This is a genomic window from Streptomyces rubellus, from assembly GCF_036323805.1.
Lineage (GTDB): Bacteria > Actinomycetota > Actinomycetes > Streptomycetales > Streptomycetaceae > Streptomyces.
This window is the reverse complement of the sequence record NZ_JAZDCX010000001.1, coordinates 399,637-456,700: the sequence shown is the minus strand read 5'-3', so window position 1 is coordinate 456,700 and position 57,064 is coordinate 399,637. Positions and strand designations below refer to the sequence as shown.

Below are 57,064 nucleotides of genomic sequence, written 5' to 3'. Positions count from 1 at the left end.
CGGCCGAGGGCGGCGGCCCCGCCCGCCCCGGCCGCGCCCCGGCGCACCGCCTCCGGCTCGCTCGCCGTGCCCGGCGCCCGGGCGCGGGTGGCGCGGGCCGGGCGGATCTACGTCGAGGGGCGCCACGACGCGGAGCTGGTGGAGAAGGTCTGGGGTGACGACCTGCGGGTCGAGGGCGTCGTCGTGGAGTACCTGGAGGGCGTCGACGACCTGCCGGCGGTCGTCGAGGCGTTCGGCCCCACGCCCGACGCCCGGCTGGGGGTGCTGGTGGACCACCTGGTGCCCGGCTCGAAGGAGTCGCGGATCGCCGCGCGGGTGACCGGCGAGGACGTGCTGGTGGTCGGCCATCCGTACGTCGACGTCTGGCAGGCGGTGAAGCCGTCCGCGCTGGGCATCGACGCCTGGCCGGTCGTCCCGCGCGGCCAGGACTGGAAGACGGGCGTGTGCCGGGCGCTGGGCTGGCCGGAGAACACCGGCGCGGCCTGGCAGCGGATCCTGGGCTGTGTGCGCAGCTACACGGATCTGGAGCCGGGGCTGCTCGGCCCGGTGGAGCGGCTGATCGACCATGTCACGGTGGGCGGTCCCGCCGGGCCGTGACCCCGTGCCGCCCGGTGCCGGCGCCCGGTACCGGGCCGGATGCCGGACAATGGACGGCATGCCCTCCGCACCGCCCGACGGCGAGCCCGTCCCCGCCGACGGAGCCCTGCCCGCGTCCGCCCTGGCGGGCGCCGCGGACCGCCCGCTCGGCTTCTACCTGCACGTGCCGTACTGCGCGACGCGCTGCGGCTACTGCGACTTCAACACCTACACCGCGAGCGAGCTGCGCGGCTCCGGCGGTGTGCTCTCCTCCCGGGAGAACTACGCGGACCTCCTGGCCGAGGAGGTGCGGCTGGCCCGCAAGGTGCTCGGGGACGATCCGCGGCCGGTGGAGACGGTCTTCGTCGGGGGCGGCACCCCGACCCTCCTGCCCGCCGCCGACCTGGGGCGGATGCTCGCCGCGGTCCGTGCCGAGTTCGGGCTGGCCGAGGGCGCGGAGGTCACCACGGAGGCCAACCCCGAGTCCGTGGACCCGGCGTACCTGGCCGCCCTGCGCGAGGCGGGCTTCAACCGGATCTCCTTCGGCATGCAGAGCGCCCGGCGGCACGTCCTGGCCGTCCTGGACCGCACCCACACCCCCGGCCGCCCCGAGGCGTGCGTGGCCGAGGCCCGCGCGGCGGGCTTCGAGCACGTCAACCTGGACCTGATCTACGGCACCCCGGGCGAGAGCGACGACGACTGGCGGGCCTCCCTGGACGCCGCGCTCGGCGCCGGGCCGGACCACGTCTCGGCGTACGCGCTGATCGTCGAGGAGGGCACCGCGCTGGCCCGCCGCATCCGGCGCGGCGAGGTGCCCATGACCGACGACGACGTGCACGCCGACCGCTACCTGATCGCCGAGGAGATGCTGTCGGCGGCCGGTCTGGCCTGGTACGAGGTGTCCAACTGGGCGGCTTCCGGGGCCGCCCGCTGCCGCCACAACGAGCTGTACTGGACCGGCGCCGACTGGTGGGGCGCCGGCCCGGGGGCGCACAGCCATGTCGGGGGCGTCCGGTGGTGGAACGTGAAGCACCCCGGCGCGTACGCCCAGGCGCTCACCGAGGGCCGCTCACCGGGCGCGGGCCGCGAGGTGCTGGACGACGGCGACCGGCGGGTGGAGCGGATCCTGCTGGAGCTGCGGCTGGTGGACGGCGTACCGCTGGACGTGCTCGCCCCGGCCGGTACGCGGGCCGCCGGGCGGGCGCTGGCCGACGGGCTGCTGCGCCCGGACGCGTACGAGCGCGGCCGCGCGGCGCTCACCCTGCGCGGCCGGCTGCTGGCCGACGCGGTGGTGCGCGACCTGGTGGACTAGGTTCCCCGCGTTCCCCGGGGCACGGCGGCCCGGGCCCTCCGGGCACACGGCACCCCCCCCGGCCACCGCCGGGAGGTGCCCTCAGCGCGGACACCGGGGCCGCCCGGGTGCACCCGGCACGAGGGCGGTTCCCCGCCTCGTGCCGCCTTTCCGCCCACCGGTACGCCGTCGCACCCGGCGGGCGGTTGTCAGACCCTCCTGGGATGCTCCCCGCATGGAGACGACGGATACAGCGGACCGGGCGGACCGGGCGGATCCGGCGGTGACGCTGCAGCTGACGGTCGACTGCGCCGATCCGCGGCGGCTGGTCACCTTCTGGTGCGAGGCGCTGGGTTACGTGCCCGAGCCCCCGCCCGGCGGGCACACCACCTGGCGGGAGTACTGGCAGGAGATGGGCGTGCCCGAGGACGAGCTGGCCGGCGGCGCCGGCGAGACGCCCGAGTCGATCACGGATCCGGCGGGGCGGGGGCCGCGCATGTGGTTCCAGAAGGTCCCGGAGCCCAAGACGGTGAAGAACCGGGTGCACCTCGACCTGAAGGCCGGCGGCGGGCGCGGGGTCCCGCTCGCGGAGCGCAGACGGCGGGTCGAGGAGAAGGTGGCGGGGCTGGTGGCGGCGGGCGCCGCGGTGCTGCGGACGATGGACGAGCCCGGCACGGACTACTACGGCGTCGTCCTGCGGGATCCGGAGGGCAACGAGTTCTGCGTCGCCTGACCGGCCGCCCGGCCGCGCCCTGCCGGAAGGCCCGGGCCCGTCCGGAGGGAGCACACACGGGGGTGCTCCCTCCGGACGCCGGGCGCCGCCCGGCTCACTTCTCGCGGGCGCCCTCGTACATCTCCTCGATGAGGTGGCCGAACTTCTTCTCCACCGCGGGCCGCTTCAGCTTCAGGCTCGGGGTGAGCTCGCCGTGCTCGATGTCCAGGTCGCGGGGCAGGACGCGGAACTTCTTGATCGTCTGCCAGCGCTGGAGCCCCTCGTTGAGCTGCCGCACATAACCGTCGACCAGCTCGCGCACCTCCTCGGAGGCGACGACCTCCGCGTAGCCGCGACCCGCCTGCCCGTGCTCGGCCGCCCAGCCCATGAGGGCGGCCTCGTCGAGCGCGATGAGCGCGGTGCAGTAGTTGCGGTCGGCGCCGTACACCAGGATGTTGGAGACGTACGGGCAGATGGCCTTGAACTGGCCCTCGATCTCGGCCGGGGCGATGTACTTGCCGCCCGAGGTCTTGATCAGGTCCTTCTTGCGGTCGGTGATCCGCAGGTAGCCGTCGGCCGACAGCTCGCCGATGTCCCCGGTGTGCAGCCAGCCGTCCGGCTCCAGGACCTCCTCGGTCTTCTCCGGCAGCCCGTGGTAGCCCTGCATGATGCCGGGGCCGCGCAGCAGGATCTCGCCGTCCTCGGCGATCCGCACCTCGGTGCCGGGCAGCGGCTTGCCGACCGTGCCGGTGCGGTACGCCTCGCCGGGGTTGACGAAGCTGGCGGCGCTGGACTCGGTGAGGCCGTAACCCTCCAGGATGTGGATGCCGGCCCCGGAGAAGAAGAAGCCGATGTCCGGGGCGAGGGCGGCGGAGCCGGAGATGCAGGCGCGCAGCCTGCCGCCGAACGCCTCGCGGATCTTGGCGTAGACGAGCTTGTCGGCGACCGCGTGCTTGGCCCTCAGCCCGGCCGGGGCGGAGGCCGTCCCGGTGCGGCGGAAGTTGTCCTGAGTGGTCCTGGCGTACTCGCGCGCCACCCCGGAGGCCCATGTGAAGATCTTGTACTTGGCGCCGCCGCCCGCCCGGGCCTTGGCCGCGACACCGTTGTAGACCTTCTCGAAGATCCGGGGCACGGCGGCCATGTAGGTGGGCCGCACCACCGGCAGGTTCTCGATGATCTTGTCGACCCGGCCGTCCACCGCGGTGGCGTGGCCGACCTCCAGCTGCGCCGCGGTGAGCACCTTGCCGAAGACGTGCGCCAGCGGCAGCCACAGGTACTGCACGTCGTCGGAGCGCACCAGGCCGGTCGCGGGGATGGCCTTGCCCATGTAGGACCAGGCGTCGTGCGGCAGCCGCACGCCCTTGGGGCGGCCGGTGGTGCCGGAGGTGTAGATCAGGGTGGCGAGCTGGTCGGAGCGGAGGGCGGCGACGCTCTTCCGGACGGCCTCCGGGTTCTTCTCCAGGTACGCCGCGCCGCGCCGCCGCAGCTCGTCCAGGGAGAGCACCCAGTCCTCCGGGTCGTCCGCGGCGGCCACCGCGTCGGCGGCCTCGATGACGACCACATGGGCCAGGCCGGGCAGCTCGGCGCGGCGCTCGCGCGCCTTGGCCAGCTGCTCGGCGTCCTCGGCGATCAGCACCCGGCTGCCGGAGTCGGCGAGGATGTAGGCCGTCTCCTCGGCGTTGGTGGTGGGGTAGACGGTGGTGGTGGCCGCCCCGGCGCACAGGATGCCGAAGTCGCACAGGATCCAGTCGACCCGGGTGTTGGAGGCGATGGCCACCCGCTCCTCCGGCCGCACTCCCAGGTCCATCAGTCCCGCGGCGACGGCGAAGACCCGCTGTGCGGCCTCCGCCCAGGTGTAGGAGCGCCACTCGTCGGGCCCCTCACCGGAGGCGGCGGGCACCGGGTAGCGGTACGCCTCGCCGTCCGGGGTCTCCTCGACGCGCTCCAGGAAGAGGTTCGCCACCGAGGGCGGACGGTTCTCGATCAGGGACTGGGTGTCGCTCACAACATCCTCCGGGGCCCGCGACGGTGCAGGGGGGTGGCTCCAAGGCTCGGTGTACCCGGAGTACCGGGGTGCGGTGAAGGGGTCGGTATGGGTTCTGTGGGGATCCGTGCTGCGTACTGCGGGTGACTCGCGAGTAACCACCGAGCGGACGGTCAGCCTAGGCGGGAAGACCGCACCGTGAAAGAGCCTGTGCGCGGCCTCCCCGAAGCCGTGACCTCCGCGATACATACCCGGCATACCAAACGGTCCGCCCGGCCGGAAGGGCACGGGCCACGTACGAAGGCGCCCGCTCGCCCTTCCGGGCGAACGGGCGCCTGCCGCTTCCCGTCCTTCGCTACTTCTTGCCCTTGCCGTCGCCGCCGCCGCCGTCGGAGTCGGAGGAGAGCGCGGCGATGAAGGCCTCCTGGGGGACCTCCACCCGGCCCACCACCTTCATGCGCTTCTTGCCCTCCTTCTGCTTCTCCAGCAGCTTCCGCTTGCGGGAGATGTCACCGCCGTAGCACTTGGCGAGCACGTCCTTGCGGATGGCCCGCACCGTCTCGCGGGCGATGACGCGCGAGCCGATGGCGGCCTGGATGGGCACCTCGAACTGCTGCCGCGGGATGAGTTCACGCAGCTTGGAGGCCATCCTGACCCCGTAGGCGTACGCCTTGTCCTTGTGGACGATGGCGGAGAAGGCGTCCACCTTGTCGCCGTGCAGCAGGATGTCCACCTTCACCAGGTCGGCGGTCTGCTCGCCGGTGGGCTCGTAGTCCAGCGAGGCGTAGCCGCGGGTCTTGGACTTGAGCGCGTCGAAGAAGTCGAAGACGATCTCCGCCAGCGGGAGGGTGTAGCGCAGCTCGACGCGGTCCTCGGAGAGGTAGTCCATGCCGAGCAGGTTGCCGCGCCGGGACTGGCACAGCTCCATCACCGCGCCGACGAAGTCGTTGGGGGTCAGGATCGTCGCGCGGACGACCGGCTCGTGCACCTGGGCGACCTTGCCGGTGGGGTACTCGCTGGGGTTGGTGACGATGTGCTCGGTGCCGTCCTCCATGTCCACGCGGTAGATCACGTTGGGCGCGGTGGCGATCAGGTCGAGGCCGAACTCGCGCTCCAGCCGCTCGCGGATCACCTCCAGGTGCAGCAGGCCCAGGAAGCCCACCCGGAAGCCGAAGCCCAGCGCGGCGGACGTCTCCGGCTCGTAGACCAGCGCGGCATCGTTGAGCTGGAGCTTGTCCAGGGCGTCGCGCAGCTCGGGGTAGTCCGAGCCGTCCAGCGGGTACAGCCCGGAGTACACCATCGGCTTGGGGTCCTTGTAGCCGCCCAGCGCCTCGGTGGCCCCCTTGGAGAACTGGGTGATGGTGTCGCCGACCTTGGACTGGCGGACGTCCTTCACCCCGGTGATCAGATAGCCCACCTCGCCGACGGACAGCCCGTCGGCGGGCAGCATCTCCGGGCTGTTGGTGCCGATCTCCAGCAGTTCGTGGGCGGCGCCGGTGGACATCATCCTGATGCGCTCGCGCCGGGAGAGCTTCCCGTCGACGACCTTCACGTAGGTCACCACGCCGCGGTAGGCGTCGTAGACCGAGTCGAAGATCATCGCCCGGGCGGGGGCGTCGGCGACCCCCACCGGGGCCGGGACCTGCCGGACGACCTCGTCCAGCAGCGCCTCGACGCCCTCGCCGGTCTTGGCGGAGACCTTCAGCACCTCCTCCGGCTCGCAGCCGATGAGGTGCGCCAGCTCGGCGGCGAACTTCTCCGGCTGGGCGGCCGGCAGGTCGATCTTGTTGAGGACCGGGATGATCGTGAGGTCGTTCTCCATCGCCAGGTAGAGGTTGGCCAGCGTCTGGGCCTCGATGCCCTGGGCGGCGTCCACCAGCAGGATGCAGCCCTCGCAGGCGGCCAGCGAGCGGGACACCTCGTAGGTGAAGTCGACGTGCCCCGGGGTGTCGATCATGTTGAGGATGTGGGTGGTCCCCTTGTCCTCGCCCTCGGAGGGCGCCCACGGCAGACGGACCGCCTGGGACTTGATCGTGATGCCGCGCTCACGCTCGATGTCCATGCGGTCGAGGTACTGGGCACGCATCTGGCGCTGCTCGACGACGCCGGTGAGCTGGAGCATCCGGTCGGCGAGAGTCGACTTGCCGTGGTCGATGTGCGCGATGATGCAGAAGTTGCGGATCAGCGCCGGGTCGGTACGGCTCGGCTCCGGCACGTTCGAAGGGGTCGCGGGCAACGCAGGGTCCTGTCGGGTCATGGCTCGGGTCGATACGTCTCCCCCATCGTCCCACGAGCGGCGCGTCCGGTCCGGTTTGGGCGGCGATCAGGCCTGCTGGTAATCTGACCCACTGTGCCTTGTGCCCTCGCGGCACCGGCTCCGGTGCGGAAGGACGCGCCGGGAGACGGCCGGACGGGAGGGGCGCGGCCACCACCGCGCCAGGGCACCGCACCACACCCAACCCACTTTTCCGAGAAGGCTCTTTCGTGGCGAACATCAAGTCCCAGATCAAGCGGATCAAGACCAACGAGAAGGCCCGCCAGCGCAACAAGGCGGTCAAGTCCGAGCTGAAGACCGCGATCCGCCGCACCCGCGAGGCGATCGCCGCCGGTGACGCGGAGAAGGCCGCCGAGGCCGCGCGCGTGGCGAGCCGGAAGCTGGACAAGGCCGCCAGCAAGGGCGTCATCCACAAGAACCAGGCCGCCAACAAGAAGTCGGCGCTCGCACAGAAGGTCTCCGCTCTCCAGGGCTGACCCCTCGGGGCCGGGGCCTCTCCCGGCCCGCGGCCGTACGGACTCAGCGGACCCTCTCACCGCTCCGTACCGGCCCACCCCGCGCCGCACGCGGCCTGCGTTCGCCACGCGGGTGCGGCGCACCACAGAGCACCGGGCCGAAGGGCCCGCCCGTACCGCCCGCCGTGATCCCCGCGGCGGGCGGTACGCGTTTCGTGCCCCCCCCGCCCGCACCCACCGGTCACACTCCCGCGTCCCCTGAGGGCGCCCCGCCGGTGCCGCGTCCCCCGACGGGACGCGGCACCGGCGGGGCGCCGTCCCTCAGCGGGAGCGCGCCGCCCGGGCGACGGCCATGACGGCCTTCTCCAGGGCGTACTCCGGATCGTCGCCGCCGCCCTTGACCGCCCCGTCCGCCTCCGCCACCGCGCGCAGCGCCACGGCCACCCCGTCCGCCGACCAGCCGCGCAGCTGCTGGCGGACTCGGTCGATCTTCCACGGCGGCATGCCCAGCTCCCGGGCCAGATCACCGGGGCGCATGCCGCGCGGGGCGTCCAGCAGCTTGCCGATGGCCCGCACCCCCTGCGCCAGGGCGCTGACGACCAGCACCGGGGCGACCCCCGTGGACAGCGACCAGCGCAGCGCCTCCAGCGCCTCGGGCAGCCGGCCCTCCACCGCCCGGTCGGCGATGGCGAAGCTGGACGCCTCTGCCCGGCCGCTGTAGTAGCGGGCGACGACGGCCTCGTCGATGGTGCCTTCGATGTCGGCCACCAGCTGGGAGCAGGCGCTGGCCAGCTCGCGCAGATCGCTGCCGAGGGCGTCCACCAGGGCCTGGCACGCCTCGGGGGTGGCCGAGCGGCCGAAGGCCCGGAACTCGCCGCGCACGAACGCCTGCCGGTCGGCGGGCTTGGTCATCTTCGGGCAGGCCACCTCGCGGGCGCCCGCCTTGCGCGCGGCGTCCAGCAGCCCCTTGCCCCGGGCGCCGCCCGCGTGCACCAGCACCAGGGTGATCTCCTCGGCCGGGGCCTTCAGGTACTCCTTGACGTCCTTGACGGTGTCCGCCGCCAGGTCCTGCGCGTCCCGCACGACCACGACCTTGCGCTCGGCGAACAGCGAGGGACTGGTCAGCTCGGCGAGGGTGCCGGGCCGCAGGTCGGGGGAGGCCAGCTCGCGCACGTCGGTGTCGGCGTCGGCGGCGCGGGCCGCGTCGACCACCTCGCGCACCGCGCGGTCGAGCAGCAGGTCCTCCTGGCCCACCGCGAGCGTGACGGGGGCGAGCGGATCGCCGGACGTGGACTTCCTGGATGTTCTGGCTGCCATCGCCGACCAGCATCCCACGCCCCGCCGACAACGTGCCCCCGGCGGCCCCGCACCCCGGCGGCGCCGCGCCCTGCCCCACAATGGCGCGGTGAGCAGCGACACCCGACCCGTACGGCACATCCTGGTGCTCCCCGACCGCGACGCCGCCGAGGAGGCGGCCGGGGAACTGGCCGACCGGCTCGGCCTGCCGGAGGAGCCGCGCCCGATACGCGAGGCGCTGGCCGGTGAGGACGACGCCGAGGACGCCCAGTGGCTCCTCGTCCTCGACGACCCCGGCGGCGCGTACGACCCGGCCGCGCTGGACGCCCTCGCCGCGGAGTACGAGGGCTGGCTGGAGCGGGGCTGACCCGGACGCACCGCGCGGGGGGCGGCGCGTCCGGATCAGCCCCGCTCCCCCGTCCCGCCCGGTGCGCCCGCCCCGGCGGACGCCGCGCGCAGCAGCCGGAGCTGGCCGATCTCGGCGGCGTTCTTCATCAGCTCCGCGTTCACCCAGGCCGCCGTGTCGGCGACCGTACGGGCGGGGCCGCCCTGCCAGGGGAAGGGGGCGGCGGCGTCCAGCTCCGCGTCGGTGAGCCGGTCCAGCACCGCCGACCACTCCGCGCGCAGACCGCGCAGCCACTCCACGGCGGCCCGCCCGCTCCCCGGCCAGACGACCTCGGTCCGCTCCCGGGGCGTCCGCCCCGCCGCGTGGTCGGCGGCCGTGCCCCACCACCAGCCGATGTGCCAGCTCAGCCAGGCGATCGTGGGAACCGGCACGGGGTCGGGCTCGGTCTCCGCCCAGTCCGGCACCCAGCGGCCCCCGGAATCCCGGCGCACCGTCCAGCAGTGGGCCGCGGGCTCCCAGAGGAAGTCCTCCTCCACCAGCCGCTCCAGGTGGTACTCGAACAGCGCCCAGGTCAGGTCGAACTGCCGGCGCAGCAGCTCACGTCGGGACGATTCCATTCCCCGACCCTGGCACACCCTCCCCCGGGCCGGAGAACGGTTTTCCGGGCGACGGGCCGGTGACGGAGCCCGGCCCTCCGGTGAACCCCCGGTGAAGCCTCGGGCGCCCCGGTTTCCACCGCGGGCCGCGGACGTACATTCCCCTCACCCCCGTCCCGCCCCCCACTCCCTCTTCCGACCACCAAGTGCGAGGTGCACCCCGTGGAGTGGCTGTCCGCCGAGACCGTGCTCGGCACCCTCGGCATCGTCGCGACCGTCGCCGTCCTGGCCTACGACCGGCTCCGGCCGGGCCGCCGCCGCATCGGCTACCGCGTCCAGATGGACACCGCGATCGGCGCCGACACCCGCCCCGGCCGGGCCGGCGCCCGGCTCGGCCTGTTCGGCGACGACCGGGAGCTGACCGACGCCACCCTGGTGTTGCTGCGCATCGAGAACGACGGCGTCAAGGACATCTCCCGGGCCGACTACGAAGTGCCGCTGTGCGCGGTGTTCACCGGCCGCCGGGTGCTCGGGGTCGCCGTCACCGACCCCAGCCCGCCCGGGCTGATGGAGCGGCTCACCCCCGAGAACGGCCTGCGCTACGAGGGCGGCCGGGTCCACGTCCCCCATGTCCCGCTGAACACCGGGGACCACTTCAAGCTGCTGGTCCTGCTCACCGGCGGCGGCCTGAACGGTGACGTGCGGCTGGAGGGCACGGTCAACGAGGGCCGCATCCGGCCCAACCGCCAGTACCGCGGCCCGCGCGTCCTCTACCTCGGGCTCGCCGCGTTCCTCATCCTCATCACCGGCATCGGTACCGGGATGCAGCTGGAGGGCCCGCCTCCCCCGCTGGAGTGCGCCACCGGCGAGCTCACCGTGCTGGGTTCCACCGCGTTCGCCCCGGTGCTGGAGGAGGTCGGCAGGGCGTACGAGGAGGACTGCGAGGGCGCCCGGATCACCCTGGCCGCCGAGGGCAGCCTCGGCGGCATACGCCGGCTCGACTCCCTCGGCCGAGCCGCGAAGGACGGCGCCCCGCCCGCCGTCGCGCTGTCCGACGGCCCCGCCCCGGACGGCTACCCGCGGCTGCGCGCGCACCCGGTGGCGGTGACCGTGTTCGCGGTGGTGGTCAACGAGCGGACCGGGGTGCGGGACATCTCCACGGCCGACCTGCGCCGCCTCTACTCGGGGGAGGTCCGCAACTGGCGGGAGGTCGGCGGGGCGGACCTGCCGGTCAGCCTGGTCAGCCGGGACTCGGAGTCCGGCACCCGGAGCGCCTTCCAGCGGCGGGTGCTCGACGGTTTCGAGCCCGGTGTCTCCTCCGGCGACTGCCGCCGCCGGGACGACCCCCGCGCCAGGGTGCTCCGCTGCGAGCGCGGCGACACCCGGCAGGTGCTGGAGACCGTCCGGCGGGTGCCGGGGGCGATCGGCTACGCCGAGCTCCGGGCGGCCACCGGCACCGGGGGCGTCACCCTGCTCCGGCTGGACGGCACCGCGCCGGACACCGGGGCGATCGGCCCGGACCGGCGGCAGAGCGGGCGGGACGGACGGGAGGCGACCGGCAAGCCGTACCCCTACTGGGAGGTCGAGTACGCCCACACCTACACCCAGCCGCCCGCCGACTCGCTGACCTCGAAGTTCCTCGACTACCTGGGCGGCGGCACCGCGCAGAACATCCTGCGCACCCACGGCCTGCTGCCCTGCGCCGCCCCGGTGAACCAGGCGCTGTGTCACCGGGGATGAGGCACCGCACCTCACCCGAAGGAGTGAAGCACGAAGAATCGCACTGGATTTCCCGGCGCCAGAGGGCAACCCCGTCCCCGCCCCACCCTGTTGAACCGGTTGTGAGACGGACCGCACGGACAGGAACGCGATGGCAGGGACACAGCCGGGGACACGGTGGTGACGGACGCGGCACCGGGCTTCGAGGAGTTCGTCACGGCACGCGGCCCCCGGCTGCTGCGGGTCGCCTGGCTGCTGACGGGCGACGCCCATCTGGCGGAGGACCTGCTGCAGACGGTGCTGGCCAGGATGTGGCCCAGATGGCACCGGATCGCGGGCGAGAACCCGGAGGCGTACGCCCGCAAGGCCCTGGTGAACACCAGCACCTCGTGGTGGCAGCGCCGCTGGCACGGCGAGCTGCCCCACGGCGAACTGCCGGAACGGGCCGCGGCCGACGCCTTCGCGGCGGTCGACCTGGAGCACTCGCTGGCCGCGGCCGTACGGCTGCTGCCGCCGCGACAGCGGGCGGTGATCGTGCTGCGCTATTTCGAGGACCTGAGCGTGGCCGAGACCGCGCGGCTGCTGGGCTGCCGGCCGGGCACGGTCAAGAGCCAGGCCGCCAAGGCCCTGCGCGTCCTGCACGGCCGGCTGGCCCCGCACCTGGGCACCGGCGCCACCTCGGACACGGAAGGCGGTGATCGCTGTGCACGGCGCTGACCCGGAGCCGCCCCGGAGCGCGGAGCGGGAACTGCGGCTGCTGCTGGAGCGCGTCGTCCCGCGGCCGGCCGCACCGGCGGAGCGGATGCGGCGGGTACGCCGGCGGGTGGCACTGCGGCGGCGCCGGGTGGCGGTGCTGACGGCCTCGGCGAGTGCCGCGGCGGCCGTCGTGCTCGCCGTGTCGCTGCGCCCGGTGGTCACCGGCGGAGTGCCGGACGAGCGGGTGGCGCCGGCGGCCTCCCCGTCGGCCGGTTCCGGGGAGGCGGCGCTCCGTCTCTCCGGCACCTTCGAACTGCGGCTGCGGCTGCCCGGTGGCTGGCACGTCCGGACGGTGCCGGGCACCAGAACGGCGCTGGGCTTCGCCGCCGACCGACCGCTGGACGGCGGGGGCCCCTGTCCGGCCGCCCGCACCTACGCCCTCGACTGCGCCCCCGTCCCCGCGCTGGCCCCGGACGGGGCACTGATCGCCTTCCAGCAGATGACCGCGCCGCCCGGCGGCAGGGACATGGAGCCGAAGGGGGCGTTCACGACCGGGGACCCGCGTCCGCCCGAGAAGGACTGCCGCGCCCTGGGCGGCGACCGGGAGCTGACCGGCTGGGCCGAGGTCCTCACCGGCACGGACGACCCCGCCCTCTTCCAGGCCCGCGTCTGCCTCGACGGCACGTCGGGCAGGGCGCTCGCCGAGGTCAGGAAGATCCTCGCCACCGCCACCTTCCACAGTGCCCCCGTCCCCGCCCCTACCGAGGCGGAGGACGACTGACTCCCGCTCCCCCTCACCGCCCGTTCGACCCCACCCGTCCCCTCTTCCGGAAAGGCTCCCCCTCGATGTCCGCTATGCCCGTACGTGTCCCCGCCGTTCTGCTGGCCGCGGCCGTCCTGGGCCTGCTGTCCGGCTGCGGCAGCGGCGACAGTGATGCCTCGGTCCAGGACAAGCCCCTGTCCGCCGTCGTCCCGGCCGAGGGGGGATCCGCGGGCTCCGCCTCGGCCGAGGCGGAGCGGCTGCACCGGCAGCTGCCCGGCCTGGGGCCGAAGACCCTGGCCCAGGTGCCGGCGGCCACCCGCCAGGCCGTGGTGGTGACCGGCGAGGACCGGGACTCGCCGAAGGCCACCGTCGTCCTCTACGAGCGCACCGCCGGCGGCTGGCGGGCCGGCTCGGAGTGGCCCGCGCACAACGCGCTGAAGGGCTGGACCGACGACCACCGCCTGGGCGATCTGCGCTCCCCCATCGGCGTGTTCACCCTCAGCGACGCCGGCGGCCGTCTCCCCGACCCGGGCACCGAGCTGCCGTACGACCGCTCCGGCGCCTTCACCATCGACGGCACCGGCTTCGAGGGCGAGCCGCTGGCGGGCTCCTTCGACTACGTGGTGGCCATCGACTACAACCGCGCGCCGGGCACCTCCCCGCTGGACTGGACCCGCCCCCTGGGCGCGCACAAGGGCGGCGGCATCTGGATCCACGTGGACCACGAGGGCCCCACCAAGGGCTGCGTCACCCTGGCCAAGCCCCACATGAAGGAGCTGCTGCGCGCCCTCGACCCGGACCTGAACCCGGTGGTGGTGATGGGCGACGCCGCGTCCCTGCGCCGCTGAGCGCGGCGCGGAGGCACTCCATTCCCCGTCCGGCGCGAGACCGGGCCGGACTCGTCCGGCCCGCAGTCCTCAACCGAGACGGGCGGTCGCGAAGGTCTCCCATTCGTACATCCGGTTGTCCCGGCCCAGGACGATGAGGTCCGCCTGCTCGATCCGTGCCGTGGCCGGTCCTGCCTCGACCGCGTCCAGGGCCCGCGCGACCGGCGCGGTGGGGCCGGTGCCGTTGCTGTAGGCGATCGTCACGTGTGGTGCGAACCCCCCTTCGGGTTCCGGCACTTCCCCCCACACCTCCGCGATCGCCGCCCGGATCGCTGCCTGCGCGGCGACCGGAGGCCCGTCCGGTTCCGCCTCCCAGCGGATCGCCTCCGGGGTGATCCGCGGCTTGTGCAGGCGCAGCTCGAACGGTTCGACGGCGGCCAGGTGCCGGGCGGCGGCGTCGGCTATGGCCCGTGCGTCCCGCTCGGGCACCTCATCGACGAATCCCAGACCCTGCATGGTCAGGTGCAGCCAGCTGTCCGGCACCAGGTCCAGGCCCGGCACCCCGGCCAGTCCTCGGCGGTGGGCATCGGCCAGACGGTGGACCTCCGGAGCGTTGCGGAAGGTCAGGTGCCAGGTGTAGAAGCGGCGCCCGGGCATCCAGCCGGGTCGCCACCACCAGTGATCTGCCATGGCCTCAGCGGTGGTCATGCTGCGGAATCCAATCAGGACGCGGACGCTCCTGGCGAGAGGGCGAGTCGCTGACGAGCCTTTCCGGCCGCGTCGGAGTCATCGACCACAATTGCGGGCCGGGAATCTTCCACCGATTCTGTATCCCCGGCCGTTGCCAAGGACGGCGGCACTGGAAAGGGGATCGAGGCGGTGAAGGCTCGGTCAGGGCTCCTTCGTACCCGAGCGTGGGTACCGTTTCGGAAACCGAGGTCGCGATGAACGGAGCCCGCCATGCCCGAGCACGCCGACGTTCACATCGGAGTCCGACTGCGCGAGGTGCGCAAACGACGTGGCCTGGCGCAGAGGGAGTTGGCCGCCCACTCCGGCGTCTCCCTGTCCTGATCCGCAAGCTGGAAAAGGGCGAACTGCGCGGCACCCGCCTGGAGACCGCCCGGCGGCCGGCCGCCGCCCTCCGTGTCCCCGCGACACGGCTCGTCGCCCGTGACGCGGAGAGCGCCGATGCGGTCACCGTCGACCAGTGGGAGCCTGTTCGAAACGCCCTTATGGCTCCGGCCCGGGCCGCCGGGCCGGAGGAGGAACCTACGGTGGAGGGGGTCCGCGACGCGCTTCGGGCAGCGATGCCGTTGTTCTCCGGTGACCGGTTCGCCGAGCTCGCCGAGATCCTGCCGTCGCTGCTGCGTGACGCCGACGCGGTCGCGTAGATCGACGGGGACGGCCGTGCGGTACGGGTACGCCTGCTGCAGTTGACCGGCTGGCTGCTCACCCAGACCCGTCGGTACGAGGTGGCGTCCGAGGCACTGGAACGGTCATTGGACGACTCCAGCGACCGCCTGCAGGCTGCCGCCACGGTCAACACCGTGTGCTGGCTGCTGCTCCGGCAGGGTCAGCTCGCCGAGGCCCGCGAGTTGGCCGCCCGGTGGGCCGACGACACGGAGCCTCGCATCTCCCGGGCAACACCGTCAGAGCTGAGCGTGTGGGGGTGGATGCTGCTGCGGATGTCGGCCGCCGCGGTGCGGGACAACCGGCCCGGCGAGGCGGAGGACGCACTGCGTCTGGCACGGGCGGCAGCCCGGACGGCACCGGAAGGCCCCCGGTGACCGCCCCCACACCGCCGGCCGTCTCCGGTGAGGTCCCCGGGGACGAGGTCCTGCGCTGCCTCGGGCGGCAGATGAGGCCGTCCTGCACCGCCCCTGCGGCGGCCGCCACATCCTGCGCGACCAGCTCGCCCACCTGCTGGAGGCCGCACGGCAGCGGCATGTGGAGGTGCAGGTGCTCCCCACCGCCGTGACCGACCACGCCGCCGCCGAGGGGCCCTTCACCCTGCTGGAACCGGTCGGCGCACACACCACCGTCGCCCGTACCGGCGACCGCCTCACCACCAGCCGCGTCACCGTCCGCACCCTCCAGCAGCGCTACTCCGCCCTCCGCACCCGGGCCCACAGCCCCGCGTCTCCCTCGCCCTCATCGGGAACGCCCTCGACGCCCTCAAGGCGATATGAGCGCATCCCGCCGGGCGCGCCCGGGGTGCACGCCCTTCTGCTTCCGTACGCCCCCGGGGCCCCGGGTGCGCCCGGCCCGGTCCGCTGCTTCGCTGTCCGGGGCGCGTCCGCCCCGGACGACCACCGCACCCCGCACCCCGCACCGAAGGGACACCCATGGCCGAAGCCCCTCTCACCGCCGCGCGGTTCTCGCCCCGGCTCCCCGGCCCCGCGACACGGGTCACCCTCCCGGACGGCAGCAGGCCCTGGGTGGTCAGCCGCTACGCGGACGTGCGCACCGTGCTGTCGGACCCCCGCTTCTCCGCGGACGACCAGCGGCCCGGCTTCCCCCGTGTGATCTCGCTGCCGCCCGCCCCGGGGTGGATGTCCTTCCTGCGGATGGACCCGCCGCGCCACACCGTGCTGCGGCGGATGCTGACCGCGCACTTCACCGTCCGCCGCAGCGAGGTGCTCCGCCCCGAGGTCGAACGGGTCACGGACGGGCTGCTGGACGCCATGGCGGAGAGCGGCGCGCCGGCGGATCTCGTCGAGTGCTTCGCGCTGCCGCTTCCCTCTCTGGTCATCAGCCGCCTGCTGGGCGTGCCCTACGAGGACCACGCGATGTTCCAGGAACACAGCCGGAACATCACGGCGACGGACATCCCCCGGGAGACGGCCCTCGCGTCCGCCGACCGCATGGAGCGGTACTTCGCGGAGCTGCTGGCGGCCAGGCGTGCCCGCCCCGGCGACGACCTGATCAGCCTGGCGCTGGCCCAGCAGGAGGCCGCGGCGGTCACCGACGAGGAGATCATCGCCATGGCCCGGCTGATGCTCGTGGCGGGGCACGGGACGACAGCCAACATGCTCGGCATGTCCGTACTGACCCTGCTGCGGGAGCCGGGGCGGGCCGACGCGCTGCGCGCCGAACCGGAACTGGTCCGGCCGGCGGTGGAGGAGCTGATGCGCTACCTCAGTGTCGTGCGCAACGCCATCACCCGGGTGGCCACCGAGGAGGTCCGGCTGAGCGACACGGTGGTCGCGGCGGGCGAGGGCGTCATCGTGGAACTGTGCGGTGCCAACCACGACGGCGAGGTCTTCCCCGAGCCCGGCCGGTTCGATCCGCACCGCGATCCCCGCGGCCATGTCGGCTTCGGCTACGGCATCCACCAGTGCATCGGCCAGGCCCTGGCCCGGGTCGAGCTCCAGGTGGCGCTGGGCGGTCTGCTGCGCCGCTTCCCGGGGCTGCGCCTGGCCGCCGTGCCGGAGGAGATCATCATCCACGACCAGGCGGTGGTCGTCGGCCCCACCTCGCTGCCGGTCACCTGGTGACACAGCGCGCGACGGTGTCCGTACGCGTCGATCCGGAGCGCTGCTGCTGCTCGGGGATGTGCGTGCTGACCGCGCCGGAAGTCTTCGACCAGTCCGAGGAGGACGGCAGCGTACGGCTGCGCCGCCCGGAGCCGCCCGAACACCTGCTGCCCGCCGTCCGCCAGGCGGCGGACCTCTGCCCGAGCCGGGCGATCGCCATCGTCACGCCCGGCCCGTGACGCCGTGCGGCCCGGACCCGGGCCGAGGAGCCCGCCGGAGCAGTCGTACGGCGACCCGGCCGGTCGCCGGTACCATCTGACGTGGCCTACGTGATCACCGCCGCCCGCCCCGAGGACGCCGCGACGCTGGGTCCCCTGCACCTGCGGAACTGGTTGCAGACCTACCCCAACCCGGCTGCCGGGATCGATGAGTCCTGGATCCGGGAGCACCGCGGTTCGTCCGCCACGGCGGAAGGCATCACGCAGTGGCGGGAGTTCATCGAGGCGACAAGCCGGCACCCCGACCTGCACTTCTGCCGTGTCGTCCGGTCCGGGACGGAGATCGCCGGCTATCTCCGCGGCCACCGGGAGGAGACGGTCACCCTCGGACCGATGTACCTGCTGAGCCACGCCCAGGGCCACGGGCTCGGCGGTCGCATGATGACCGAGTTCCTCACCTGGGCAGAACCTGCGCGCATCCGTCTGGGGGTCGCCGACTACAACGAACGCGCGATCCGGTTCTACCGGCGCCACGGCTTCGAGATCGCGGGCGAACGCTACCTCTGGCGAGGAAGGCTGCCGACCCTTCCCATGATCCGCGAGGCCCCGTCGGCCGACGGACCCGGCTGAGCCAGGCGCGAAGCGAGGTCGACCGGAACACCGCCGGTTCTTTCACGACACCGAACCAGAAAGGGTCGCCGTCCGGGAGGACGCGGGCCTCTGCCCGAGCCGGGTGATCACCCTCATCCCCGGCCCGCGACACAGGACAGGCCGGGCACCGCGCCGGGGCGGCGCAACCAACCGCGGGCGATCCGCCGTCCTGACGGCCGTCTGCTGTCCCCGGCTGGTTCCGCCCCTGTGGAGCACCGGCAGTGGACACCTCACGCCCGGCACGGAGCGGAAGGCGAGCGCGCATGAGGACACGCTGCGTCGTTCTCGACATCGGCGGCGTACTGGAGATCACTCCGGCGACAGGCTGGCAGCAGGACCGGGAGCGGCGGCTCGGGCTGCCGGTGGGCACCGTGGGCCGGCGGCTGGGCGAGGTCTGGCGGGCGGGGAGCGTCGGGGCGATCGGTGAGGAGGAGGTGCGGGCGCGGGTCGCCGCGGAGCCCGGTCTCGACGCATCACGGGTCGACGCCCTCATGGCCGATCTGTGGGCCGAGTACCTGGGCAACCCCAATGAGGAGTTGATCACCTGTGTGCGCGGTCTGCGGTCGCGTTGCAGGCTCGGCGTCCTGAGCACCAGCCTCGTCGGCGCGAGAGGGCGGGAGGCGGAGGCATACCGCTTCGACGGGTTGGTGGGGGAGATCGTCCACTCGCACGAGGCCGGGATCTGCAAACCCGATCCGGCGGCCTACGCGTTGGTCTGTGCCCGTCTGGAAGTGTGCCCGGAGGACTGCCTGTTCGTCGACGACGTGGGGGCCAACGTCGACGCGGCGCGGGAGGCGGGCATGTGGGGGCACCTGTTCGAGGACAACGCGCGGACGATCGACCGCATCTTCGCCCGTCTCGGCGCCGCCGCGTAGGCCGCCGATCTGATCCACCCCACCGGCGCCCGACTTCTCCGATCTCGGCATTCACGGTCCGGCGGACGGGTGCCCGGACAGACGCCGCACGGCACCGGGCGGTTCGGCCGCCGACGCGCGTTCCTCTGGAAATGGAATTCTCGTTTCTCACCCCTCCGAGCCGACCACCGTGCCGTCGGCGGTGACGGCCAGGGAGCCGTGGGTGTCGGTGCGCAGGACCGCGGCGCCGGCGGTGCGCAGGGCGGTGACGGTACGGGGGGCGGGATGGCCGTAGGGGTTGTCCTCGCCGCAGGAGATCAGGGCGATACGGGGGCGCAGCCGCGCCAGCAGGGCCGGGTCCTGGTAGGCGGAGCCGTGGTGGGCGACCTTGAGGACGTCGACGGGCGGCAGGTCGGGGCGGGCGGCCAGCAGGCGTTGCTGGGCCGGGGGTTCGAGGTCGCCGGGGAGGAAGACCGTCAGGTCCCCGGCGCGGGCGAGCAGGGTGACGCTGGCATCGTTGGCCTCCTCCCCGGAGGAGGAGGGCGGCCCGGGCGGCGGGGGCGCGGTGGGCCACAGCACCTCCCAGGTCAGCGGGCCGATCCGGCGCCGCTCCCCCGGCACCGGCAGCAGGACGGGGATGTCGGCGCGGGACGCGGCGCGGTGGACGGCCGCCGCTTGGCCGGACGGCTCGGCCCGGGTGCTGGTCTGGATCGCGCCGACATCCCGGCCGCGCAGCACCCCGGCGAGCCCGGCCACATGGTCGGCGTGGAAGTGGGTGAGCACCAGCAGGGGTACGGCGGTGACGCCGAGGGTGCGCAGACAGCGGTCCACCGCCCGCGGATCGGGGCCGGCGTCGACGACGACCGCCGCGCCCTCCCCCGCCGCCAGGGCCAGCGCGTCGCCCTGCCCCACGTCGCAGACGGCCAACCGCCAGCCGGGCGGCGGCCAGCCGGTGAGCGGACGGACCAGCGGGACGGGCCGCACGATCGCCAGGACCAGCAGCACGGCGCAGGCCGCGCAGAGCCAGGGGTGCCAGGGGTGGCGTATCAGCCGGCGGGCGGCCAGGAGCAGCAGGACGGTGAGTGCGGCCAGCAGCAGGGCGCCGGTCCAGCTGCCGGGCCAGTCGAGCTCGGCGCCGGGCAGGGCGGCGCCCGTGCGGGCGACGGCGGCGATGGCGCCGGTGGGCCAGCCCGCCAGCCGGGCCAGGAGCTCGGCCAGGGGCATGGACAGCGGCGCCGCCGCCAGGGCGGCGAAGCCGAGCACCGTCGCGGGGGCCACCAGGAACTCGGCCAGCAGGTTGCACGGGATCGCGACCAGGCTGACATGCGCGGCCAGCACCGCGACCACGGGGGCGCACGCCGCCTGCGCGGCGGCAGCGGCGGCCAGGGCCTCGGCGAGCCGTCCGGGCACCCCCCGGCGGCGCAGGGCCGCGCTCCAGCCGGGCGCGACGGTCAGCAGCGAGCCGGTGGCCAGCACGGACAGCAGGAAGCCGAAGTCCCGGGCGAGCCAGGGGTCGTACAGCACCAGCAGCAGGACGGCGGCGGCCAGGGCGGGCAGCAGGGAGCGCCGCCGTCCGGTGCCGATCGCCGCGATGGTGATCAGTCCGCAGGCCGCCGCCCGCAGCACGCTGGGCTCGGGGCGGCAGACCACCACGAAGACGAGGACGAGCAGCGCGCCGGTGACCGCGGTGGTGCGCAGCGACAGTCCCAGCAGGGGCGCGGCCCCGCCGCGTTCGGCGCGGGCGGCCCGGCCCGGCGGTCCGGTCAGCAGTACCAGCAGGATCGCGAGGTTGGAGCCGGAGACCGCCAGCAGATGGAGCATGTCCGAGGCACGGAAGGCCGCGTCCAGGTCCTCCGGGATGCGTGAGGTGTCGCCGACCACCAGCCCGGGCAGCAGCGCCCGGGCGTCGGGTGGCAGTCCGTCGCTCGCCTTCCGCAGTCCGGCCCGCAGTTTCCCGGCGGTGCGCTGGGCGGTGGTCGGCTCACCGGTCACCGTGGGCGGGTCCGTGCCGCTCACCCGCAGGACGGCGGCGATGTCCCGGCCGCCGGGCCCGTCGTCCGACGCGGGGGCGAGCCGGGCCGCCACCCGCAGCCGGGTGCTGGGGAGGAGGCCGAGCCAGGGTGACGCCCGGTCGGCCGCCGTCGCGGGTCCGGCCCCGGCGCCGGTCCCCTTCGGTTGCCGCACCAGCAGCAGTACCGGGGAGCGGGTGGCGGTCACCGTGCCGTCCGTAGTGGTGACGCGGACGGCATCGGCTCGCAACGCGATCAGTTCCGGCAGCTGCTCGGAGCCTCTGATCCGGGACTTGACCGTGCGCGGATCGGCGGTGACGGTCACCTCGGCGGTGATGTGGGCGTGCTGCCCGGCCAGGCCGGGCAGTGGTCCGCGGTGGAGATCGGCGGCGTGCGCCGCGGCCACCCCGCCACCCGCGGCGGCGCACAGCAGCGTCATCGCGACCGCCGTGCGTCCGCTGCTCCGTTCCCGGTGCCTGTTCCGGGCCCGGTCGCGGTTTCGGATATGACTTCGGGTCCGGTGCCGGGTGTGGAGCAGCAGAGCCGCGGCCAGCAGCACGCAGCCGGTCACCCCCGCGGCGGCCGCCCGGCCCGGGGCTCCCAGGGCCAGTGCCGCCGCACCCCACGCGGCCAGCGCGGGCGGGATCAGCCTCAGGTCGGCCGGGCCCTCCTGCCGTGGCTCGGCCGTCCCCAGCCGGTTCCCGGCCGCGAGGTGCACCGCCGCCCGGCGGGAGGCACCGGCGGCCCGTCCGTCACCGGTCACGGCCCGACGAAGGGCTTCAGATCGGCGAAGCGACGCTCGCCGATGCCGTTGACCTCGCGGAGCTGTTCGACGGAGGTGAAGCCGCCGTGCCGGGTGCGGTAGTCGATGATGCGCTGGGCCATGACGGGGCCGATGCCGGGGAGGGCGTCGAGCTGGTCGACGGTGGCGGAGTTGAGGCTGACCGGCACGCCCGGCTGCGGCCCACCGCCTCCGGTGGCGGGAGGCGCGGCGGGGTCGGCGGGCCCGGTGGGTGCCGTCGGGGGCCGGCCGACGACGATCTGCTCGCCGTCGGCCACCAACCGGGCACGGTTGAGGCCGTGAAGCTCGGTGCCGGGGCGGATGCCGCCCGCGGCCCGCAGGGCGTCCGCCACCCGGGCGCCGGCCGGCAGCCGGTGGACCCCCGGCCTGCAGACCTCGCCCGTCACATCCACCAGCAGCGGCTTCCCGCCGGCGGCCGGTACGGCGGGCGAACCGGCGGACAGCCCGGACGGCGGGGCGGCAGGAAGCCCGGACGGCGGGGCGGCCTGGGCCCGGGAGGCCGAATCCACCGGCGGCACCCGCACGGCCTGCGGACGGCCCTCCCGGAAGTGGTGGACGGCCAGGGCCAGGGCCACGGCGAGCACCAGGGCGAGTGCGGCCAGAGCGCGTGGCCGCACTCCGCACCGGACCCGCAGCCACAACGGCAGCCGGTTCCGTACGGCCTCCGCCAGCCGGACGTGCCGGGGCATCCCCCTCTCCAGCTCCGGTTCCGGCCCAGGCCCGGGTGGCGGAATCGGTGCGGTGGTGGTGCGGGCGGCGACGCGGTCGGGAGCGGAGGCGGGGGTGCGTACGGGGAAAGGGGCAGGGGTGGCGGCGGGACGCGGCCCGACGGGCGGCGCGATCCGTGCCGGGCGCTCCGGAGGTGCCGCCGTACGGCGGTGGGTGCGGGCCTGGCGGACCGCCTTGCGGGCGGCGGCCACGGCCTCCGCCCGGGACAGCGGTGCGGTGGTGCCCGCCCCGGCAGCGGCCCCCGAACCGGGCGCCGCGGGAGCAGGGGGCGGAAGGAGGGAGGAAGCCGGGGCGGGGGCAGGGGAAGGGGGAGAACCCGCGGCAGGGGCTTCGGGGCCGGACGCGGTGTCCGGGCCGCGTGGCTTCGGACCGGCGGGCGGCGGCACGGCCGGCGGGAGGACGCCGGGCCGCTCCCCCAGCGGCACCACCGTCGCCACGGCAGCAGTCACGGCGTCGGAGGTGGGGGCAGATGTCTCGGGGCCGGGAGCAGGGCCGGGGTCGGACGCGGTGCCCGGGCCGGGCGGCTCCGGGCCGGCGGGCGGCGGCACGGCCGGCAGGAGCGCGTCGGCCCGCTCGCCCAGCGGCACCGGCGTCGGCTCGGCGGCGGTCCGCCGGGAGGTGCGCAGTCTGGTCAGCCGGCCGGGGCCGTCCGGAACGCGGTGGCGGCCGGGACCGGTCGGAAGGGGGCGCGAACGGGCGTGGGAACGGACACGGGACGGGGATCGGGTGCTCATGCCGGTCGACGGTAGGCGGGACGGGCCACCCCGGGTGATCATGGTTCTTTTCTGTGGACCACCCGCCGGCTGTGGAAAACTCCGTCACCTACCCGAGTGACACCACCACGCCCAGCAGCCCCGGCCCGGTGTGCGCGCCGATGACCGCGCCCACCTCGCTGACGTGCAGGTCCTTCAGCCCCGGCACCCTCTCCCGCAGCCGCTCCGCGAGTTGCTCGGCCCGGTCGGCCGCCGACAGGTGGTGTACGGCGATGTCCACGGCCGAGCCGCCCGCCCGGTCCACCGCGATCTCCTCCAGCCGGGCGATGGCCCGTGACGCGGTGCGGACCTTCTCCAGCGGCTCGATGCGGCCGTCCACCAGCTCCAGCAGCGGCTTGACCGCCAGCGCCGAGCCCAGCAGCGCCCGGGCGGCGCCGATGCGGCCGCCGCGCCGCAGATAGTCCAGGGTGTCGACGTAGAAGAAGGCGGAGGTCCCCTCGGCCCGCTTCCGGGCGGCGGCGACCGTCTCGTCCAGCGTGCCGCCCGCCTCGGCGGTCACGGCGGCGGTCAGGGCGCAGAAGCCCAGCGCCATCGCCACCATGCCGGTGTCCACGACCCTTACCGGTACGGGGGCCTCCCGTGCGGCGAGCACGGCCGCGTCGTAGGTGCCGGAGATCTCCGCCGACAGGTGGAGGGAGACGATGCCCGCCACGTCCGCCTGCTCGGCGACGGCGCGATAGGTGTCGGCGAAGACCCGCGGCGCGGGCCGGGAGGTGGTCACGGAACGCCGTTTCCTGAGCGCCTCGGCCAGCGACTGGGCGGAGATCTCGGTGCCCTCCTCCAGCGCCCGGTCGCCCAGCACCACGGTCAGCGGCACCGAGGTGATGCGGTGACGCTCCAGTGCCCCCTTCGGCAGGTAGGCCGTGGAGTCGGTGACGATCGCGACATGGCGGGACATGGAGCGGAGATTACCGGTCACTTCCTGGTGAAGGCGATGCGAACCGCGTGGTACGGCCCGTCGGCCGACTGCCCGCCGCGCGGCGCCTCACACGTCCTCACGCGCTCTGCGGACGGCCCCTGCCGAAGTCCGGGCCCGGCTCACGTCCGGATTCGCGCCCCGGCTCGGGGCCCGGTTCCGGGGCGCCGTCCTTGCGGAGGTCCGTGCGCCGTGGCGCTTCCGGGGCGGAAGCACCGAGGTCGGAGGGGGCGGAGAGGCCGGAAGGGCCGGAGGCGTCGGAGCCGCCGGGAATGCCGGGGGCCGGGACGGGGCCGGTGATCCCCGGGGCGGGGCCGGTACCGGCGCCGGGGACGGCGTCCGGCTCGGTCCAGTGCCGCAGCGCGCCCGCCTCCAGCTCGATCTGCTGGCTCAGCGCGGCCAGCTCGTCCTCGTCGTACCGCTGGGCGCGGTCCTGTGCGGCGAAGCGGAGGGAGTCCGCGGAGGACCGGATGCGCTGGGCGCGCTCGCGCGCCTCCGGCAGCCGGGCGGCGATCCGGGAGCGGTCCGGCTCGCGGTCCATCAGCAGCCGCAGTTCCCCGTCGAGCTGGCGGGCGTGCTCGTCCAGCCGGTCGAGCAGGCCGACGGACTCGCTCAGCGAGGGATCGTGCCGCATCCCGGTCTCCAGGGCGCGGCGGGTGCTGTCGAGGGAGGAGCGCAGCTCCAGCCGGAGCCGGGCCAGCTCGCCCGCCGGGCCGGGCTGGGCACCGCGGGCCTTGAGCGCGGTGTCCTCCACCGTCCGCCGCGCCTGGACTCCGGCCCGCTCCACGCCGCGCTTGACCGCACGTGCGGTCTTCACGGCGGCGATGGTGCCGGCCGTCGCGAAGAGCACGAAGAACAGTGCCATCAGGCCGATGACGAACTCCACAGGTCCGCTCCCTCGTCCGCCGTACGTCGCCGCCCCGCCCCCGGGCCCGGGGGCGGCCGTCCTTCCAGGGTAAACGGGAAAAGGCGGTCAGGGGTTCCGGCGGACCGGGGTCCGCCGGGCCCGCCCCGCTCCCCCCGGCCGCCCCCGCCGGTCCCCCGAAGGCCTCCGGGCTGTGCGCGGCCGCCGCTCGGTGGCCGTACACCGGCCGCCCGTCACCGGTTCGTCGCCGAAGAGCCGCCGTGTCGACCGGATCGCCGCGCCGGGCCTGCCGGTGGCCGCCCGCCGCTGGTCTACTTGCCGTGGACACCGGTACCGGGCTGGATGGTGGTGCGCTGATGACCGTGTGGACGAGACGAGCCGGAAGACGGAACGGAACCCGGGCCCCGGACGGGACCGGGGCCGGAGCCCCGGCCGAGGAGCTGGCCGAGGACCTGGCCGCCGTCGTGGGCCGCGAGCACGTCCGGGTGGACGACGGCGCGCTCGCCGCCTACGCCCGCGACGCCACCCCCCTGTTCAGCGCCCGGCCGCAGGCCGTGGTGCTGCCCGGCAGCACCGAGGAGGTCGCCGCGATCCTGCGGTACGCCACCGAACGGGGCGTGCCCGTCGTACCGCGCGGCGCCGGCTCCAACCTGTGCGCCGCCACCGTGCCCCTGAGCGGGGGCATCGTCATGGCCCTGACCCGGTTCGACCGCATCCTGGAGATCAGCCCGGGCGAGCTGCTGGCCCGGGTGCAGACCGGGGTCACCACCGCCGCCCTCGCCGACGCGGCGGCGGCGAAGGGCCTGCTGTACGCCCCCGACCCCGGCAGCCGCACCGTCTCCACCGTCGGCGGCAACGTGGCGACCTGCGCGGGCGGCCTGCGCGGCCTGAAGTACGGCGTCACCCGCAACTACGTGCTCGGCCTGGAGGCCGTCCTGCCCACCGGGGAGGTCATCCGCACCGGCGGCCGGCTGTGGAAGGACGTGGCCGGCTACGACCTCACCCGGCTGCTCACCGGCTCCGAGGGCACGCTCGCGGTGATCACCGAGGTCACCGTGGCCCTGCTGCCCGCACCCGAGGAGACCGGCACCGGCGTGGCCTACTTCGGCTCCCTGGCCGACGCCTCCCGCGCCGTGGCGGCCGTCATCGCCGACGGGATCGTCCCGGCCACCCTGGAGTTCCTCGACCGCAAGTGCGTCTCCGCCGTGGAGGAGTTCGCCGGGCTCGGACTGCGGCGGGACGCCGGGGCGCTGCTGCTCTTCGGCGACGACGGACCGGCGCGCACCGTGGCCGGCACCCTCGCCCGCATCGGGGAGGTGTGCACCGGGTCCGGTGCGCTGGAGGTCACCCTCGCCGAGGACATCGCCCGCTCCGACGCCCTGCTCGCGGCCCGCCGCTGCGCGCTCCCGGCGCTCTCCCGGCTGGGCGCGCTCACGATCCTGGAGGACGCCACCGTGCCCCGCCACCGGCTCGCCGAGATGGTCGACCGCGTCGACGAGATCGCCGACCGCCACGACCTGCGGATCGCCACCTTCGGGCACGCCGGGGACGGCAACCTCCACCCCACCTGCGTCCTGGACCCCGACGACACCGAGGGCGCCGACCGCGCCCACACGGCGTTCGGCGAGATCTTCGCCGCCGCCATCGCCATGGACGGCACCATCACCGGCGAGCACGGCGTCGGCGCCGCCAAGCTGCCCTATCTGGCCGACCGGATCGGCACCGACCAGGTCGACCTGCTGCGCCGCATCAAGCTGGCCTTCGACCCGGCGGGCATCCTCAACCCCGGAAAGCTGGGCTCGTGACCGGGCCCGCGAGCACGCCCCCCGGCCCGGGCGGAGGACAGGGCCGCGGCATCTTCGACAAGGAGCTGCTCGACCGCTGCATCTCCTGCGGGTTCTGCCTGCCCGCCTGCCCCACCTACGAGCTCACCGGCCAGGAGACCTCCTCCCCGCGCGGCCGCATCACCCTGATGCGGGCCCTGGAGTCCGGCGATCTCGCGCCGGACGACCCCACCCTGGTCGAGGAGTCGTCGTTCTGTCTGGGCTGCCGGGCCTGCGAGACGGTCTGCCCGGCGGGTGTGGAGTACGGACAGCTGCTGGAGCGGTGGCGCGACCACCAGTGGCAGGGGCCCGGCCGGCCGCTGATCGCCCGCGGGCTGAAGGCGCTGGTGTCCCGGCCCGGGCTGCTGCGGCTCCAGGGGCTCGTACGACGCCACGCCCGCGGCGGGGCCGCGCCGGAACAGGGGCAGGAACAGCGGCCCGTCTCGCTGATGCTGGGCTGCGTCGAACGCGGGCTGTACCCGGCGGTCTCCCGGGCCGCCCGGGAACTGCGGCCGGAACTCGCCGTCCCCGCCGGCCAGGGCTGCTGCGGCGCGCTGCACGCCCACAACGGCGACTCCGCCACCGGTGCCGCCCTGGCCCGCGGGCTCGGTGAGCGGTTGCCCGGCACCGTCGTGACCACCGCCGGCGGCTGCGCCGCCCACCTCGCCCACCACCTCGGCCGCGACCGCGTCCGCGAACTGAGCGAGTACCTCGGCCGCGCCGGCCACCGGTCGGCGGGCGAGGTCAGGGCGGGTGGCCGCCGGGCCCGGGTCACGCTCCAGGACTCCTGCCACCTGCGCAACGGACTGGGCGTGACCCGGCCGCCCCGGGACCTCGTCGCCGCGGTCGCCGACTACGTCGAACTCCCGGGCGCGGGCACCTGCTGCGGCGCCGCCGGCACGTACTCGATGCTGCGGCCGGACGACAGCAGGGCCGTTCTGGACCCCAAGCTGGACGCCCTGGCGGAGCTGGACGTGGACTACGTCGTGACGGTCAACCCGGGCTGTCTGCGCCAGCTCCGGCAGGGGCTGCGCCGCCGGCGCTCCCGGGTGAAGGCGGTCCATCTCGCCGAACTGCTCGTCATGGCCGCGCGGTCCGCGAAGGACGGCGGGACCGGTGACCCGGCGGAGGAATGAGCGGCACGGAGGAACGGGTGAGGGGCGCGGGGCCGGCCGGCCCCGCGCCCCTCACCCGTTCCGGAAACGGCGGCGCTCAGGCCGGGACGACGTTCACCAGCTTCGGCGCCCGGACGATCACCTTGCGGATGCCCGCACCGCCCAGCGCGGCCACGATCGCGGGCTCCGCCAGCGCCCGGGCCTCCAGATCCGCGTCCGAGATGTCCGGGGAGACCTCCAGGCGGGCCCTGACCTTGCCCCTGACCTGCACGACACAGGTCACCGTCTCGTCCACCACGTACCGCGGGTCGGCGACGGGGAAGGGCGCGTACACGACGCTGCCGGTGTGACCCAGCCGGTGCCACAGCTCCTCGCCGACGTGCGGGGCCAGCGGCGCGATCAGCAGCACCAGGTGCTCGGCCACCGAACGCGGCACCTCCCGCAGCCGGGTGGCGTGGTTGTTCAGCTCGGTGATCTTCGCGATGGCGGTGTTGAAGCGCAGGTTCTCCATGTCCTTGCGCACCCCGTCGACCGCCTTGTGGACCGCGCGCAGGGTCTCCTCGTCGGGCTCGGCGTCGACGACCGCGACCTCGCCGGTCGCCTCGTCCACGACGTTGCGCCACAGCCGCTGCAGCAGCCGGTACTGGCCGACGACCGCCCGGGTGTCCCACGGCCGCGACACGTCCAGCGGGCCCATGGCCATCTCGTACAGCCGCAGCGTGTCGGCGCCGTACTCGGCGCAGATCTCGTCCGGCGTGACGGCGTTCTTCAGGGACTTGCCCATCTTGCCCAGCGCCCGGCTGACCTTCTCGCCGTTGTACCAGTAGGCGCCGTCGCGCTCCTCCACCTCGGCGGCGGGCACCGCGATGCCGCGCGCGTCGCGGTAGACGTACGCCTGGATCATGCCCTGGTTGAACAGCTTGTGGAACGGCTCGGCCGAGGAGATGTGGCCCAGGTCGTACAGCACCTTGGACCAGAAGCGCGCGTACAGCAGGTGCAGTACGGCGTGCTCGGCGCCGCCGACGTACAGGTCGACGCCGCCCGTGGGCTTCCCCTCACGCGGGCCCATCCAGTAGCGCTCGATCTCCGGGTCGACCAGCTTCTCGCTGTTGTCCGGGTCCAGGTAGCGCAGCTCGTACCAGCACGAACCGGCCCAGTTGGGCATGGTGTTGGTCTCGCGGCGGAACCGGCGCGGGCCGCGGCCGTCGCCCAGGTCCAGGGTGACGTTCACCCACTCCTCGTTCCGCGACAGCGGGGTCTCGGGCTCGGTGTCGGCGTCGTCGGGGTCGAAGGTGCGCGGCGAGTAGTCCTCGACCTCGGGCAGTTCCAGCGGCAGCATCGACTCGGGCAGCGCGTGGGCGACGCCGTCCTCGTCGTAGACGATCGGGAAGGGCTCGCCCCAGTACCGCTGGCGGCTGAACAGCCAGTCGCGCAGCCGGTAGTTGACGGTGCCCTCGCCGATGCCGCGCTCGGCCAGCCACTGGCTCATCCGGGCCTTGGCCTCGGCCACGCCCAGGCCGTCCAGCGTCACGCCCTCGCCGGTGGAGTTGACGATCCGCGCGTCGTAGGAGGCGAAGGCGTCGTCCCAGCCGGCCGGGTCGGTGCCGCGGCCGTCGGTGGGCTCGACGACACAGCGCATCGGCAGCTCGAAGGCGCGGGCGAAGGCGAAGTCGCGACTGTCGTGCGCGGGGACGGCCATGATGGCGCCGGTGCCGTAGCCCATCAGCACGTAGTCGGCGACGAACACCGGGATCCGTTCGCCGTTGGCCGGGTTGACGGCCCAGGCGCCGGTGAAGACACCGGTCTTCTCCCGGTCCTCGCCGGCCTCGGCCTGCCGCTCGACGTCCGACTTGGCCGCGGCCTGCTTGCGGTACGCGGAGACCGCCTCGGCGGGGGTGGCGTGGCCGCCGGTCCACGCCTCGCGGGTGCCCTCGGGCCAGGCGCCGGGGACGATCCGGTCCACCAGGTCGTGCTCGGGGGCCAGCACCATGTAGGTGGCGCCGAACAGGGTGTCCTGGCGGGTGGTGAAGACGGTGATCCGCTCACCGGATTCCGCGCCGCCGGCGGCCCCCTCGACCGGGAACTCGACGCGGGCGCCCTCGCTGCGGCCGATCCAGTTGCGCTGCTGCAGCTTGATGGCCTCGGGCCAGTCCAGCGTGTCCAGGTCCGCCAGCAGCCGCTCGGCGTACGCGGTGATGCGCATGTTCCACTGGCGCAGTCTGGCCTTGAAGACGGGGAAGTTGCCGCGCTCGGAGCGGCCCTCGGCGGTGACCTCCTCGTTGGCCAGGACGGTGCCCAGGCCGGGGCACCAGTTGACCGGCGCGTCCGAGGCGTAGGCCAGTCGGTACCCGCCCAGCACGTCGGCCCGCTCGGTCTCGCTCAGCTCGCTCCAGGGCCTGCCGTCGGGGGTGGGACGCGTACCGTTCTCGAACCGCTCGACCAGTTCGGCGATCGGGCGGGCCCGGCCGGCCTCCTCGTCGTACCAGGAGTTGAAGATCTGCAGGAAGATCCACTGGGTCCAGCGGTAGTAGTCCGGGGCGATCGTGGCGAACGAGCGGCGCTGGTCGTGGCCCAGGCCCAGCCGTCGCAGCTGGGCCCGCATGTTCTCGATGTTGGCCTCGGTGGAGACCCGCGGATGGGTGCCGGTCTGCACGGCGTACTGCTCGGCGGGCAGGCCGAAGGCGTCGAAGCCCAGGGTGTGCAGGACGTTGTGGCCGGTCATGCGCAGATGGCGCGCGGCGACGTCGGTGGCGATGTAGCCCAGCGGGTGTCCGACGTGCAGTCCGGCGCCCGAGGGGTACGGGAACATGTCCATGATGAACCGCTGGGGCCGGGCCACCGTCTCCCGGTCCCCGGCCAGGTCGCCGGTGGGGTTGGGGGCCTCGTAGGTGCCCTGCTCTTCCCAGAAGTCCTGCCAGCGCGCCTCGATCTCGGCGGCCAGCGCGGCCGTGTAGCGATGGGGGGCCGCGGTCTCCGCGGCGGCGGTGGTCTCGCTCATCGTCCTCTAAGCTCCATCGGTCGTCATCTGCCCGCGGGACCCGGGCCCGGGCGGGGCCGGTGGGCCGCGGCCCGCGGAGCAGCCGTGGCCCGGAAAGCAAAAGACCCCTCGCACAGGAGGGGACGCCGCGCTGATTCCGGCTCTCCCGGCCGGGCCGGGAAGTCGGCGGTCGTTCAGCGCGGCCCGCTAAGCAGAAGGCGTACGGCACGCATGGCGTCAGGGTACCGCAAGGGCCTGACGGGGCCGGTATTCCGTCCACGGCCCGGACCGGCGAACGGACGGAGCCGTGACACGGAGAAGAGCGGGCCGCCCTTCCGGACGGCCCGCTCTTCTCTCGGTGTGGAGCTAAGGAGAATCGAACTCCTGACCTCTTGCATGCCATGCAAGCGCTCTACCAACTGAGCTATAGCCCCGAGTGTGGTCCGCTCGCGGTCTCCCGCGGCGGCGACGCCTACTCTACACGGCTCCCGCCGCACTTCACCAAATCCATATCCGACCGCGCCGCCCCAGAAAGGGCCCGGAAGCCGCAGAAGGCACAGCAGGCGCGGAAACCGGGGAACGTGGCGGACTCCGGCTCCCCGTGCCGGGACCGACGGCGCGATCAGGCCGCCACGAAGGAGTAGAAACGCTTGAGGGTGCAGTGCTCCTCCAGCAGCCGCCCGTAGATCGGCTCGCCCTCCAGCTCCCGGTAGATCTCGATCGGGTCACCCTTGATGATCAGTGCCCGCGCGCACTCGACGCACCAGTACTGGTAGGCCGCGTTGACCGGCTCCATGTCGCGGACGATCGGAGTGCCCCTACCGCACCAGTCGCACTTCCTGCTGTGTGCACCCATGTCCGTCAGTCAACTCCAGCCGTGGCCGCGGGCGTGCGCACGTGGGAAAACCCTCCGTTGTCTGCGTTGCTCCCGAACGCTTCGGCGACGTCTTCCGATCCACGGACCGACAACCGTGGAGCCGTGGACCCCCTCGGCATCGCGGTGTCCCTCCTCGGCCTCGCGCCCACCGAGCCGCTCCGGTGGTACGCCGCCTTGTTCAGTGCTCCGATTCTGCCATGCTCCGCCCCCGGGCAGCAGTACGCCGGATGCGCCCGCTCCGTTCAACATCCCCCGTCTCAACGCCCTCCGTTCACGGACCGGAACCTCACCGGGCACCGCGGCGGCGGCCACGGCCGGGCGGCGGGGCGAGACGGGAGGGGGCGGAACGGGGAAAGCGGGGCCGGAAGACCGGGCCGGCCGGGACGGGCACCGGCGGAAAGCGACGATCCCGCCCCCTGCCGGACGGGGACGGGATCGGATGTCCTGTGGAGCTAAGGAGAATCGAACTCCTGACCTCTTGCATGCCATGCAAGCGCTCTACCAACTGAGCTATAGCCCCAAACCCGCGGCTCCGCCGTTTCCACCGCGGTGCCGTGAACGGGAAGAAGCTTAACCGGTGACCTGCCCGGATGCGAAATCCGCCGCCGGGCCCGCCCCGGAGCCGTGCCGCCCCGGGCCCCGCCGGTCAGACGTCGTCGCCGAGGACCGGTTCGGGGAGTGTCCCGGCGTTGTGCTCCAGCAGCCGCCATCCGCGGGCGCCCTCGCCCAGGACGGACCAGCAGCAGTTGGTCAGCCCGCCCAGCGCCTCCCAGGAGCGCGGCTCCAGACCGAGCAGCCGGCCGATGGTGGTGCGGATGGTGCCGCCGTGGCTGACCACCACCAGCACCCCGCCGTCCGGCAGCTTGTCGGCGCTGCGCTCGACGACCGGCGCCGCGCGCTCGGCCACCTCCGTCTCCAGCTCGCCGCCGCCGCGCCGCACGGGCTCGCCGCGCTTCCAGGCGGCGTACTCCTCGCCGTACCGCTCGACGATCTCCTCGTGCGTCAGACCCTGCCAGACACCGGCGTACGTCTCGCGCAGCCCCTCGTCGTGGGAGACCTCCAGACCGGTGACCGCGGCCAGCTGGGCGGCGGTGTCGGCGGCGCGCCTCAGGTCGGAGGCGATGATCGCGTCCGGGCGGAGCGCCGCGAGCAGCCGGGCCGCGCGCCGCGCCTGCTCCAGGCCCGTCTCGGTCAGCTCGATGTCCGTGGTGCCCTGGAAGCGGCGCTCGAGGTTCCACGCGGTCTGGCCGTGCCGCCACAGCACGATCCGGCGGCCGCGTCCCACCACCCGTCCGTTCAGCTCACTCACCGCCCTCGTGCGCGGCGGCCTCACCCTTGCCCCGGGTGGCCTCGGCGTCCTCCGGCAGGTCGAGCCGCGGGCAGTCCTTCCACAGCCGCTCCAGCGCGTAGAACACCCGCTCCTCGCTGTGCTGGACGTGCACCACGATGTCGACGAAGTCGAGCAGGACCCAGCGGCCCTCGCGTTCGCCCTCCCGGCGGACCGGCTTGACGCCCTTCTCCTTCTGCAGCCGCTCCTCGATCTCGTCGACGATCGACTTGACCTGGCGGTCGTTGGGAGCGGACGCCAGCAGGAAGGCGTCGGTGATGGAGAGCACATCGCTGACGTCGTACGCGACGATGTCGTGGGCGAGCTTGTCGGCGGCGGCCTGGGCGGCTGCGCTGATCAGCTCGATGGAGCGGTCCGTGGCGGTCACAGGCAACGCTTTCGATCGGTGGTCAACAACCTCTCCAGGATCTCACGATCCGCCGCGGTCCGGCTCCCGCCGGCCGCGGCGGCCGTCAGCCCGCCCGCGCCATCGGCCCTCAGCCGTCCGCGGGCTCGTAGTCCCCGCCCAGCACCACCGTCACATCGGCGTTCGCCGCGCCCTTGCCCTTGGCGACGGACTTCTCCGGCAGTCCGAGCGTCCTGGCGACCTCCAGGGCCTTCGCCTTGTCCGCCGAGTCCGCGTACGTCACCCTGCTGCCCTCCTGGGCGGAGCCCGTGCCGCCGCCGACCACGGTGTACCCGGCGTTCACCAGAGTCACCCGGGCGGTCCCGGCGGCGTCCTCCTCCCCGGTGGCGTTCTTCAGGCTCACCCGCGGGGTGGCGTTCGGGTCGGTGTTCTTCACCGTGCCGCCGAGCACGTCCTTGACCAGGCCGTCGCTGACCTTCTCGCTCAGGGTGCCGTCCTCCTCCACCGGCAGCAGCTCGGTGGCGTGGTCGCCCTTCTTCGCGTACCCGGCCAGCGGGGCGAGACTGGCGCCGAGCTGGGCCTCCGTCAGGGAGGGGTCGTGTATCTGCGCCAGCGCGCCGACGGTTTTGATGGCGGTCGCCGGATCGTCGGACATCTTCTCCAGCGTGGCCTCGACCACCTGGCCGAACCGGGCGAGCTGCTCGGTCTGGGACTCCCCGGCGGCCCGGTGGGTGGCGTAGGCGACGGCGGCCTTCCCGTCGAGGTCCCGCTCCTCGCCCTTCTCCACCAGCGGGTCGTCGCCCTTCTTGGCGCCGGGCACCGTGGCATCGGCGTCGAGGGTGATGCCGCCGACCAGCTCGACCCAGTTCTCCAGGTAGGGGGTGTCCAGCCGCCAGGTGCCCCGGATCTCGGTGCCGAGCAGCAGGCCCAGCGCGTCGCGGGTGGCGGCGGCGCCCTCGGACTGGAACGCCTTGCCCAGCGTGGTCGCCGCGCCCGCTCCCCCGGCGGAGGAGACCGCCAGGGAGTTGGGCAGCAGGACGGTGGTGCCCTTCCCCGCCGTCTCGTTGTTGACCAGCAGCGCGGTGGAGGTCTCGCCGCCGTCCACCTCACGCAGGTGGACGACGATCACCGAGCGCTTCTGGGCGCCGCCCGCCGCCGGGCCCGATTCCTCGGAGCCGGACAGGCCGGGCAGCAGGCCCGCGGCCCACAGCCAGCCGACCCCGCCCACCAGCACCACGGCGAGCGCGGCGACCAGCGCCACCGTGCGGTTGCGGCCCCGGCGTTTGGCCTCCTCGCGCCGCTCGGTGCGGCTCTCGGAGAACTTCAGCCAGTCGATGACGTCCTCGGTCTCCCCGTCCTGCTCCTCGACGAAGGAGAACTCCTCGGTGCGGTACTCCCCGTCCGCACCCGTGTCCGCACCCGTGTTCCCGTCCGGGGAGGCGGCCGCGCCGTCCGTCCCGGCCGTGTTGTCGTCCGTACCGCCCGGGCCGCCGGCCGCGGTCCCGCCCCCCTCCTCGTACCAGGGGGCCTGGGGCTGCTGCGGGATCCAGACACCGTCCGCCCGCGGCTGCTGACCGGTGTCGGACGGATACGGGGTGTACGGGTCGTACGCGGGCTGCTGTCCCGTGCCGGGGGCGGGGTCGGAGTAGTCGCCGGGGGCGTAGGCGGAAGGGCCGGAGGGGTGGCCGGTGGTGTGCGGGTCCTGTCCGTAGGACCCCGGGGCATAGGAGTCCCGGGAGTAGAGGTCCTGGGAGTAGGAGTCCTGGGTGCCCTGGGCGTGGGGGTCGGGCGCGTAGCCGCCGGAGGCGTACGTTCCGTAGGGGTCGTACGCGTCGTACGCGGGCCGCTGCCCCGTCCCGGCGTCCGGTGCGGGGTAGCCGTCCTCCGGTTCGGTGCGGACCGGACGGCCGTACTCGTCGTAGCCGTAGCCGTAGCCGTAGTCGTAGCCGCCCGCCCGTGGCGGCTCTCCCGGCCCGTAGGGGTCCTGTCGGTCGTTCACGGCTGCCGCCCCTCTAGCTCTTCCGCGCCTGAGCGTCCCGGTACAGCTGGCGTTTGTTGATGTAACGCACCACCCCGTCCGGTACCAGGTACCAGACGGGATCCCCCTGCGCCACTCGCGCGCGGCAGTCAGTCGAGGAGATCGCCAGCGCCGGGACCTCGATCAGCGACACCCCGCCGTCCGGCAGCCCCGGGTCGGCCAGCGGGTGTCCGGGACGGGTGACGCCGATGAAGTGGGCGAGCGAGAACAGCTCCTCGGCGTCGCGCCAGGTGAGGATCTGGGCGAGCGCGTCCGCGCCGGTGATGAAGAACAGCTCGGCGTCGGGTTCCAGCGCCCTCAGGTCCCGCAGTGTGTCGATGGTGTACGTCCGGCCGCCGCGGTCGATGTCGATGCGGCTGACGGAGAACTGCGGGTTGGAGGCGGTCGCGATGACCGTCATCAGATAGCGGTCCTCGGCCGGCGACACCACCTTGTGGCTCTTCTGCCACGGCTGCCCGGTCGGCACGAAGACGACCTCGTCGAGGTGGAACCGCGCCGCCACCTCGCTCGCCGCGACCAGGTGCCCGTGGTGGATCGGGTCGAACGTCCCGCCCATGACCCCCAGCCGCCGCCCCGCGGTCGCGGTGCCGGGCACTATGTGCTCTCCCATGCGTGCCGACCTTAGCCGTCCGATGCCGTTCGCGTCGCTCCCGGGAACGCGGAGCTCAGCGGTCCCGGTTGAAGCGGGTGGTGATCCACAGCAGCAGCATCAGCGCCAGGAAGGCGCCGACACCGGTGACGTACGGGTTGACGGCCGCTTCGCCGTGCTCGCCGTTCTCGGTGGCGAGGAGGGTGAGGCTGTGCGCGGTGTCGGGGAGCGTCATCTCTGCAGACCCATCCGGTAGGAGCGGAAACTTGAGGCACATCGTAAGCGGGCCGGGATGCTGTGGCGTGCGGCACCCACCGCCTAGGGTGGGGCGCGACAGGGGGACGGGGCCGGACGAGACCCGCAGGGGGCAGACGATGACCGAGTCCAGTGGCAGCACCGAGCATCTCCCGGGCCGCAGCAGACGGCGCTTCCCGGGGATCTCCTCACGGGCGTACGAGCACCCCGCGGACCGTTCGGCGCTGGTGGCGCTGCGCAGGCTGAGCGGGTTCGACACGGTCTTCAAGGCACTGAGCGGGCTGCTGCCCGAGCGCAGCCTGCGGCTGCTGTTCCTGTCCGACTCGGTGCGGGTGGACGACGCGCAGTTCGCCCACCTGTACGCCATGCTGCGGGACGCCTGCTACGTCCTGGACCTGGAGAAGGTCCCGCCGATGTACGTCACCCAGGACCCGAGGCCCAACGCCATGTGCATCGGTCTGGACGAGCCGATCATCGTGGTGACGACCGGGCTGGTGGAGCTGCTGGACGAGGAGGAGATGCGGGCGGTGATCGGCCACGAGGTCGGTCATGCCCTGTCCGGTCACGCGGTCTACCGCACCATCCTGCTCTTCCTGACGGGCCTGGCCGTGAAGGTGGCGTGGATACCGCTGGGCAATGTGGCGGTCATGGCGATCGTGACGGCGCTGCGCGAGTGGTTCCGCAAGTCGGAGCTGTCGGCGGACCGGGCCGGGCTGCTGGTCGGCCAGGACCTCCAGGCGTCGATGCGCGGTCTGATGAAGATCGCGGGCGGCAACCACCTGCACCAGATGAACGTGGACGCGTTCCTGAAGCAGGCCGAGGAGTACGAGTCCAGCGGCGACCTGCGCGACTCCGTCCTGAAGATCCTCAACGTGCTGCCGCGCAGCCACCCCTTCACCACGGTGCGCGCCGCGGAGCTGCGCCGCTGGGCCGCCGGCCGCGACTACCAGCGGATCATGGACGGCCACTACCCGCGGCGCGAGGACGACAAGGAGACCTCGGTCTACGAGTCGTTCCGGCAGTCCGCGAACCACTACTCCGAGACCGTGCGGACCAGCAAGGACCCGCTGATGGGCCTGCTGCGGGACCTCACCGACGGCGCCGGGGACCTCGGCGGCAGACTGCGCGACCGCTTCACCGGGCGTCCGGGCGACGGCGGTGGCAACGGTGGCGGCGGCAAGGGTCCGGGGCCGGGCGGCGGCGCTACGGGCTCGGCCGGGAGCTAGGGTCCAGGGTCCCGCACAGCGGAACGGCGGGATCCCCCCGCTCGTACGGGTCGGTGGCGGCGGGACGGTCGTCCCCGGCGGTCTGCCCGGCCGTCAGGGGCCGCAGCACGTCGTGGGGCCGGGCGGTGCAGGACATCGGCCCGGCCCGCACCGTGGCCCGCTCCACCGTGACCTGCTGGTCGCGCAGGTCCTCGCGGTCGAAGCGCAGCAGCAGCTCGCGCCGCACCGTGAACAGCGAGGCTCCGGGTGCGTCGGCGTCTTCCGCCTCCCCGTCCCGGACCGCCGAGGACCCGACCGGACGGACGGCGTAGACGAGGACGTGGTCGGTGCGGACCTCCAGGGTGCCGGAGTCCTCCTCCCGGACCTCCATGGTCCCGTGCACCCGCACCCCCGCACCGGTCAGCACCGTGCTGTCCGGGTGGAAGCGCACCAGCCAGCCGGTCGCCTCGTGGTGTCCGTCGGCGGCGGGCCGCTCCAGACTGCGGTCGAACTGCGGATGCTGGTCCGGGTCGAGCAGTATCCGCACCGGGCGCGCGGTCTCGCCGCCCAGCACCTCCGGGTTGAGGGAGCTCTCGACCACGTACTCCTTGGCGGTGGCCAGCGCGGCGAGCACCTGACTCTCGGCGAAGTGGGCCGTGGCGCGGACCGGGGGCAGCGTCACCCCGGCGGCGCCGACGTAGAACTCCGCGGCCGGGCTGCGCTCGAAGAGCCGCTCCGGCCGGCCGCCGGGCACCGCCCCGACCGGTGAGAGCGGGACCACCGTGCTGCTCAGCGGCTGCCGCTCCGCCGGCTCCCGGGAGTGCGGGGTGGAGCGGGTGCCCAGGTAGACGGCGGTGCCGAAGGCGAGCGCCAGCAGCAGCACCAGGACCAGGCCCCGCCACACCGGGCCGCGCGGGGGCCCGGGCTGCAGGGCACGCACCGGGTGCTCGTGGTCCGCCAGCCGCTCCCGCGCGGAGAACTCCTGGAGCCGGGCAGCGCGCACGAAGGACTCGTCGAAGACCGTGGAACGGTACTCGTCGTCACCACCGCCCGGGACACCCTCGGGCGGTAGGTCTCCAGGCCCGGCCATACCTTCAGGGTAGGTCTGCGGAAAGGTTCGCAAACGTCCTGACAAGCCAGTTTTTCGGAAAGTCCGCCGGGTGGCCCACCCGCCCGGGCCCTACCGCTTCCCGGCCGAGGACACCCGCGGGGCCTGCGGCACCGGGACCGGCCGCGGTGCCGGGTGGCGCAGGGAGGACGTGATGTGGCGGGTGGACAGCGGCGGGAGCGCCCCGGAACCGCCGACCGACGAAGTGTCCGCACCGCTGACCCCGCTGACACCGGTGGTCGCGGGCGGCGGCGTCGGGGGCTGCTGCCGGTGACCGGCGGCGCCCCGGTAGACGGCGGCGAAGGCCAGCCCGACGATGCCGACGCCCATCACCACGGCGAGCACCCAGGCGACCGGCCGGTGCCAGCGGGCATGGCCGCGGTAGGAGCGGCGGGCGTGGCCGTGGTGGCCGTCCTCGCAGTCCTCGTAGTCCTCGGTGTACGCGGCGAAGCCGGCGTCCTGGGGATACTCGGCGTCCTCCACGTACTCCACGTAGTCGACGCGGTCCACGAACTCCACCCGGCCGTACCGGTACCTGCCGTACCGGCCTTCGTCCTCGTCCGCGTCCGGGTCGTGGTCTGAGCCCTCCGGGTCGTCCCGCAGCGGCCGGTAGCCGTACTGCTCCTCGTACGCGACCGCCGCCTCGGTCTCCTGGGCGGACTGGGCCGCGGCGAGTATGCGTTCGGCGGCGGTGGGCTCGTGGACCGGGGCCGCCCGGACGAAGGACTCGTCGAAGACCACGGAGGCGAACGCGTCGTCCGCCGCCGTGCGGTCGCGGTCCTCGGGCTCCTCGCCGTTCGGGTACGGCTGGCCCCCCACATCCTCCGGCACCCGTCCAGCGTAGACCGGCCGGAGGAGTTTGGGCAGGGATAACGGGGATTCGTCTCGCCCGCCGGCCGGGGGCCCGCCGGGATCAGCCGCGTACGTGGCCCTCGCCGGTGACGACGTACTTGGTGGAGGTCAGCTCCGGCAGGCCCATGGGACCGCGGGCGTGCAGCTTCTGCGTGGAGATGCCGATCTCCGCGCCGAAGCCGAACTGGCCGCCGTCGGTGAACCGGGTGGAGGCGTTGACCATGACGGCGGTGGAGTCCACCAGCGACACGAAGCGGCGGGCCGCGGCGGTGTCGGAGGTGACGATCGCCTCGGTGTGGCCGGAGGTCCAGCGGCGGATGTGCGCCACGGCGTCGTCCAGGGAGGGCACCACGGCGGCGGCGATGTCGTAGGAGAGGTACTCGGTCTCCCAGTCCTCGTCGGTCGCGGGCACCACCTTCACGCCCTCGGCCGCGCCCGCCCGCACCCAGGCCTCGTCGCCGTGGACGGTCACCCCGGCCTCCGTCAGGGCGGTCAGGGCGCGCGGCAGGAAGGCGCCAGCGATGTCGGCGTGCACCAGCACGGTCTCGGCGGAGTTGCAGACGCTGGGTCGCTGCGCCTTGGAGTTGACCAGGATCTCCACGGCCGTGTCGAGGTCGGCGCCGCCGTCGACGTAGACGTGGCAGTTGCCGGTGCCGGTCTCGATGACGGGGACGGTGGACTCCTCCACGACCGCCCTGATCAGGGCGGCGCCGCCGCGCGGGATCAGCACGTCGACCAGGCCGCGGGCGCGCATCAGCTCCTTGACGCTGTCGCGGCTCTCCCCGGGCACGAGCTGGACGGCGTCGGCCGGGAGCCCGGCGGCGGCCACCGCGTCGCGCAGCACGGCGACCAGGGCCGTGTTGGAGGCGTACGCGGAGGACGAGCCGCGCAGCAGCACCGCGTTGCCGGACTTCAGGCACAGCACGGCGGCGTCCACGGTGACGTTGGGCCGCGCCTCGTAGACGATCCCGACCACCCCGAGCGGCACCCGCACCTGGCGCAGCTCCAGGCCGTTGGGGAGGGTGGAGCCGCGCACCACCTCGCCGACCGGGTCGGGCAGCGCGACCACCTCCCGCACGTCGGAGGCGATGGCGGCGATCCGCTCGGGGGTGAGGGTCAGCCGGTCGACGGTGGACTCCGGGGTCCCGGCGGCGCGGGCCTTCGCCACGTCGGCCGCGTTGGCGGCGACGATCTCGTCGGTACGGGCCACCAGCGCGTCGGCGATCGCGAGCAGCGCGCCGTCCCGCGCGGTGCGCGGCAGCGGGGCGAGCGCGGCGGCCGCCTCCTTCGCGCGGCGGGCGGTCCCGGTCACGCTCCCGGCATCGGTCGCGGGGTCGGTCACGGCGGAGGTCTGCGATGCGCGGCTCATGTCCGCAAGCCTAGCCAGCGCGCGAGCGGTTTCCGGCGGAAAGTCCGCACTCCGAGACACGTGCCGGGCGGGCGCCGCCGGACGCCGCCGCGGGGTCAGAACGGGTGGACGCCCACCGGGACGGCGGGCGGCGGGCCGTAGCCCTCCGCCACCCGCTGGTGGTACGTCTCGCGCCCGATGACCTCCAGGCCGACGATCTCCCACGGCGGCAGCCCGGCCGACTCCCGGTGCTCGCCCCACAGCCGCAGGGCCACGGCCGCCGCGTCGTGCAGGTCGCGGGCCTCCTCCCAGTAGCGGATCTCGGCGTGGTCGTTCGCGTAGCGGCTGGTCAGCAGGAAGGGGTGGTCGTGGGCGAGCTGTTCGAGCGCCCGTCTGACCTCCTTCAGGGGCACCTCCGCCCCGGAGACGCTCAGGGTGACGTGCCACAGCCGGGACGCCCCGCGGTGCCGGTCGCTCCCCTCCCCCGGACCCGGCCCGGCCCAGGGGCTCCGCTCCCCGCTCCGCGAGGGGTTCTCCGGCCCCTCGCTCCGCCGGGGAGTCCCCGAGCCGACGCTGGTCAGTCGTCTCACCGGCGGCCTCCCGCTTCCGTTCGCCCGTACGGCGGGCCGCCGTCCCGCACGGCCCACGAAGCAAAGTTGACCAGGCTCCGGCCCGGCGTGTGGCGGTTTTCGGGAAGGTGTCCGTGGAAAGACCGAGCTTTTGCCGATCTCGCCCGGGTATGACGCCCCGCCGGGGGCGGCCGGGAGGGCGGGGACACCGGGTGTGCCGGGGACACCGGAGCCGCCGGAGGCGCCCGGGGACCTCAGGGGCGCAGCAGCACCAGGTCGTCGCGGTGGACGACCTCCCGCTCGTAGGCGGGTCCGAGCTCGCGGGCGAGGTCGTGGGTGGAGCGGCCGATCAGCCGGGGGATCTCGCGGGCGTCGAAGTTGACCAGCCCGCGGGCGACGGCCCGCCCGGCGGCGTCCCGCAGCTCGACCGGGTCCCCCGCCGAGAACTCGCCCTCGACCCCGGCCAGTCCGGCGGGCAGCAGCGAGGTGCGCCGCTCCACCACGGCCCGTACCGCGCCGTCGTCCAGGACCAGCGCGCCGCGCGGGGTGGAGGCGTGCGCCAGCCACAGCAGCCGTCCGGCGGACCGGCGGCCGGTGCGGTGGAAGTACGTGCCGGTGTGCCGCCCGGCAAGGGCGTCGGCGACCCGGACGGCGGAGGTGAGCACCACGGGGATCCCGGCCGCGGCGGCGATCCGGGCCGCCTCGACCTTGGTGACCATGCCGCCGGTGCCGACCCCGGCCCGGCCGACGCTGCCGATCTCGACCCCCGCCAGGTCCCGCGGCCCGTGCACCTCCTCGATGAGGGAGGTGCCGGCGGTGGCCGGGTTCCCGTCGTACAGGCCGTCCACGTCCGAGAGCAGGACGAGCAGTTCGGCGCGGACCAGATGGGCCACCAGCGCGGCCAGCCGGTCGTTGTCGCCGAAGCGGATCTCGTCGGTGGCGACGGTGTCGTTCTCGTTGACGATCGGCACCGCGCCCATGGCCAGCAGCTGGTCCAGGGTGCGGTAGGCGTTGCGGTAGTGCGCGCGGCGGCTGGTGTCGTCCGAGGTCAGCAGCACCTGGCCGACGCGCAGGCCGTACCGGGCGAAGGAGGCGGTGTAGCGGGCCACCAGCAGGCCCTGACCGACGCTGGCGGCGGCCTGCTGGCGGGCCAGGTCACGGGGGCGCCGCCGAAGGCCCAGCGGGGCCAGCCCGGCGGCGATGGCGCCGGAGGAGACCACGACGATCTGCCGGCCCGCCGCCTCGCCCCCCGCCGGGGCGACATGCCTGGCGAGCACGTCCACCAGGGCGTCCACCCGGTCCGCGTCCAGGCCGCCCGCGGCCGTGGTGAGCGAGGAGGACCCGATCTTCACCACGATCCTGCGGGCGTCCCGTACGTCCTGCCGGAGATCCCGTGCCGTGCCGGCCTCTGCGCTGGCCACCCGTGCCGCCCCCTGCTCTTCCTCGTGCCGTCCGAGTGCGTCCGCACCGGTCAAGGCGGCAATCTATGCCAACCGCGCGCCCGTCCGCGCGGCCGTTCCGCCCGTCGGACCCATCCTCGCGCGCGGGCGGCGGCGGGGCACGCGGGGAGCAGCGAGCCCGGCGGGAGGGATCAGCGGGCCGCCCGGACGAGCTCCTCCTCGCGGGCCGGGCGTTCCGCGGCGAGGCGCCTGCGCGCGGCGGCGGCGGCGTCCTGCCGGAACAGCCACTGCGCCCTCGGCTCGACGGCGAAGCGGAAGACGTGTCTGACGGGCGGCGTGCACAGCGCGGTCACCGTCGCGGCGGCGGCCAGGGTGACCACGATCCGGCCGGCGGGCGAGTCGACCCACCCGGGCTCGTACCAGTCCCAGACCCGGGAGAGCTGGACGGGGTACACGTGCAGCAGATAGCCGTACATGGTCCCGGCGCCCAGCGCGGTGAACCACGTCCGGTGCGACGGCACCCAGGCCAGGAAGCACGCGGTGAGCACCACGGCGGCGCCGAAGAGCAGCCCGGTCATCACCGGGCCGCTCCACCAGGGGGCGCCCAGTTCCTGCGCGCCGGCTCCGCGGAAGACCCAGTTGCGCTCCACCCGGGGGACGCTCCAGTACGCCACCGCCAGTGCCACGGCGGCGACCGGTGCGGCCAGCAGCCGGACCGTACGGTGGCGCACCGTCCCGAGGTGTTCGGGCCTCAGCTGGAGGCCGAGCACGAAGTAGGGGAGGAACTGCAGCACCCGCTGGAGGTTGAGGTCGCCGCCGATGTTGGGGGTGGCGGACGCCAGCGCAGCGATCACCAGGCTGACGGCGAGCGGATGGCGCAGGAGCTTCCACAGGGGTGTGGTCAGCCGCCAGATGAACAGGGCGATCAGGAACCACAGGGCGTAGTTGGGGTTGAGTACGGTGAACGACTTGTCCGGGGTGTCGGCCCAGCGCATCACGAGGGTGAAGGCCGTCTCGAAGATCAGATACGGCACGATCACCCCGGTGACCAGGCGTCTGAGCTGGTTCGGCCGTCCTTCGAAGCTCCGGGAGAGATACCCGGAGATGATGATGAAGGCCGGCATGTGGAAGACGTAGACGAACCGGTAGAGACCCTCCGTGGCGCGCGAGGTGTCGCGCAGCGGCTCCCAGGCGTGGGCGACCGCGACCAGCACGAGTGCCAGGTACTTCGCGTTGTCCAGGAACGCGTCCCGGGACCGGGAACCGGTGTCCTCCCGGTGCCCGGCCGCGGGAGCGGAGGCGTCGGGCACCGGCTCACCCGTACCGCCGGCGGCCGTGGGGGGATGGGCTCGTCCGTGGCTGGGGGAAGTCATCCGTCGCATCATAACCACCCGGGTACGGAGCCATAACGAAAGGGTCGCCGGCCTCCGTGGCCCGCCGGTCCCGTCCGGTCCGGGACCAGGCGGAACCGGGAGGAGCCGGGGAGGCGGCGGGCGGGCCCGGCGGGAGAACCGGGGAGCCGGCCGGCATGACCGCGCTTACCCGGGGAACTGCGGATCAGTCACACGGCCCGGTCCCCGGGGCGTGACCCATGGGAGGCCTGGTTCGTTCCCAGCCGTGAGTCTCTTTCGCACAGTGTCGTCCCGGAGAGGATCCGTCATGTCCCCGCCCCCCGAACGGCGCTCCTCCCCCGAGTCCCCGGCCGTGCCCCCGGCCCTGTCCTCCGCCGTCCGGCTCGCGGCGGCGCCGGTCCTGCTGCTCGCGGCGTTCCTCACCCAGCTCGCCGGTGCCCTGCTCCCCCACGGCGCGCTGCTGGTCGCCGGTTCGGCGGCGGGGGCGGCGGCCGAGCTGTACCTCTTCCGCGTCCAGCCGCGGGTGCTGTCCTGGCTGGGCAGACTCCGCTTCGACGTCACCACCCGCCAGCTCCTCCGGGACATGCTGATCGTCGTGGCGCTGGTCCGTCTCCCCGGCGTGGACCCGGCGGCGGAGCGGCCGCTCGCCCTCGCGCTGCTCGGCTGCTACGCGGCCCACTTCGGCTGCCAGGCGGTCGCGCTGCTGGTCCGGCGCACCCGCACCCTGCCGTTCGTCACCCGCAACATCGACGCCTCCGAGCTTCGGCTGTCCCCCGCGCCGCCCCGCATCCTGACCCGGCAGCCCAGCCGCCGGCTGCTGCTGTTCTCCCTGCCGTCCACCGCGGGCCTGCTGGCCACCGCGGTGACGGCGGACGCCCGCTGGGGCGCCGCCGGCGTCGGCGTCTGCCTGGCCCTCCTCCTGGGCGGCACGGCCCGGCTGGCCCTGCGGCTGCTGCCCGGACGGCGCCCGGTCGGCGAGGAGGAGGCCCTGGCCTGGCTGGACGACTGGCTGGCACGGTACCGCCCGGCCGTGGCGATGTACTTCTCCGGCGGTCCCGCCTCCGCCTACCAGGCGAACATGTGGCTGGCGCCGCTGGCCTCGCTGGACGGCAACCCGCTGATCGTGCTCCGCGAGCGGTTCATGGTGCAGCGGATCGACGCCACCGACGTGCCGATCGTGTGCATCCCGAAGGTCGCCCATCTGATGCGCCTGGAGCACTCACCGCTGAAGGCGATGCTGCATCCGTCGAACTCCGGCAAGACCTCGCAGGTGCTGCGCGTCCCGACGATCAAGCACGCCTTCACCAACCACGGCGAGAGCGACAAGCTCTCCAGCTGCAACCCCTACGCCAAGGCGTACGACGAGGTGTGGGTGGCGGGCCCGGCCGCCCGGGAACGCTACCGGCTCGCCGACATCGGCGTCGACGACCGGGACGTGGTCGAGATCGGCCGCCCCCAGCTCGCGCCGATCCGCCCGTACGCCGGACCGCCCGCCACGGACGGGTTCACCACCGTGCTGTACGCCCCCACCTGGGAGGGCTGGACCGACGACCCGGGCAACACCTCGATCGTCCTGGCGGGCGAGAACATCGTCCGCGCGCTGCTCGCGGACCCGAAGGTGCGGCTGCTGTACAAACCGCACCCGATGACCGGTTCGGTGGACCCGCGCGCCGCCCGCGCCGACGAGCGTGTCCGGCGGCTGATCGCCGAGGCCAACGCCGCCCGCTCCGGGCCGCGCCCCGACCCGGAGGCGGCCGCCGAGCTGGCGCGCCGTACCGCCGAGCTGGACGAGCTGACCACCACGGCGTTCCGGAGGTCCGCGGACGAGGTGGAGCGGATGCTGCTCCAGTCGGCCCCCGGCGAGGACCGGGCGGCGCGGGTGGCGGCCGCGACGGCCGCCTGGGAGAGGGCGTACTGGGCGTCCTTCCCCGAGTGGGAGCATCAGGTGGTCACCGGCCCGCGGCCCGCCCTCTACTCCTGCTTCAACCAGGCCGACCTGCTGATCAGCGACGTGTCGAGCGTGGTCTCGGACTACCTGGCCAGTGAGAAGCCGTACGCGGTCGCCAACACCGGCGGGCTGCCGGAGGAGGAGTTCCGGGCCGCCTTCCCGACCGTACGGGCGGCGGTGATCCTCACGCCCGACGCCGCGGGCGTCCCCGCCCTGCTGGAGTCGGTCCGCGACCCGGCCCGGGACACCCTGGTCCGGGCCCGGGCGGAGCTGAAGGAGTACCTGCTGGGCCCGGCCGAGCCCCCGTCGGCCGTCCGCTTCCGGCAGGCCGCCGCCGCGCTGTGCGCCGCCGCCGACCGGCGCCGCGCGCGCATGTCGCCGGGGCCGGACCCGCGGCCGGAGGACGCTTCGCCGTACGGCACGGCGGCCGGTACGGCGATGGGCACGGCGGCCGACGCCGCGGATCCCGTGGAGGACCGGGAGCCGGACTCCGGCGGAACAACGGAGGACCCGGTCACCACCTGACCCCGGTGGTGCCGGTGCCCTTCCGCGGCCGTGGTGCCCCGCCGCACGGGGCGCCGCGGCCGCCGGGCCGTCAGGCGGCGGCGCGAAGCCTGTCGCGGAGCCGTACCGCCGTCCTGCTCAGCCTCGACCCGAGGACCCGGCGCGCGGCGCGCCGGGTCCGCCCGCGGGTGTCCTCCCACCGGATCCGATTCGCGGGGAGCCGGTCCCTGGTGGCCTCGTAGACCTCGTCGGGGATGGCGGCGGCCGGGTCCCGGAAGAAGGGGTACGCCAGGTAGACCGCGCGCTTCCGGGGATCCACGACCACCGGGGCGGCCTTCTTGTCCCGGATGAACTCCAGGACCGTCAGCAGCTCACCGAGCAGGCCGCGGCCCGCGCAGTACAGCCGCAGCCGCTCGTCCACCCGCAGCGAACGGGCGACGCCCCCGGTCCAGTAGGTCTCCCACAGCGGCCGGACCAGTTCCAGCTTGTGGCGCCGCACCTCCTCGCTCTGCCTCAGCAGGACGGGCCCGAACTGCGGGAGCAGGGTGACCACGAAGGGACGGACCATCAGCCTGTCGCGCTTCGCCCCGGGCGGCACCAGGTCCGCGATCAGCTCCATCAGCACCCTCGCGGAGTCGAAGCGCAAGGCGTGGCCGCCGCTCTTCGTCACGTGCTTGCCGTCCTCGCGGCCGACGAGGTAGTAGCAGACGTAGTCGGCGGTGATCGAGAGCCCGTCGGCCCGGAGGTACGCCTCCATGGTGAACGCGGCGTCCTCACCGGTCCGCAGGTCCTCCCGGAACCTGATGCCGTGGCGTTCCAGTGGTTCGCGCCGGAACAGCTTCTGCGCGCTGAGCGTGAACCTGGCGTTGGAGGAGAACACGTCCGTGCGTTCCAGGGTGCGGTGCCACATGGACTTCGGCGCGCCCCGGTTGACCCCGGTCACCTTGCCGAGCACCACGTCGGTGCCGTTGCGGTCGGCCATCGCGACCATTCGCTCCAGCGCCTCGACGCCGAGGTGGTCGTCGGCGTCGAGGAAGAAGACGTAACGGCCGCGCGCCAGTGACAGGCCCGTGTTCCGGGGACCGCTGGGCCCCCCCGAGTTCTTCTGCCGGACCACCCGGGTGGGGACCGCCGTCCGCGCCGCGAACTCCTCCAGGTACTCACCGGTGCCGTCCGTGGACCCGTCGTCCACCGCGACGAGTTCGAGACGGCCGGCGCCGATGCTCTGCGCCTCGACCGACTCCAGGCAGCGCACCAGGTACGGCATGGCCTCGTAGGCACCGACGATCACGGTCACGTCGGGTACGCCGGGCACATCGGCCGCCGAACCGGACTCGCTCATGCCTTTCCCCCCTCGTTGGTCATGTTTCTCCCCTCGATGGCCACGCCCCGGTCCGGAGCGTCAGCTGCTCCCCCGCCCCAGTGAGACGCCGGTGGCCCCCCGGGGGATCCGCCGGACGCGGCACCGGACACGAAGGGCCCCGGCCGGACCGCTCAGTGGGTCCGGCCGGGGCCACATCGCTCTTCCACCCTTCGGCGGAACGATCACTACAGAGACACTACGACGGCACCTTCCCGGTGTTCGCACCGGTTTCGGCCCCTCTGCCCACCAGCTGGCCCTGGTTGCGGACCTCGGCCTTGGCCGCCAGCGCCCGCACGGCCGCGTCGAAACGCTGGAGGGCCGTCGGCTCGTCCGGTCCCAGCAGGTACTCCTTCAGCTCCCGGCGCGCCTCGGCGAGCGGATCGTCGCCCCTCGCCTCGACCGCGTCGAGCAGCTCCCCGATCCCCTCGGCGCTGTTGTCGAGGATCACCGCGGCGCGCACGGCGGTGTTCTGCCGCTTGAACTCCTCGGCGCCCAGGCCGGCGGAGTCGGCGACGGCGTACGGCTTGCCGCTGGCGATGAAGTCCGAGACCACGCTGGAGATGTCGGACACCATGGCGTCGGAGGCGTTGAAGCAGTCGTACAGCCGCGGCTCGGGGCCGGTGATCACCCGGTGCTCCCACCAGCCGAAGGAGCGCCAGTAGGCGTCGTTCCACTCCTCGCGCAGCCGGGCCACCTCCGCCTCGCGCTCCGGGGCGGCCTGGGTGTCGCGGGAGGCGACCGCCTCGTCCCGGAACTCCTTGGCGGCGCCGCCCAGCTCCCTCAGCCGCGCCTCGATCCGGGTCAGCTCCGCCTTCGCCCGCTCCCGGTCGGCCGCGGTGCGCTTGGTCTCCTCGGCCCAGCGCGGGTCGGCGGCCCGCTTCGCGTTGGCCGTCGCGATCAGCGCGGCGATCCGCCGGTCGGCGGCGCCGGCGGCGCGGTTGCGGGTCCCGGTGAAGGGGTGGGGCTTGTAGAGCACCCGCACCGGCCGGTCGCTCTCGACCAGGCGGCGCACGATGTTCTCACCGGCCAGGATGACCGAGGTGTTGCCCGGCTCGTCCGACCAGCCCTCCCAGGTCGGCGCGTACAGGACGGTGGGGATGTGCCCGTCCGGGAGGTCCCGCCGGGTCCGGATGGACGCCAGCTGCGGGCGGCCGACCTCGACGATGTCCTCGTCGCGGACGCCCACGTCGGCGAGCGCGTAGCGGTCCCGGCCCGCCCGTCCGGCCGTCCAGATCTCGTCGTACACCTTGCTGTACGGGTTGACGCTGGCGATCTTGTCGCTGTCCCCGTGGCCGACGAAGACGTGCTTCATCGTCGGCACCCGCAGCAGGTGGATGTTCTTGCCGACGTTGGCCGGGTAGAGCGCCACCCGCACCGAGGACAGGTCCAGGTTCATCAGATGCACCGCACCGGGCACGCAGAGCACGGGCACCGTGGTGGAGGCGAGCTGCGGGAGGATGAACCTCTCGCGCAGCACCACCAGCGGCCGGCCCTCCAGCTGGGACACCGTCTCCAGCCACATGTTGACCTGGTAGGCGGACTCCCGGGAGCCGGAGAAGTACAGCACCGTGGTCGGCCGGTAGTCGCGCAGCCACTCGTCGACGAAGGCCAGTGCCTTCTCGCGGCGGGGCGGCAGCCGCCGGGGGCGGGTGTACGGCGCCAGCAGCGCGGTGCGCGCCAGCGCGGCCAGCACGGTGGCCGCGCAGCCCGCCAGGCCGTAGGCGGGGGTGTCGGTGAACGCGGTGGCCAGCAGGCCGGTGACCGCGAACAGGTCCCAGTGCATCAGCCGGCCGGCGGCGTTGTCGACCAGGCGGCGCGGCGGCCCGTCGGGGACGCGCAGCCCGGACAGGTCGATGTTGCGGCTGGCGAAGGGCAGGGTGCGGCGCCGCGCGATGAGCTCGATCACGGTGCGGTGCAGCGCGCCCAGGCCGTGGAAGACCACGAAGCACGCGAGCGCCGGGTAGACCACGGTCTCGTCGGGGAGCCCCAGCCGGGCCAGGAGCAGCAGGAGCAGCAGTTCCCGCAGCAGGAAGCGGCTGTCCACCCCCACCCCGAGCCTGCGCAGCAGCTTGGTCAGGTAGGTGTCGCGGTGGCACAGGTAGGCGTCCCCGGCGTAGCCGGCGGCGGCGAACCCGGCGAAGGCCCAGGCGTTCGGCAGCAGGGCGGCGAGTGCCATGCCGGGGTAGGCCAGCACCATCAGCAGCACGGCGGCCAGTTCCTTGCGGGTCTGCACCCTGGCCAGGCGTATGGCGGTCGCTGTCACGGTCAGACGTTCTCTTCCCGGGCCAGGACGGAGGCGAGCGCGTGCTCGAAGCCGGAGGCCCCGGCGTCCCGGGTCGGGTCCTGCCGTCTGACGTCTATGACGTGTCCGGTCAGCGAGGACAGCAGCACGTCCAGCGAGGTGCGGGCGACGGCCTCGGAGGACAGCAGGGAGTCGGCGGGCTCCTGGCCGAACGCCTGGGTGCGCATCGGCGTCGCGGTGCGCTCGGGGTTGACGCAGTTGACGGATATGCCCTCCGCGCTCCACTCGTCGGCCAGCGCCTGGGTGAGGTTGACCAGCGCCGCCTTGGCGGAGGAGTACAGGCTGTACTCGGCACGGCCGCGGGTGTAGCTGCTGGAGGTGTACAGCAGCAGATGCCCCTTGGTCTCCACGAGGTACTTGTGGGCGGCGCGGGCGATCTGGATGGGCGCCAGGTAGTTGACCCGCAGCGCCTCCTCGATGGTCGAGTTGTCCGTCTCGGCCAGCCTGCCGATGCGCAGCACCCCGGCGGTGTTGACGACGTAGTCGATGCGCCCGGTCTCCGCGTACGCCTTCGACAGCGCGTCGTCGACGTCCTCCGGGTTCTCCACGTGGGTGCCGGTGGTGGAGCGGCCGTACGCGAAGACCTTCGCCCCGTACCGCTCGGCCAGCGCGGCGATGTCGGCGCCGATGCCGTAGGAGCCGCCGAAGACGACCAGGGTCTTGCCCCTCAGCAGCTCGCGGTAGGCGGCGTCGTCGCCCGGCTGGGGGGCGGTGTGCGAGGCGAGCTGGAACAGCTTGTCGGCGATGAACACGTCGACCGGCTGGGTGACCTTCATGTTGTACTCGTCACCCGGCACCACGTAGACGGGCACGTCGGGGAGGTACCGCAGGACCACCGAGCAGTCGTCGGTGGCCTGGAAGTTCGGGTCCCGGACGGCGAGTTCGTACGCCCTGCGGATCGTGGAGAGCTTGAACGCCTGCGGGGTCTGGCCGCGGCGGAGCCGGGAGCGGTCCGGGATGTCGGTGATGAACTCGCCGTCCTCGCCGTGGGTGCGGGTCACGATGATCGTGTCCGCGGAGGGGATGGCGACGTCGACGGCCTTGTAGCGGTCGAGGGCGGCGACGCAGTCGGCGATCACCCGCTGGGAGAGCAGGGGGCGCACCGCGTCGTGGAAGAGGACGTTGCGGTCCTCGCCCTCGGCCAGGCCCTCGCCGAGGGCGGCGATGGCGCGCTCGGTGGTCTCGTTCCGGGTGGTGCCGCCCTCCAGGACCGCGGCGACCTTCCGCAGTCCCGCCTTGGAGACGATCCTCTCGACGTCCTGCACATAGCCCGGTGCCATCAGCACGAGCACGTCGTCGATGCCCTCGGCCTGCTCGAAGATGGCGAGTGTGTGCTCGATCACGGTCTTGCCGGCGATCTTCAGCAGCTGCTTGGGGACCGACAACCCCACCCGCTGACCCGTACCGCCGGCGAGCACGACGGCCGTGGTGCGGGGTTTGGCTATGTGTTCGGACACAGAGGACCTACCTACAGATCTGTTCCAGAATCAAAGGGCAATGGTTTCACCCGAGCCACCGGGCTTCATGCGCAGGCCTACTCAATGGCACCATACTGCAACCCCGACTTCATCCAACTGCGATGCTCCCCACGCAACCGGAGCCCCGCCGAAGGCGTCGCGGAGACGGCGGTGCGGCCCGGTGACGGCCCCGTCGTATGCTCACCCGACGGAAAAACCGGAGCCCCGGGGATACCGAGCCGGAGACGGAGAGGCACCGCAGTGAGTCACAGGATCATGCCCACCGCCCAGGTCGACGAGACCGCGGAACTGGGGGACGGGACGACCGTGTGGGAGCTCGCCCAGGTCCGCGAGGGCGCGCGGCTCGGCGAAGGCTGCATCGTGGGGCGCGGGGCGTACGTCGGGACGGGCGTGAAGATCGGCGACCGGGTCAAGCTGCAGAACTACGCCCTGGTCTACGAGCCCGCCGAGCTGGGCGACGGCGTCTTCGTCGGCCCGGCCGTCGTGCTCACCAACGACCACAACCCCCGCTCGGTCGACCCCGACGGCGCACTCAAGCGCGGCGGCGACTGGGAGGCGGTCGGGGTGACCGTCGCCGAGGGCGCCTCGCTGGGCGCCCGCTCGGTGTGCGTGGCGCCGGTGCGGGTCGGCCGCTGGGCCATGGTCGCCGCCGGCGCGGTGGTCACCCGGGACGTTCCGGACTTCGCCCTGGTGGCCGGGGTGCCGGCCCGCCGCATCGGCTGGGTCGGCCGGGCCGGGGTGCGGCTGGCGGAGCGGGCGGACGCACCGGGCGAGTGGGAGTGCCCGCAGAGCGGGACCCGCTACCGGGAAAGTGCCGCCGAGGACGGGACGGTGACGCTGGCGGAGCTGCCGGAGACGGACGGGGCGGTGTGACCACTCCCTCCCGGGACCGGCTGCCGTCCCTGACCGGACTGCGCTTCTGGGCCGCGCTGTTCGTGGTCGTCTACCACCTGTCCCGGCAGGTGGGCGTGGTGCCCGGCATCAGCGAGGCGGCCTGGTACGGACGCAGCGGTGTGACGTTCTTCTTCGTCCTGTCGGGCTTCGTGCTGGCCTGGACGTACCAGGGGAACATGGTCTCCACCACGGTGTTCCTGTGGCGCCGCGCCGCCCGCGTCTGGCCGCTGCACGCGGCCACCACCGCCCTGTCCGTGGGCGTGTACGTGCTGATCGGCGCTGCGGTGTCGCTCAAGGCGGTGGCCGCCTCGCTGCTGCTGGTGCACGCCTGGTCGCCGGAGCCGGTGGTCTTCAAGGGCGGCAATCCGGCGGCCTGGTCCCTCAGCGACGAGGCGTGGTTCTACCTCGTCTTCCCGGCACTGCTGCTCCTGCTGGCCGCGCGCCGCTCCCGGGTCTGGCTGTGGACGGCCGTGGCCGTCTCGGCCGGCGCGGTGCTGGTCTGGCTGGCCTCCTCGCAGATCGACGACCGGCTGCTGCGCCTGTGGTTCCTGGACTACTTCCCGCTGACCCGCTCGCTCCAGTTCGTGCTGGGCGTGGTAGCGGGCCTGGCGGTCAAGCGCGGCTGGCACCCGCCCGTCTCGCTGCCATGGGCCGCCGCCCTGGTGGCCGGCTGGCACCTGGCACTCATCCCCTGGTCGAACGCGGTGCCCGACGCGCTCTGGTACAGCCCGTACACCGCCTCGCAGTTCCTGTCGGCACCGCTGTTCACGCTCCTGGTCGCCGCGGCCGCGCACGCCGACCTCCGGGGGGCGCGCACCTACTTGGGCAGCCCCTGGATGATCCGGCTGGGGCACTGGTCCTTCGCCTGGTACCTGGTCCACGAGATCGTCATCCGCACTGTCCTGCACCTGATGGACGCGCGCCCGGAGTCCACCACCGGGACGGCCGCCGTCTGGCTGCTGGTCATCGTCTCCAGCCTGGCCCTGGCGGGCCTGTGCTACCAGTTCCTGGAACACCCGGCCGAACGCTGGCTGCGCCGCCACGGCCCCTCCCCTGCTCCCCGCCCGACATCCCTCCCCTCCGGTACCGGCCGGAGCACCCCCCGGGAAGAGGCGGCGGTGCCCGCCAACGCCGCGCAGCCGCCCGCTGCCGCCGCTGGAGCGACACCGCCACTGCCGCCGTCATGACCTGTGAACCGCCGGGATCACGAACTGTGGCTGCCGTGTCAGACGCGCGGGGCCGCTACACGTGGGGATTCCTGCGCAGAACCGTCGGCAGCGGGCCGTTGACGAGTCCGTCATCCAGCGGAACACCGGTGAGGTCGCTGAGGACAGCCCAGATCTCGTCGTAGCCGTCGTCGCCGTAGGGACGAGTACTCACCCCTCTTCTGAAGGCCTCGGCGAGGCCCAGGGGAGCGGCCTGCCGAGGAAGGGGTCCGGGGACGCCGAGCTCGAAGCTCTGCACGATGTCCCCGTCCCGCAAGTGCTCGACGAGATCTCCCCCTTGGGGGTTCCGGAGGTAGTGAATGGCGTCCGTTCCGGACGAGAGTCGCTCGAGGATGCCCGGACCGAATCCGACGGGCTCCCAGTTCTCCAGGCAGAACGACCAGGACCCGGCGAGCCCGGCACGCAGGACCGTCCCGCTGTCGGGGTGGTGTCCAAACTCCCGATCTGCCTGCTGCCTCGTCATGATCCAGGCCTGGGAGGGAGCCGCAGCGTAATGCCTCAGAACCCCGCCCGGAGTCTTCCCACGCACGAGGTTTAAGCACACCAGTTCGTCGTACGTCCAGCTCAAGTTCTCGGATGAAATCACAGCGGCCCCTGTCGTTCTGACTTTTCGCCTGTGCGGCTCGTCCGAATTGGGGCGAGCCGCACAGGGAACAGCGCGGTCTTCAGGACGGGGGGAGCCGGTCAGCCATCGGGGAGGCCGCCTCCGGAGACGCCCTGATCGCCCGGGCTCGGCTCCTCGTTCAGCACACCCCACCGGCTGTTCCCCGGTGAGGAACGGGAGAGGGTCTCCGGAGCGGTCCGGGGATCCTCTCGTGGCCTGCCCCGGCCCGGGACCGCCGTTACAGCCAGTCGTCGACGGTGTTGAGGTTCAGCCGCACCTCGGCCATCGGGCCGGTCCCGCCGAGGTGTCTGGTGGGCCCGAAGCAACCTCGGGTGAAACCCGGGTTGAGGGTCGAGACGGCGCAGTCCTCGTTCCCTCCGAAGTTGGTGAAGGTCTCCCCTTCGATCGTGACGGCCACGCTTGCCTTGTTCTGTACGACCAGCACAGCCTGTGCATCGAGGTCGTCGTTTATGACGATGCACTTCTTGAAGTTGACGTTCACGGACACCTTGTGGTGGTGGTTACCACAGACCCAGTTGGACCTGGTGTCCACAGGCTTCCATTTCACCGTGTCGCTGGCGAAGGAGGGCGCACCTCCAGCCATGACAAAAGTGACAGCCGCGGCGAGCAGAGCCAGCAGACGACGCACAGTCCTTCTCCTCACTGCCGAATGAGCACACCGCCCGGGCTGAGCGGCGGAACCCTCCGAGACCACCGCTCGGCGGTGGAGAACACCAAGGCGAACTCATTACCGGGTCAATCGTGCCCGGCCATCGAACAGAGAACTGTCCCCCTCCAGCCTTGGGTCGGCTTGCCTCCGAGGCGCCACAGAGTTTCCGCCACAAGGACCGCTGTCGGAACACCTTCCGAACCGAGCCATACCGCTGGGTTCTCTCAAAGGATTTCGAGGGGCATCCGACAGGTGCTCACCGAGGCGGTGCTCCCCTTCGCCCAGCGGGCGTCAGGGCCCGTCCGAGCCACCTGGAACCGGCTTCACACCGCGATCCGCCGGTCACTTGTCAGCCATTACCGGAACAAACGGAAGAACGGATTCCAGATATTCCCTTGCGTCAGCCACCGAAAGCGCCTGGCCTGACGGGACCCAGAGCACATCCCTACGGAAAAGCCACTTCAGAGTTTTGGCCAAACCCGGGAGAAGGTTCAGTGAACCGAATTGCCAAAGGAATTGCTCTGACCACCGCAGCCTTGGGAGGTGCGGCCTTCGCGGCAACACCGGTTTCCGCTGCTCCCTACTGGCAGGAAGTAAACACCGACTCCACTGGTCCTGCGAATCGACTCAGACCCACGCCGTCTCCGACGGAGGCGGTTTCCAGACCTGCATCGTCCACAACCGGTACGGCGATGAGCAGGCCGTTCTGGTCGTCGTGAACAACGCCGACAGGCCGATCAGGCTCTCCGGGACGACCGTCACCAACTTCGGCGGCGACGCGAGCTGTCACGAGTCGACTCTGAACCCCGGCTTCCGCCGTGGTTGCTTCGACCCCACGGTGGGTGATCGCTGTGGTTACGACTCGGCCCAGTCGATTCTCACGGTGAACGGCAGAGACGGCGCCACGAACCCCATCGTCATCGACATCGCCTGCTGACCGGCGTCTGAAGGCCGGCGGGCGGCCCGCCTGCCGAGGAAACTCCCAGGGGGTGGTTCCGCGGGCCAACCGCGGAACCACCCCCTGGCTCTCTCAGCGCCGGCAGGCGGGCCTTCAGCCCATACACCCCGTACACCGCATGGGAGCAGGCCTATCCGGCCCCGCCGGTGACCGGCCACCTCATACGTTCGCCCCTCGCCCCCCGTGATCCTGCGGTCAGCCGCCGATGACGACGCGGCGGACGCCCTCCCAGCGGGCCGGGTCGGTGGTGCGGCGGCCGTCGACCAGGACGCGGACGTCCGGCAGGTCGGCGGCGGACAGCTCGCGGTACTCGGCGTGGTCGGCCTGGAGGACCGCCGCGGTGACCTTCTCCCCGCGGTGCGGGGTCAGCCCCAGCCCGGCCAGCTCCTCGGGGCCGTACATCGGGTCGGAGACGTACGGGACCGCACCGCGGGCCCTGAGGGCCTCCACCGTGCCGAAGACCCCGGAGAACGCCGTCTCCTTCACCCCGCCCCGGTAGGACGCGCCCAGCACCAGTACGCCGGCGTCCGTCAGGTCGCCGTAGGCGGCGGCCAGCAGGTCCACCGCGTACGACGGCATGGCCACGTTGGCCTCGCGGGCCGCGCGCACGACGGTGGCCTCCGGGTCGTTCCACAGGTACATGCGCGGGTAGACCGGGATGCAGTGGCCGCCGACGGCGATGCCCGGCTGGTGGATGTGGCTGTACGGCTGGGTGTTGCAGGCCTCGATGACCTTCTGGACGTCGATGCCGCTGCGGTCCGCGAAGCGCGCGAACTGGTTGGCCAGCCCGATGTTGACGTCCCGGTAGGTGGTCTCGGCCAGCTTGGCCAGCTCGGAGGCCTCCGCGGAGCCCAGGTCCCACACCCCGTTGGGGCGGTCCAGGTCGGGGCGCTCGTCGAAGTCGAGGACGGCCTCGTAGAACTCCGTGCCGTGCTTCGCCGAGGCCTCGTCGATGCCGCCGACCAGCTTCGGGTAGCGGCGCAGGTCGGAGAAGACCCGCCCGGTCAGCACCCGTTCGGGGCTGAAGACCAGGTGGAAGTCCGCGCCGGCCCGCAGGCCGGAGCCCTCCTCCAGCATCGGCGCCCA

General features: G+C 73.5%; 50 protein-coding genes, 2 tRNA genes and 1 pseudogene (2 of these 53 running past the window's edge). 23 read left to right on the top strand and 30 right to left on the bottom strand.

The features are described 5' to 3' along the window. From V1L54_RS01925 to V1L54_RS01915, 3 genes are all read left to right on the top strand, one after another. Positions 1-597, top strand: partial view of a DUF3097 domain-containing protein gene (locus tag V1L54_RS01925; protein ID WP_330116016.1) — the 3' portion only. 249 nt of this gene lie to the left of the window's left edge; the window shows 597 of its 846 coding nt (coding positions 250-846); the start codon falls outside the window, past its left edge; its stop codon occupies positions 595-597. Positions 598-655: 58 nt separating this feature from the next. Next, on the top strand, positions 656-1,888 hold the full coding sequence (hemW, locus tag V1L54_RS01920; protein WP_330116015.1) for a radical SAM family heme chaperone HemW: 1,233 nt from the start codon (positions 656-658) through the stop codon (positions 1,886-1,888). A gap of 214 nt (positions 1,889-2,102) precedes the next feature. Then, positions 2,103-2,600 carry a VOC family protein gene (locus V1L54_RS01915; RefSeq protein WP_330116014.1) on the top strand — a complete coding sequence of 166 codons (498 nt, stop codon included), beginning with the start codon at positions 2,103-2,105 and terminating at the stop codon, positions 2,598-2,600. Positions 2,601-2,694: 94 nt separating this feature from the next. Here V1L54_RS01915 and V1L54_RS01910 read toward each other — a convergent pair whose 3' ends face one another. Both V1L54_RS01910 and lepA read right to left on the bottom strand, forming a co-directional pair. Then, complete coding sequence (locus V1L54_RS01910; RefSeq protein ID WP_330116013.1) at positions 2,695-4,584, bottom strand: AMP-dependent synthetase/ligase; 1,890 nt, start codon at positions 4,582-4,584, stop codon at positions 2,695-2,697. Positions 4,585-4,918: 334 nt separating this feature from the next. After that, positions 4,919-6,799, bottom strand: coding sequence for a translation elongation factor 4 (gene lepA / locus V1L54_RS01905; protein WP_330116012.1), 1,881 nt, complete (start codon positions 6,797-6,799; stop codon positions 4,919-4,921). 248 nt (positions 6,800-7,047) lie between these two features. Here lepA and rpsT point away from each other — a divergent pair, with 248 nt between their 5' ends. Next, the gene (gene rpsT / locus V1L54_RS01900) at positions 7,048-7,314 is read left to right on the top strand and encodes a 30S ribosomal protein S20 (RefSeq protein WP_330116011.1); all 267 of its coding nucleotides are present in this window, start codon (positions 7,048-7,050) and stop codon (positions 7,312-7,314) included. 300 nt (positions 7,315-7,614) lie between these two features. Here the strand turns inward: rpsT and holA are convergent, their stop codons facing one another. After that, the gene (gene holA, locus V1L54_RS01895) at positions 7,615-8,610 is read right to left on the bottom strand and encodes a DNA polymerase III subunit delta (RefSeq protein WP_330116010.1); all 996 of its coding nucleotides are present in this window, start codon (positions 8,608-8,610) and stop codon (positions 7,615-7,617) included. Between the two features lie 88 nt (positions 8,611-8,698). On the opposite strand from holA, the gene V1L54_RS01890 reads away from it, so the two are divergent. Then, the gene (locus V1L54_RS01890) at positions 8,699-8,956 is read left to right on the top strand and encodes a hypothetical protein (RefSeq protein ID WP_330116009.1); all 258 of its coding nucleotides are present in this window, start codon (positions 8,699-8,701) and stop codon (positions 8,954-8,956) included. Between the two features lie 35 nt (positions 8,957-8,991). Here V1L54_RS01890 and V1L54_RS01885 read toward each other — a convergent pair whose 3' ends face one another. After that, complete coding sequence (locus tag V1L54_RS01885; RefSeq protein WP_330116008.1) at positions 8,992-9,552, bottom strand: DinB family protein; 561 nt, start codon at positions 9,550-9,552, stop codon at positions 8,992-8,994. Between the two features lie 201 nt (positions 9,553-9,753). On the opposite strand from V1L54_RS01885, the gene V1L54_RS01880 reads away from it, so the two are divergent. From V1L54_RS01880 to V1L54_RS01865, 4 genes are all read left to right on the top strand, one after another. Continuing rightward, complete coding sequence (locus V1L54_RS01880; protein WP_330116007.1) at positions 9,754-11,271, top strand: substrate-binding domain-containing protein; 1,518 nt, start codon at positions 9,754-9,756, stop codon at positions 11,269-11,271. A gap of 159 nt (positions 11,272-11,430) precedes the next feature. After that, positions 11,431-11,967 carry a SigE family RNA polymerase sigma factor gene (locus V1L54_RS01875; protein WP_330116006.1) on the top strand — a complete coding sequence of 179 codons (537 nt, stop codon included), beginning with the start codon at positions 11,431-11,433 and terminating at the stop codon, positions 11,965-11,967. Then, positions 11,945-12,727, top strand: coding sequence for a hypothetical protein (locus tag V1L54_RS01870; RefSeq protein WP_330116005.1), 783 nt, complete (start codon positions 11,945-11,947; stop codon positions 12,725-12,727). Before V1L54_RS01875 ends, V1L54_RS01870 begins: the two co-directional genes overlap by 23 nt. 65 nt (positions 12,728-12,792) lie before the next feature. Continuing rightward, positions 12,793-13,557 carry a L,D-transpeptidase family protein gene (locus V1L54_RS01865; RefSeq protein ID WP_443076433.1) on the top strand — a complete coding sequence of 255 codons (765 nt, stop codon included), beginning with the start codon at positions 12,793-12,795 and terminating at the stop codon, positions 13,555-13,557. 69 nt (positions 13,558-13,626) lie between these two features. Here V1L54_RS01865 and V1L54_RS01860 read toward each other — a convergent pair whose 3' ends face one another. Beyond that, positions 13,627-14,244 carry a 2'-5' RNA ligase family protein gene (locus V1L54_RS01860; protein ID WP_330116003.1) on the bottom strand — a complete coding sequence of 206 codons (618 nt, stop codon included), beginning with the start codon at positions 14,242-14,244 and terminating at the stop codon, positions 13,627-13,629. 524 nt (positions 14,245-14,768) lie between these two features. Here V1L54_RS01860 and V1L54_RS01850 point away from each other — a divergent pair. The 7 genes and pseudogenes from V1L54_RS01850 (at position 14,769) to V1L54_RS01825 (ending at position 18,756) form a co-directional block, all read left to right on the top strand. Next, positions 14,769-14,927 carry a hypothetical protein gene (locus tag V1L54_RS01850; RefSeq protein WP_330116001.1) on the top strand — a complete coding sequence of 53 codons (159 nt, stop codon included), beginning with the start codon at positions 14,769-14,771 and terminating at the stop codon, positions 14,925-14,927. Positions 14,928-14,969: 42 nt separating this feature from the next. Then, entirely contained in the window at positions 14,970-15,323 is a 354-nt protein-coding gene (locus V1L54_RS01845; RefSeq protein WP_330116000.1) for a hypothetical protein, read from the top strand. A 55-nt stretch (positions 15,324-15,378) separates the two neighbouring features. Further along, positions 15,379-15,663: pseudogene (locus V1L54_RS29395) on the top strand (Scr1 family TA system antitoxin-like transcriptional regulator); the annotation flags it as partial. Between the two features lie 218 nt (positions 15,664-15,881). Then, positions 15,882-17,033 (top strand): cytochrome P450, encoded by a 1,152-nt coding sequence (locus tag V1L54_RS01840; protein ID WP_330115999.1) that lies wholly within the window; start codon positions 15,882-15,884, stop codon positions 17,031-17,033. Continuing rightward, positions 17,030-17,251 (top strand): ferredoxin, encoded by a 222-nt coding sequence (locus tag V1L54_RS01835; protein WP_330115998.1) that lies wholly within the window; start codon positions 17,030-17,032, stop codon positions 17,249-17,251. Before V1L54_RS01840 ends, V1L54_RS01835 begins: the two co-directional genes overlap by 4 nt. An 81-nt stretch (positions 17,252-17,332) precedes the next feature. Beyond that, on the top strand, positions 17,333-17,860 hold the full coding sequence (locus V1L54_RS01830; protein WP_330115997.1) for a GNAT family N-acetyltransferase: 528 nt from the start codon (positions 17,333-17,335) through the stop codon (positions 17,858-17,860). A 284-nt stretch (positions 17,861-18,144) separates the two neighbouring features. After that, the gene (locus tag V1L54_RS01825; RefSeq protein ID WP_330115996.1) at positions 18,145-18,756 is read left to right on the top strand and encodes an HAD-IA family hydrolase; all 612 of its coding nucleotides are present in this window, start codon (positions 18,145-18,147) and stop codon (positions 18,754-18,756) included. Positions 18,757-18,903: 147 nt separating this feature from the next. Here the strand turns inward: V1L54_RS01825 and V1L54_RS01820 are convergent, their stop codons facing one another. The 4 genes from V1L54_RS01820 to V1L54_RS01805 form a co-directional block, all read right to left on the bottom strand. Then, complete coding sequence (locus tag V1L54_RS01820) at positions 18,904-21,507, bottom strand: ComEC/Rec2 family competence protein (protein WP_330115995.1); 2,604 nt, start codon at positions 21,505-21,507, stop codon at positions 18,904-18,906. Further along, positions 21,504-22,235, bottom strand: coding sequence for a ComEA family DNA-binding protein (locus V1L54_RS01815; protein ID WP_330115994.1), 732 nt, complete (start codon positions 22,233-22,235; stop codon positions 21,504-21,506). Before V1L54_RS01815 ends, V1L54_RS01820 begins: the two co-directional genes overlap by 4 nt. Positions 22,236-23,097: 862 nt before the next feature. Next, positions 23,098-23,946 carry a DegV family protein gene (locus tag V1L54_RS01810; RefSeq protein WP_330115993.1) on the bottom strand — a complete coding sequence of 283 codons (849 nt, stop codon included), beginning with the start codon at positions 23,944-23,946 and terminating at the stop codon, positions 23,098-23,100. Between the two features lie 97 nt (positions 23,947-24,043). Further along, positions 24,044-24,850 (bottom strand): hypothetical protein, encoded by an 807-nt coding sequence (locus V1L54_RS01805; protein WP_330115992.1) that lies wholly within the window; start codon positions 24,848-24,850, stop codon positions 24,044-24,046. Between the two features lie 299 nt (positions 24,851-25,149). Between V1L54_RS01805 and V1L54_RS01800 the strand changes: the two genes are divergently transcribed. Beyond that, positions 25,150-26,634, top strand: coding sequence for an FAD-binding oxidoreductase (locus tag V1L54_RS01800; protein WP_330115991.1), 1,485 nt, complete (start codon positions 25,150-25,152; stop codon positions 26,632-26,634). After that, complete coding sequence (locus tag V1L54_RS01795) at positions 26,631-27,788, top strand: (Fe-S)-binding protein (protein ID WP_330115990.1); 1,158 nt, start codon at positions 26,631-26,633, stop codon at positions 27,786-27,788. Before V1L54_RS01800 ends, V1L54_RS01795 begins: the two co-directional genes overlap by 4 nt. Positions 27,789-27,864: 76 nt before the next feature. Here the strand turns inward: V1L54_RS01795 and leuS are convergent, their stop codons facing one another. From leuS to V1L54_RS01750, 9 genes are all read right to left on the bottom strand, one after another. Then, entirely contained in the window at positions 27,865-30,765 is a 2,901-nt protein-coding gene (gene leuS / locus V1L54_RS01790; protein WP_330115989.1) for a leucine--tRNA ligase, read from the bottom strand. 340 nt (positions 30,766-31,105) lie between these two features. After that, positions 31,106-31,178: transfer RNA gene (locus tag V1L54_RS01785), tRNA-Ala, on the bottom strand. A 188-nt stretch (positions 31,179-31,366) separates the two neighbouring features. Continuing rightward, complete coding sequence (locus tag V1L54_RS01780) at positions 31,367-31,600, bottom strand: hypothetical protein (RefSeq protein WP_100204881.1); 234 nt, start codon at positions 31,598-31,600, stop codon at positions 31,367-31,369. A gap of 468 nt (positions 31,601-32,068) precedes the next feature. Next, positions 32,069-32,141 (bottom strand) — tRNA-Ala (locus tag V1L54_RS01775). Positions 32,142-32,267: 126 nt separating this feature from the next. Next, positions 32,268-32,921, bottom strand: a complete 654-nt coding sequence (locus tag V1L54_RS01770) for a histidine phosphatase family protein (protein WP_443076448.1) — start codon at positions 32,919-32,921, stop codon at positions 32,268-32,270. 1 nt (position 32,922) lies between these two features. Further along, entirely contained in the window at positions 32,923-33,336 is a 414-nt protein-coding gene (gene rsfS / locus V1L54_RS01765; protein ID WP_330115987.1) for a ribosome silencing factor, read from the bottom strand. A 109-nt stretch (positions 33,337-33,445) separates the two neighbouring features. Then, on the bottom strand, positions 33,446-35,314 hold the full coding sequence (locus tag V1L54_RS01760) for an LCP family protein (protein ID WP_330115986.1): 1,869 nt from the start codon (positions 35,312-35,314) through the stop codon (positions 33,446-33,448). Positions 35,315-35,327: 13 nt separating this feature from the next. Continuing rightward, entirely contained in the window at positions 35,328-35,963 is a 636-nt protein-coding gene (gene nadD, locus V1L54_RS01755) for a nicotinate-nucleotide adenylyltransferase (RefSeq protein ID WP_100204877.1), read from the bottom strand. Positions 35,964-36,018: 55 nt separating this feature from the next. Continuing rightward, a complete protein-coding gene (locus tag V1L54_RS01750; RefSeq protein ID WP_330115985.1) occupies positions 36,019-36,177 on the bottom strand; it encodes a hypothetical protein in 159 nt (52 codons plus the stop codon). A gap of 139 nt (positions 36,178-36,316) precedes the next feature. On the opposite strand from V1L54_RS01750, the gene V1L54_RS01745 reads away from it, so the two are divergent. Next, on the top strand, positions 36,317-37,423 hold the full coding sequence (locus V1L54_RS01745; protein ID WP_330115984.1) for a M48 family metallopeptidase: 1,107 nt from the start codon (positions 36,317-36,319) through the stop codon (positions 37,421-37,423). Here V1L54_RS01745 and V1L54_RS01740 read toward each other — a convergent pair. The 6 genes from V1L54_RS01740 to V1L54_RS01715 all read right to left on the bottom strand — a co-directional run bounded on the left by V1L54_RS01740 (position 37,401) and on the right by V1L54_RS01715 (position 44,052). Next, positions 37,401-38,492 (bottom strand): SCO2583 family membrane protein, encoded by a 1,092-nt coding sequence (locus V1L54_RS01740; protein ID WP_330115983.1) that lies wholly within the window; start codon positions 38,490-38,492, stop codon positions 37,401-37,403. The genes V1L54_RS01745 and V1L54_RS01740 overlap by 23 nt on opposite strands. A 90-nt stretch (positions 38,493-38,582) precedes the next feature. Then, positions 38,583-39,341 carry an SCO2584 family spore wall biosynthesis protein gene (locus V1L54_RS01735; protein ID WP_330115982.1) on the bottom strand — a complete coding sequence of 253 codons (759 nt, stop codon included), beginning with the start codon at positions 39,339-39,341 and terminating at the stop codon, positions 38,583-38,585. A gap of 82 nt (positions 39,342-39,423) precedes the next feature. After that, positions 39,424-40,731 (bottom strand): glutamate-5-semialdehyde dehydrogenase, encoded by a 1,308-nt coding sequence (locus V1L54_RS01730; RefSeq protein WP_330115981.1) that lies wholly within the window; start codon positions 40,729-40,731, stop codon positions 39,424-39,426. Positions 40,732-40,826: 95 nt separating this feature from the next. Then, positions 40,827-41,300 carry a DUF8830 family protein gene (locus tag V1L54_RS01725; RefSeq protein WP_443076431.1) on the bottom strand — a complete coding sequence of 158 codons (474 nt, stop codon included), beginning with the start codon at positions 41,298-41,300 and terminating at the stop codon, positions 40,827-40,829. 233 nt (positions 41,301-41,533) lie between these two features. Continuing rightward, on the bottom strand, positions 41,534-42,700 hold the full coding sequence (gene proB, locus V1L54_RS01720; RefSeq protein ID WP_330116131.1) for a glutamate 5-kinase: 1,167 nt from the start codon (positions 42,698-42,700) through the stop codon (positions 41,534-41,536). 170 nt (positions 42,701-42,870) lie between these two features. Then, positions 42,871-44,052 (bottom strand): acyltransferase family protein, encoded by a 1,182-nt coding sequence (locus tag V1L54_RS01715; RefSeq protein WP_330115980.1) that lies wholly within the window; start codon positions 44,050-44,052, stop codon positions 42,871-42,873. A gap of 286 nt (positions 44,053-44,338) precedes the next feature. Between V1L54_RS01715 and V1L54_RS01710 the strand changes: the two genes are divergently transcribed. Beyond that, positions 44,339-46,504: a CDP-glycerol glycerophosphotransferase family protein gene (locus V1L54_RS01710; RefSeq protein ID WP_330115979.1), complete on the top strand. Its 2,166-nt coding sequence runs from the start codon at positions 44,339-44,341 to the stop codon at positions 46,502-46,504. A 70-nt stretch (positions 46,505-46,574) separates the two neighbouring features. On the opposite strand, the gene V1L54_RS01705 is transcribed toward V1L54_RS01710, so the two are convergent. The 3 genes from V1L54_RS01705 to V1L54_RS01695 all read right to left on the bottom strand — a co-directional run bounded on the left by V1L54_RS01705 (position 46,575) and on the right by V1L54_RS01695 (position 51,605). Beyond that, positions 46,575-47,825 carry a glycosyltransferase family 2 protein gene (locus V1L54_RS01705; protein ID WP_330115978.1) on the bottom strand — a complete coding sequence of 417 codons (1,251 nt, stop codon included), beginning with the start codon at positions 47,823-47,825 and terminating at the stop codon, positions 46,575-46,577. Between the two features lie 217 nt (positions 47,826-48,042). Beyond that, the gene (locus V1L54_RS01700) at positions 48,043-50,109 is read right to left on the bottom strand and encodes a CDP-glycerol glycerophosphotransferase family protein (RefSeq protein WP_330115977.1); all 2,067 of its coding nucleotides are present in this window, start codon (positions 50,107-50,109) and stop codon (positions 48,043-48,045) included. A gap of 2 nt (positions 50,110-50,111) precedes the next feature. Beyond that, on the bottom strand, positions 50,112-51,605 hold the full coding sequence (locus V1L54_RS01695) for an SDR family NAD(P)-dependent oxidoreductase (RefSeq protein WP_330115976.1): 1,494 nt from the start codon (positions 51,603-51,605) through the stop codon (positions 50,112-50,114). A 276-nt stretch (positions 51,606-51,881) separates the two neighbouring features. Between V1L54_RS01695 and V1L54_RS01690 the strand changes: the two genes are divergently transcribed. Both V1L54_RS01690 and V1L54_RS01685 read left to right on the top strand, forming a co-directional pair. Next, on the top strand, positions 51,882-52,499 hold the full coding sequence (locus V1L54_RS01690; protein ID WP_443076447.1) for an acyltransferase: 618 nt from the start codon (positions 51,882-51,884) through the stop codon (positions 52,497-52,499). Next, entirely contained in the window at positions 52,496-53,707 is a 1,212-nt protein-coding gene (locus tag V1L54_RS01685) for an acyltransferase family protein (protein WP_330115974.1), read from the top strand. The genes V1L54_RS01690 and V1L54_RS01685 overlap by 4 nt, the downstream gene beginning before the upstream one ends. Positions 53,708-53,762: 55 nt before the next feature. On the opposite strand, the gene V1L54_RS01680 is transcribed toward V1L54_RS01685, so the two are convergent. Beyond that, positions 53,763-54,332 carry a DUF6461 domain-containing protein gene (locus V1L54_RS01680; RefSeq protein WP_330115973.1) on the bottom strand — a complete coding sequence of 190 codons (570 nt, stop codon included), beginning with the start codon at positions 54,330-54,332 and terminating at the stop codon, positions 53,763-53,765. 256 nt (positions 54,333-54,588) lie between these two features. Further along, positions 54,589-54,903, bottom strand: a complete 315-nt coding sequence (locus tag V1L54_RS01675) for a hypothetical protein (protein ID WP_330115972.1) — start codon at positions 54,901-54,903, stop codon at positions 54,589-54,591. An 832-nt stretch (positions 54,904-55,735) separates the two neighbouring features. On the opposite strand from V1L54_RS01675, the gene V1L54_RS01670 reads away from it, so the two are divergent. Further along, positions 55,736-55,957 (top strand): hypothetical protein, encoded by a 222-nt coding sequence (locus V1L54_RS01670; RefSeq protein WP_330115971.1) that lies wholly within the window; start codon positions 55,736-55,738, stop codon positions 55,955-55,957. 216 nt (positions 55,958-56,173) lie between these two features. On the opposite strand, the gene V1L54_RS01665 is transcribed toward V1L54_RS01670, so the two are convergent. Continuing rightward, positions 56,174-57,064, bottom strand: the 3' portion of a protein-coding gene (locus V1L54_RS01665; RefSeq protein WP_330115970.1) for a nucleotide sugar dehydrogenase. It continues 393 nt past the right edge of the window; the window shows 891 of its 1,284 coding nt (coding positions 394-1,284); its start codon lies beyond the right edge, outside the window; its stop codon occupies positions 56,174-56,176.

What these genes read in the sequence shown, in the direction of transcription:
- hemW (WP_330116015.1), top strand. Translation starts at nt 656, where the DNA reads ATGCCCTCCGCACCGCCCGACGGCGAGCCCGTCCCCGCCGACGGAGCC.
- leuS (WP_330115989.1), bottom strand. Translation starts at nt 30,765, where the DNA reads ATGAGCGAGACCACCGCCGCCGCGGAGACCGCGGCCCCCCATCGCTAC.
- V1L54_RS01780 (WP_100204881.1), bottom strand. Translation starts at nt 31,600, where the DNA reads ATGGGTGCACACAGCAGGAAGTGCGACTGGTGCGGTAGGGGCACTCCG.
- holA (WP_330116010.1), bottom strand. Translation starts at nt 8,610, where the DNA reads ATGGCAGCCAGAACATCCAGGAAGTCCACGTCCGGCGATCCGCTCGCC.
- V1L54_RS01825 (WP_330115996.1), top strand. Translation starts at nt 18,145, where the DNA reads ATGAGGACACGCTGCGTCGTTCTCGACATCGGCGGCGTACTGGAGATC.
- V1L54_RS01750 (WP_330115985.1), bottom strand. Translation starts at nt 36,177, where the DNA reads ATGACGCTCCCCGACACCGCGCACAGCCTCACCCTCCTCGCCACCGAG.
- V1L54_RS01745 (WP_330115984.1), top strand. Translation starts at nt 36,317, where the DNA reads ATGACCGAGTCCAGTGGCAGCACCGAGCATCTCCCGGGCCGCAGCAGA.
- V1L54_RS01810 (WP_330115993.1), bottom strand. Translation starts at nt 23,946, where the DNA reads ATGTCCCGCCATGTCGCGATCGTCACCGACTCCACGGCCTACCTGCCG.
- V1L54_RS01915 (WP_330116014.1), top strand. Translation starts at nt 2,103, where the DNA reads ATGGAGACGACGGATACAGCGGACCGGGCGGACCGGGCGGATCCGGCG.
- V1L54_RS01850 (WP_330116001.1), top strand. Translation starts at nt 14,769, where the DNA reads ATGGCTCCGGCCCGGGCCGCCGGGCCGGAGGAGGAACCTACGGTGGAG.
- V1L54_RS01840 (WP_330115999.1), top strand. Translation starts at nt 15,882, where the DNA reads ATGGCCGAAGCCCCTCTCACCGCCGCGCGGTTCTCGCCCCGGCTCCCC.
- V1L54_RS01715 (WP_330115980.1), bottom strand. Translation starts at nt 44,052, where the DNA reads ATGACTTCCCCCAGCCACGGACGAGCCCATCCCCCCACGGCCGCCGGC.
- V1L54_RS01705 (WP_330115978.1), bottom strand. Translation starts at nt 47,825, where the DNA reads ATGAGCGAGTCCGGTTCGGCGGCCGATGTGCCCGGCGTACCCGACGTG.
- V1L54_RS01710 (WP_330115979.1), top strand. Translation starts at nt 44,339, where the DNA reads ATGTCCCCGCCCCCCGAACGGCGCTCCTCCCCCGAGTCCCCGGCCGTG.
- V1L54_RS01885 (WP_330116008.1), bottom strand. Translation starts at nt 9,552, where the DNA reads ATGGAATCGTCCCGACGTGAGCTGCTGCGCCGGCAGTTCGACCTGACC.
- V1L54_RS01815 (WP_330115994.1), bottom strand. Translation starts at nt 22,235, where the DNA reads ATGCCCCGGCACGTCCGGCTGGCGGAGGCCGTACGGAACCGGCTGCCG.
- nadD (WP_100204877.1), bottom strand. Translation starts at nt 35,963, where the DNA reads ATGGGAGAGCACATAGTGCCCGGCACCGCGACCGCGGGGCGGCGGCTG.
- V1L54_RS01860 (WP_330116003.1), bottom strand. Translation starts at nt 14,244, where the DNA reads ATGACCACCGCTGAGGCCATGGCAGATCACTGGTGGTGGCGACCCGGC.
- V1L54_RS01865 (WP_443076433.1), top strand. Translation starts at nt 12,793, where the DNA reads ATGTCCGCTATGCCCGTACGTGTCCCCGCCGTTCTGCTGGCCGCGGCC.
- V1L54_RS01740 (WP_330115983.1), bottom strand. Translation starts at nt 38,492, where the DNA reads ATGGCCGGGCCTGGAGACCTACCGCCCGAGGGTGTCCCGGGCGGTGGT.
- V1L54_RS01730 (WP_330115981.1), bottom strand. Translation starts at nt 40,731, where the DNA reads ATGAGCCGCGCATCGCAGACCTCCGCCGTGACCGACCCCGCGACCGAT.
- V1L54_RS01690 (WP_443076447.1), top strand. Translation starts at nt 51,882, where the DNA reads ATGCCCACCGCCCAGGTCGACGAGACCGCGGAACTGGGGGACGGGACG.